Origin of the sequence: Psychrobacter sp. YGAH215 (assembly GCF_007280595.1) — a bacterium.
Lineage (GTDB): Bacteria > Pseudomonadota > Gammaproteobacteria > Pseudomonadales > Moraxellaceae > Psychrobacter > Psychrobacter faecalis.
In genome coordinates, this window is the sequence record NZ_VKLR01000001.1 from 1 (window position 1) to 57,671 (window position 57,671).

Below are 57,671 nucleotides of genomic sequence, written 5' to 3' on the forward strand. Positions count from 1 at the left end.
ATGTCGCGCTCCATAGTGAGTCGCTTAACCTGCTTACGCAATTCTTGTAGCTCGCGTTGTTCATCCGTTAAAGCGTTGCCGACTTTAGGTGCTTGGCCATTCGTTTCTTGTCGATACTGACTCAGCCATTTCTGCAGGGTGGATTTGCCAATGCCAAGTGAGCTTGCTACATCAGGTATTTTACGCTTATGCTCAGTCACTAAGCTGATGGCTTCAAGCTTGAATTCTCGGGTATATTGATTGCGATTGTTGGTCATACTAGTTTCCTTCTTTGGGTTATTATAACCTCTTAGAAGCTGTCCAATTTTATTATGCCACTACAGTTCTGTGCAAATTTGGAGATGGCAACTTAGTGCTTCAGATAAAAACATCTTGCGAGGAGTGATAGATATCAGAAGACACTAATGAATGCTTTATTGATTTGAAAGGCTCTGTGGGCGAATCAGGGAAGAAGATATTATGACTTGGTTAGTTATGACACTCCTAAGTATAAAATGTATAGAAACCAGACTCATAGTCAAACTAAATAGGACTATCAGTATTAGAGTCTACATGCGCTCTTGGCAGTGATATAGGATAAGAAGCATCAAATAGGGTTTTAGTATTTAATGTCAGCTGTCAATCTATGAGTAACAGTATCCTATATATAGACACGTGACAGTTGACTACATTCAATACGTTGCAAGAGCATTGGCACCAAAGATCCAGTTGATTAAGTTAATAACAACCGAATGATAGTAGATTTGGCTTTTAGGTGACGATTAAGAATGAGGGACTGGATAAAGTGCTGATTGGATATTCTGACAGATGTAGCCAGTATGATGGTGACACGTAGAACAAACTCATCAAACAGTTTAGCTCTGATGAGCTATAAAAGTAACTTATCCTACGATTTGAAAGAGGTTGTTAGCTATATTATGAAATGTACCAAGTTTGAGTACAAGCATACTAGATGTCAAAAGGATTCCACATATAGTTGATAAAACAGATTCAGTTAAGGTTTGCCATAGTGACGATTGCAATGATTACTTAGCCATGACATGTACATTATATTTGAACGGTTATTAACTAAACTGACTGTTATTTATGACATAGACATAATCCCATGAACTTATTGTACGGTAGCCTTAGTTTAACATAATATACATTATGCGAAAACAGACCAACGGTCTTAAGAGTTATGTACACAACATTTTTATCTAACTTCATCTGTCATAATTGTCGTTCGTTTCCAGCCAAACTTAAACATCTACAATATTCATCTTCGCATTTAATATTAATACCAGCACCGACTTTAAAATTCATTTAAAACCTCAGCGCCAGCTAACGACAATGCTCTAGCAAATACTCGCGTAAAGATTTTCCATCCTTATCTAGGATGACATCCGTCACTTGGCAAGCCACGTCATGACCAACGCTTTTACATGACAGTTCATAATACACATCATCGCCTTGTGCCAAACTGACTTGCACCAATCCTTGCTCGGTCACTGCAAATTGCTTATCTTGCTCATAATCAGGATCTTGCGAACTCCATAAAACATCATAACCGATATGACAAGACATTTGCTCTCTATCAAAATAATCTCGCTCAAGCTCCATGGCTGCTTTTAGCTCTTGACTGCCATATTGGTGCAAAACCACTGGATAATCCTGACCCTGATTATCGATATCTTGTTGGTACATATCTGCGATGGTCGTGACTTTCATGGCAAACGTCGTCTGCAAGGCTTCTGTTAGATTGGCGGTCGCAGACATGGCAAAAAACCCTATGATTAACATCATGATAGAAAATATGGTTTTCTGCATGGCGCTCTCCATCGGCTACAACATACTATGTATTATATTCATAAAAAGAAATATAAACCATCATTTTACGCTATTATTATGTCAATTAAGCTTTTAAACCAAAACCCCGTTTACACAGCAACATTATCAACTTTAGGCAGTTATGAGTACTATTGATAAATAATCGCTACTGATAAGCGAACACCGATGTAAACCAGTAATAACCTAGGTTTCAAGCTATTCTAATTTTAATAAGCTACGATAAGGATATTTTTATGAAGGCATCATCTCGTCTTAATATTTTTCAGTCAGGTTTGTATAAATTAACCACTGCTGCGTGCTTTGCTTCCATACTTTTCGCGACTGGCTGCTCATCTTCCGCTGAGTCTAGCGTCAAAATACCCAGCCAACAAAATGGCAACACCTCAGCACCCGTTGTCTCCGATATGAGCCAGCAAACGCTTAAGCAGCAAGCTTTACGTATCCATCGAGCCCTAGCGAACAACGACTTTGCGCGCATTACCAACGACATTCATCCGACGCGCGGCGTGCGTTTTTCCATGTATGCCTATGTGCGCCCTGAGACTGATAAAGTCTTTAGCCGTGAACAATTCGCGCAGTACTTACAACAAGCCAAAATCCGCTTTACTTGGGGTGAACGTGATGGGTCTGGTGAGCCGTTAGTGATTCCGCTCCCAGAATACTTGGAAACGTGGGTCGATGGCGATACCTATAACAATGCCAGTATCAGCGTTAACGAGTTTAAGCACAGCGGCAATATGATTAATAATTTAAAAGAAATTTATCCCAATTCTGAGTTTGTTGAGTTTTACCATAAAGGCTCAGAGCAATACTCTGGGATGGATTGGCGTATCCTACGCTTAGTGTTTGATGAGTACCAAGGCAAGCGCTATTTGGTCGCTATCGTCAATGAACAATGGACGGTTTAAATAATTTTTAGATACAAAAACAAGCGCTTACAGTCATAAAAGCCAACAATAATGGGCAGTGTGATTAAATCAATACACTGCCCTTTTTATTTGCTTTTATTGCTATATATTCACTTTTGATTAGGGCGTGTCCTCAATTCAAGCGCTTGTATCTAAATGGGCTAAAAATGGCTAAATTTTATCAAACATCGTCAAATAGCTGACTAATATCTCGATATTATTTGCGCTATTTTCCTCGTTTGACGGCAATTTATCTCATTTTTATCACCATTTTTAAAATGAGGACACGCCCTAGAGCGGCGTTTGGCGAAAAAACTTCACCATTATGTCGTAAATATCAGGGTAAGCATCGACCAGCTTTTGCGGCGTCTCAAAAAATACTTCACTGAGTACCGCGAAGAACTCCGCTGGATTGGTCGCGCCATAACGGTCGAGACCTGATTTATGATGGCTTTGAAAATCCTCAAAGTCTCGGCTCATAATCTTGGTCCAGCGCGCCGGATCCATATCCGGTTGCAGCGGCGGAAAGCCGTTGGCGCGCCCATTTAGCATATCAAGCTTATGCACAAATTCATGAATGACCACGTTATGACCATCGCGCTCGCCTGAGTGTTTGGCATCCTTCCACGACAGAATGACAGGCCCGCGCAGCCATGCTTCGCCGCTACGGTGCTGACTGCCCTCATGGACAATCCCCAACTCATCGACAGTGGTGGTTTCGCTTTTATAAGAACCTGGATAAATAATAATGGCCGACCAGCCAGCGTACCACTCAAGGTTTAGGTTTAAAATAGGCAGGCAAGCTTGTAAGGCGATAGATTGCTTGACCGCGTCGGTAATCTCAAAACCCTGTGCGCCAGTAATCGACTTATCCGCCAAAAATAACGTCGCCAGCTCAAACAGACGTATTAGCTCATCCTCATCTAGCCTATCAAGTATCACAATACGCTTAGCCGCTTGCAGCCAGTCAGCATGGGTAAACTCGCTGTTGTCTAATATGCGCTGCTCGCGCCAGTCTTTTATGATGCTAAACATAGTGAGTTTCCTTTAATTTTGGCGTTAGATTGTGCTTTTTATTATTGGTGTTATGCGTTTTAAGGGGTTAAATCGTGCTGACAATAAACCTGTTTATCAAGATTCTAACGACAACATATTCATAATCAATTTAATCAAGGTTTCTTTTTGGTTAGGGTCAGACTCGGCAACCAACAAGGTTAAAGCAGCAAGCCCGGTGTTATTGATGACCATGTCACCTTTATCATTGAGCAGTCGATTATTCCGATGCAGAAAATCTACAAACAGAAAAGCGCCGCTGCGTTTATTGCCATCGGTAAAAGGATGATTTTTGACCATAAAGTACAGCAGATGCGCCGCTTTACTCTCGATGGTCGGGTATGCAGGCGCGCCAAACACCGTCTGCTCTAAATTACCCAGCACACTGTCCAAGCCATCACCGCGAGGCTTGGCAAATAGCTCAGTCGCCTCACCTCTATCTATCAGCTGTGCTTTCAAATCCGTCAGCGCTGCCATTGCCTCAGTTGGACTGGGTAAGATACCGCCCTCTTGCCCTGCGGGATCGTCAAGCAAGCCTTCATCATAGCGCTGTAACCATAAGAATGTCTGTGTATAACGGCTGATAATCTCAACCAAGCCGCGACCTTCATCGGTTTTCAGCTCGGGACTTTGCGCGGTTTTTCGAATTAAATTTAACGCTTGTTGTAGCTCGCTTGAATTTTTATCAAAGCGCTCATGATTGAGCGTGTAGCCTTGGACCAAGTATTCACGTAAGCGCTGCGTTGCCCAGCGTCTAAACTGCACACCTTGAGGGGACTTGATGCGATAGCCTACTGAGATAACCACATCTAAGTCATAAAACGTCACAGGGCGATCAGAATTTGCAATATGCATTTTTTGCATATTGCTTTTTTCAGCAATTTCTTCATCGTTGATAGCATTAGCAATATGACGCGAAATCACGGATTGATCACGACCAAACAGCTCAGACATTTGTGCTTGCGTAAGCCAGACCGTCTCTTGCTCGAAACGTACGTCAACCTGTGCCCGACCGTCAGGGCTTTCATATATCTCAATGATTGAGTTATCGTTATTTTCAGCCACTTTCATTGATACAGCCTCTATCCTTATATAGATTATTTCGCTAAATACAGTCTATAGTTTAAATACACTGATAGTAATAGAGATAACAAAAAACCCAAGTCAACATATACTTGATGACTTGGGTTTAGTGGTTTTGAATAGCATCATAGCGATGTCTAATTCGGTGTTGTGTAATCTACCTCATAACCTGGTACATGGAAGACTCACTGGACTGCACCTAGATAGTGCCCCTAGTGCATTAGCTCAACCACGATTGCGTGGTTGCGCCAGCGAGCTAATGACACTAGGGGCACTATCTAGGTATTAGCAGGACTGAAACAGTTTTCCTTGGGTAAAATGTAATGGCTTGACTCGTGGACGACGCAGCATCGTCCTTCACCGAAAACGGCGAAACGCTAAATCTCACAACATCCCTATTTTGCCTTAATCCTAATCAGTCTGTCAATCAATCTTTGTTCAATATTTAGGTTTTTTGAGGCGTATGCGTCATATAGTGTCGCGCATTTCTACTTATTTATTGGCGCGTCATATAATGTCGTGTTTTTATTTTTTATTAACAAAAATTCTTGATATTTATTCTCAAATAAGCTTTTATATGCTCACAAACATCATTCGCTGACCACATTATTATTTAAGGCAAACCTCTATGAGTCTGTCGTTCGAACACATTCAGCACGCTTGGCAGGTACAAGACCCAAGCTTGGTCGAAAAGCTTTGTTTATTAGCCCAGCAACCTGATCCGTTATCTGAGTCGACGATAGCAGATGACGAGCTAACATTTGAGCGATTTTTAAATAAGATCCTAAGTTATTCGTTCCGTCAGCAACATCCTGAAATACAGTTTGCAGAACGTGTGGCAATGATAGCAACTGTAGAGTCAGATGAAGGCACTTATTCTCTTCCTGATCGCTACAAAATCTACTTAATATTAATAGCACTTTGGGACGATGGAAGTACCTATTCAAGAGCCATTTTAAAGCAAGCCATCAATAAGTTGCCCTTAAGTTACGGCGTTTGGCGCGGGTTAAAATACATTTATAAAGCAGCTGAGTATGAGCAAGATTATGAAATTTTTGCGCCTATCGCTGCCAAAGTAGACTTACATCGTTTTGATCAAAGCGCTCGAGATTCTGTCAGTCTTGCTACCAAAACCTATATGAGCCTTAGGGCATGGCGTTATCTGCGGAAACTTGGTCAGCAGATGCCAGCGGGCTATATTGAGGCAGCCGTTTCTGTGCTTGCCAGCTATGATGAGACCATGACCGTCGGTCAATTGCCACAAATCAATAGTTGGGTGCTCAATCACATCTGCTTTCACAATTCAGCAGATTATGGCGTCAATCGCTTTCATAGCCACACACCGCGCAAGTTATTTGACAATAAAGGTCGGGCTTTTAAAGAAGCGTGGCAACGAGATGCTGAACCGCTTATCAGATTATTGGCAACAGCGAAAAACGAGGCCATACGGCAATTTTCGACAGATAGCTTAAAGCATGATTTTAAGATTCAGATGCGTGATGTAAGCTGTGAGACTATTCAATACTTATCGGCAGGCTATGCACACAGTCAAGCGCGCGATGAGATGATTGTATGGCTGATTGAGCAATCACCACACTTTGAGAAGTCTAAATTTGTGCCGCTTGGGTTACATGAGGTGGTACTCAAGTTATTACATTCGAACCATTCTGCCGCTTATCAATATGCCATTGACTATGCCAAAAGCTACGCACAAGCACTACCGCTATCAGAACTAATGATGCTTGCTGTGTCAGATCACGAGCCTGTGCGCAGCTTTGCAATCAATATTATTTTAAGCCGTCATCCTGTCAATGATATTGGGGTGTCAGGTTGGGGGCAGTTACTAGATACATCTTATCATCATAGTATTGCAGCTGAACAACTTAGTAAGCACTTCACGCGCCGTGATCTGACTGCTGAATGGTTTTTTGAGCGCTTGATCAGTAATCAGCGTTACAGCACGCGCTTTGCTATACGCAGACTGCCTGAGCTATACAGCGCACAGGAACTTGGCGTTGAGTATTTTATCCGTCTGGCAGTACAACTGGATACTTCCACAGATAGTGACAGCAACTATCTGTGCATGAACTTTGCACTGCAAGAGCTCAAACGTCTCGATCTGAGCGTAGTGGATACTAATGTATGGCAGTATCTATTACTACATCCGCTGGCTCAACAAACAATCATCGATTGGATTAATGAAGATATTTTGTCAGCTGGCAAAATACAAATGCCCTATTGGCACGCTCTTGCCTATGAGCCTGATTGGCATAGCAGTAGAGAAATTGCACAGCTGAAAACCTCTCCCTATTTTACCCATTCGCATGACAATCTAGGTATAAGCAATTCAAATGTAAATACGGTCAAACAGTGGCAAAAAGATCTGACCTTTGATGAATATTTAGCTGATACCGTGCGTGGTTGGTTGGCCGATGTCCGTAGGTTTGTGCCAACTCAGTTGGGATTTGATTGGCTCATGACACTTGCGCACAGCGAGCATTCGCATTATCGAGAATTTGCGATTGAGCGCATCAATAAAGGTTTCTTGCCAGCAGATTTTGCGACCAATCAAAATAAGTTGTCAGAGGAAAACCTGTCTAACGACACAAACGCTATTCATACTACTGATGTCATTGATAATATCACTGTCGACCTAGGCAATCAGCGTTACTTGTTCACTGGCAAAATGCAAAGCATGAGCCGAGGCGATGCTGAAAAGCTGGTCAAGGCCGCAAATGGCGCGATAAGTAGTGCGGTAAATGCCAAGCTGGACTATCTGGTAATCGGTGATGACGGCTCTCCTCTATATGGCGCTGGCCGTAAAGGCAGTAAGCAACTCAAAGCAGAAGAATTAATCGCTGGAGGGGCACCGCTCAAAATTATATCAGAAACGGCATTTTTGCAGATGCTAACAGGACAATCACGCGCCGCATCCAAAGACGATACCGTAGCAGGTGCTGAGGTCTTGTGGTCGATGGCGATCGATGATCCTAACGCTCCTATCAGTGAGCTTGCGATCAGTTATCTGAGTCATCATCACGAGCAGATCTGTATGGCATTAACGGACAGACCTGTCGATCCTGATGCCATTATTCCTTCTTCCTTCTTCAGTGCCGAACGCGTCATACCATTATTGCAAAGTACACAGCAAGCGCTGCGCAATTTTGGGATGTTACTCACAAAGTATGAGCTGGCCAAATGGTCGCCAACACCTGCGCTGTGGCTGATAATAGCAGAATCGCCTTATCTTGAGGTGACGCAGTTATTACAGCAAGCACTATTGGCAGCACCCTCTGTCAGCAATCGCACCTACCATGTGCCTGTAGAGCAGTTCAATGAGACCATTCTCAATGCATTCATTGGCAGTAAAAAACGACTGGCGCGGCAGCTTGGTATGACATTATTGCAGCGCCATCGTCAATTTCAAAACCCGCAGTCTCTCTATATATTAAGTCAAAGTGCTGATCGTGAAGTACGCTATTCAGCAGTAACCATGCTTTGGCAGCAGTACAAAGCGCGTTATGTTTCACCACATTGGCAGCCAGCAGACCAGTATGATAAGACTGACACAAAAACTACCACATATACTCAGCCAAACGACTGGTCAACCAATCCACCTGCTGACTTAAATCAGTTATTAATGCTCTTGCGGCGCGGTCTGTTTGAGCTGCCACCAGGAAGATTGAGCACCCCTCAAAGTAGCGAGCGACCAAGTCTGGCAAAAAACGAACAAAGTCGTCATACCAAGTATGGGAAACGCACTGATAAGACAAATGAGCTAGCAGATCAGGAGCAAACCCTCTCACATAAACCCATACCTGCCAGCCAAGCAAAGCTGGCATTGATTGAAACATTCCGTGATGTGGGATTAGCGGATGAACATTTTGCTACGCTGATCATGCCTTTGTTGTACACCTTTACCCATTCTGCAGGCAAGATGGAGCGTCATGCGTGTTTGGTCGCAGTCACGCGCTTATTGCATCGCTATCCCAAGCTATCCAACCATTTACAGCCAATAACAGCGCGCTCAAGTTAAAAAGTAAGTAGCAAACAAATAAGAAAGATGATCACACCATACGACGCCATTTCAACTGAGATTAGATCATGAAAACAACCACACTACCCTATTGGGGTCAAATCATAGGGTTGGTCAGTAGACAGCCTACGACTGAGTATGCGACGCAAAAAACCACAAAAACAGCCGCGCTACCAGTAACGCAAGGCCGAAGTTTGTTTATTACTCGCAAGCCATTGGATGCTGAAAACAGCACTGAAACCTTGTATCGACTCGATAATAGTGGTGAGCAAGTAAGCTTAGCAACCGCTGCCTTGCCTTGTGCCATGGATGCCATCACGACGTCAGATGACACTATTATATTACTTGGCTGTGACGGGAATTTATATCAGACAGATTGGCAAGGAGAGACAATTCATAAAATCAGCCAAGAGTCGCTATTCACGAGTATTACTGGGGTTAACGATAAATCCTTATCAATGAAGCGCAGCCCACAAGCAATTGCTATGGCCACGTTGCATCAAGCTATTGTCGTGCTGTATCCGAATTACATAGTCGTCTGTCCGCTTGCTGGTCATACTTCTTCAAAATTATCAATGCAGGCGATGGTTAATCAGATTGTTGTGCAGCCTTGTACTGACAATAAAACTCAAAAAGCCACTGCTCTTGCGGCATCAAGTGATGGTAAATGGCTGGTAATAGGTGACGATCTTGGTAATGTCAGTAGTTATCAATGGCTAAATAATGCTGATATGAATGCCAGTGGCCAACTAATACAAAGTAGTAGTAAGTTACTACATCAAGGCCGTGTCAATGCATTATGTTTTGAGCCTATTGGTCATTATTTCTTTTCAGCAGGCGCAGACAAACAGCTTTATCGCACGCATGTACAAGGCGAGCTACAAGCAATAGATAGAGCCAAGTCAAGCCAGCATAGTCAGATGATTACTGCGCTTTGTGTCTCGTATACGCGCCTATTTACTGGTGCTGATGACAGTAGTATTAAGTCATGGGCGTTTGATAAAGGCCAACCAAATACTTGCAAAGATGACCTCAGTAAAACGCAGCTATTGGTATACACAACTTATGCAGAAAAACCGGCACTGTTGGCGGTTGGGTCAGATCAAAGTTTACGTTTTTTACCGATTGATGAGACGCAAAATAGCAAGCTGTTCACCGTCGCTACTATCATTGAAGATGGATACCATCGACTTCAGCAGCTATTAACTGACAGTAGTAATAACAGTGAAGCGGCATTTTTGGATGGTATGGCATTGCTTGAATCACAAGCGAGTCATCAGACGATAAAGTTGGTTGGACACCTGTTAGCAGATCGTGGCAATAGCTTGAGCACCAGCCATGCTTTGCAGTTAGTACGTTGGCTAGCTGGCACGACACTTGATACGCGCTTACCGATACTCGAAGAGCAGCTCAACTCACCACGCGGCAGCAGCGTCCGCCTTGCTGCTTTTGAGGGTCTGGCTATCGCTGCCACGCATACAGCAAGTCCTCATGTACTACCTGCCTATTTAGAATACGCCCTTGGACGCGCTAACGAAGACATCGTTAGCGCTGCGCTACAGAACTATCTAAAAATTGCCGTTCATGATGCGGACAAACAGTCTCGTATTTTACCAATTTTTCAGACAGCTTTATCGCACTCCATGTTGCCTATTCGTCGGCAAGCCTTGGCATCACTTGAGCACTTACTGCCTGATTCCAGCCCAAAAGCAGATTTTATGGCTTTAGATAGCCGCTACCCTGACACTATTCAGGCAGGACTGATTCGACTCTATCAGCGCGGTTTGTTAGACAACCCAGAAGTGTCGCGCCAGCTGATGTTGCTACAAAGCCACCATCAAGCCGAAGTCAGACAAACTGCCTTTTATGCCGCTTTATTAGCGCAGCCTGAGCTTATAACTGCTTTAAAGCAACAAGCCCATGCCCAAGAAGACGCTCAGCTACTACGCACATTGACCGACTTTGATGATTTTCGCTTATTGCGCGGTACGGCCTTTGATAATGTAGAAGCCGATAAGCGTACGTCTGATCATGATGCGCTATTAACCATTTCCATAGGAACACAGACTGAATCTCAAAACAAAAATGCGACTGTGGTCACCAATCAAAGCGCGGCAGATGAAAGCTCTGACATCAGCCTTACGTTAAGTACACAAAATTTTTCTGCCTCAACAGCGCAAAAAAACATCATGGATAAAAGCACCACTCAAACGCCAAGAAAAACCGTATCAAAAACCACTAAGACAGTAGTACCGCATCCAATATTGAGTAATTCAAGCCTTGAGCCTTTATTACAAAACCTGAGTAATCACTACGAAGACATTAGTTTTCGCGCCGCCTATGCACTTGCCTGCTTAAAGGATGAGCGCGCATTTGGCACCTTAATACGGTTCATGCATCATGAGAATGATGCGTTCATTCGCGCAGGGGTCGCTGCCGCCTTAGGACATCTAAAGCTAGCTGATGGTAAAGCCATTTTACCCACCTTGCTGGATGATAAGGACGCAAGTGTGCGCCAAGTCGCAATGAGTGCCTTAGGTAAGCTCGTCAATGATGACTTATCTTGGGTGTCGTTTGGCTTTGCTTCAAAACACCAAGACATTCATGAGCGCGCGCTTGCGATATTACTGACACAAGTGCTCAATGATAAAAAAACGTCATTCGACTCATCAAGTATGAGCAATATACTAGAGCAAGCACTTAACAACCCTTTTACCAGTATTCGCTTAGAAGTGGTAAAAGTACTCCTCAATCGAGCGCTTGAACGCGTTTCCAAAACTGCAATCATAAGCATGATTGAGCAGCTACAGCACAGTCTGTTTGAAGATGTGCATCAAGTGGCACTAGAAGAATGGCAGCGGTTACTGCTACAAAGCGCATCAAAATCAGCTGTGACACCGGACAGTGCAGACACATATCAAGCGGTTATGACGTTACTGTTTGCAGATAATTTTGCTAATGTTCGCAAGCAAGCGTTTGATACTGCTCTTAAAAATAGCAAGCGTCTCGGGCTTGACGATCTGATGTTGACCGCGCTTGCCAGCCCTTACCTTGATATCAAACGTTTGACACTTAACTATTTACAAACAAAAGCCAGCACTCAGCAGCTGCGTGCTTTAATGCCTGCCTTAGTCACTTTATTAGCCGACGACAGCATGGACTTGCGCCAACAAGCATTAGAGGTCGCTTTGACGGTGGCTGATATTGGCATTTCGTTCAATCCAATTAACCACGCTAATACCGATAGTGGCAAGAGTAATAATATAAATCTGAGCGATCATGAGGCATTACTCACCGCAGGATTAAACAGCCCTTACCCTGATATTCAGTTGACCGTTGCTAAATTGCTGGCAAGACAGTCTCATATCTACCCTGAACCACTAAAAACGCAGTACGAAGAAAACGCTTATACAGTGTTTGCACAGTACCTGAATAAAGAGATGCCAGTAGTCGCTAACGATAAGAAAAACAATGAGGATTACAAGCAGTGGCATCACCATATCACTGAGGCGCTGGCAGGATTGGCAACACTCTGTGATCCTCAAAAATACCACGCTTTAGACTGGTATGCGCGTTACCTACATTATCCCGATGCAGATTTTAAAGCACTTGCGCCCAAGCTCATGTACATTGCTTCCGCACAAGATGCTGAAGTGGCTGACGTATTGGCCACATGGCAAAAAGACGAGCGCCCCCTCATTCGTCAATCAGCCAGTTTGGCATTGGCGGTTTGGGGAGATAGTCGCGGCCAATACTTTTTTAGCAATACATCAACCAATGTATCGAGCAGCAGCACTCGTACCAACGACAGTCATAGAGATAGTCTGCGCCATCTTGTCGAGCCTATTGGCGCTATTGAGTGGCTACAAGCGCGTGCAGGTTTGGGTATTACTGAGGCACAGCAGTTGCGTGCTTTATTTGATACTCAATACTATGCGCCAGCGGCCAGATTATTACTCATATTTGATGCCTTAGTATCACAATCAGCATCGCCGCTTATGCGACCTGAGCGTTTGATTGAGACGCTTAGTTTTTCAGACAATGAGACTGCCGTTGTTTATGCGCACGTATTGGCACGCTTTAATTTACCCCTGATATCCAATTGGCAATACCTCAGTAAATACCTCTCTCAGAAGATTGATAGCATTTTGTCTGCCCACCCAAAGATACTGATATTATCATCAGAGACAAGTAGTACAACTGACGCACGTGCTAGCATAGTGAGTACGGTCAATGTTGCAAGCTTGCAGCAATTTGCACACTTGACCCAGCACGAGAAACCTTTGATACGCGCTCAAGCGGTGGCAGTATTAGGCAAGTTGTCTCGTCTACTGACGCAGCAACCTTATGACGATGAGGCACAAGTATTTAATATCTTACAAGAGTGGCAACGCAGTATCGAGGCGTTACTTCAGCGTCATCACAGCTCAATGGTTACCGATGATATCAGTCAGCAAGATTTAAGCAGCAGCGACATTGCCCATAGCTACCAGACACTTGCGTTTGGCGCTTGGCTTGGTGTGATTCGTGAAAGCGACAATGACAACAGCAGCACTGAGCAAGCAATTCGCGGACTAATGTGGCTGACCAAACAACCTTTGGCATCAATCACAGATACTGCATCTGCCGACAGCAATCAAGCTAGGACTATCGATTGGTCGGACAGTGTCAGTCGTGCGCTGTTACCGCTACTGCACCGTCCTCATATCGTGACGCGCGAGCTGGCATGGGATTGCTTGACTAAGCTACCTGTGCCGGCGTCAAAGCTGGCAGAGTATGCAATGAGTACGCCTTATCGTGACATGGTCAAGCGCGGTTTGCATTGTCTGATTGATAGTAAGGATGAGGCCATTGTTAATAAACAGCTGAAAGAATTACTGCTCACCAATCATCAGTTGCTGGCTGAAGAAACTTATCAGCTATTAAAAGAGCGTATGGGTCATCTGCCCGCCAGCTTGATGGCACTGCATACCGAGAGCTTACCACTTTTGCGCCAACTGGTTAGTGAGTGGCGTCAAGTCACGACTCGCGCTTCCAATTCGGCCACCACAGCTACGACGGTAATGGATACTTCTAATCAGGTGCTATCAGAGCAAGCGTTACGCCAAGACAAGCTGACCTTTTTATTACAAGCGCGCCATTGTCACGACTGGCAGGCACGTTATCAGGCCTTTATGCAACTCATCGAGTTTGACGAGGTATTGTTTACCGATACCGCGTTTAATAATACAAAGCTTAATGATACTGGACTCATTGACGAGCTATTCACCTTTTTGATGGACAGCACAAATAAATACGAGCAGGGACAAGTTTTATCGCTTATTACTCAGGTATTGCAGTCTTGCAAGCGTGTGAAAGCGGCGACGCATAATAATAATGTCGATGAAGCTTTTGATAAAAACATTGTTGAGCAAATTGTTGAGCAAGTGGCTCAGACAGCCTGCAAAAAGCTATTGGACTTGCTAGATAATCCAACACTCAAACTGTCAAATGCTGACTTGTATCAAACTATTGGTACGCTTCGTGATACACACATGGCAGCACCTTTACGCCACCGCTTACAAAAACTGTTTGAGCATCCAGCACCGCACTCACATAAAGAGCGCCAGCAGCTATTTGATGCGCTTGTAATGATAAGTGGCTACGATCAACCCATTTATGATTATTTGGATGAGGACAAAGATTTGCGCTGGCTACAACGCCAGCATCCAAGAGATCCTGAAGCACTGCTGTCTTTATTCATCTTGCTCCTTCGCTATGCCGACTATACCCATGCCGCTCAACTGTTAAAATCACTGGCATGGATACCTGCGATATGGACGCAAGATACTGTTATTGATGAAGATATCGCCGATAAAAACGTTATTAGCAAAAGCATGACCAAGGAAAATGAGGATATTGCTGTTCGTATTGATAAAGCATTGGCATTGTCTTATGAGCAACTGCCTGCCAAATATATCCAAAACCTGATCGAAGCCGTCGCTTACCGTGCAAAAAAACGCAAAAATAATGCAGGCGTCCTGAAAAACATACTCAAAAAGGCGCTATCAAACAAAGAGGCGTCAATACCATTTTTGGCAGCCGAAGGTTTGGCGCTTTGCGGCAATAGTGAGGGTTTAAGCACCTTAATGGCGAGTATGGATTACCATACCGATGGTAATATTCGTCGGCGTAGTGTGCTTGCCATTGGTGAGATGATGCATGTTGATTCTCGCACTTCCATACAATTATCTGACGCTCAAGCGACTGACATAACGCATACGCTATACAAAGCTTATGATAAGTTAATCAAACTGGCTGAAGATAATGAGCATTATCTGCAAGACGTGGCTTGTGAAGCATTAGGGCATATCGCGCAGGGTGGTGAGTTTGAATACAGCGCGCAGATTTTTGCTTTATTAACGTCACAGTTATCAGACCCTGAATTACAGCCTTACAACCCAGCTATCACTCACTGGTTAAATGGGTTACGTTGGTTGAACACCAGCAATGCTTGGGCGCAAATCCGCAACCACATCCAGCGACAGTTGCATGAGCAGTTACTATTTGATCCGCAGCAGCATGCCATCTCTTTATTATCGCATCATGATAGTGAAGCAAATAAAGACCTACTGCTAGATATTCTCAAACAATATAACGATCAAGAAGAAATACTGGAAACCGCTTATACGGCGGCACAAAATCTGTGGGGCAACCGTGCTGATTACATTTATCCCTATGACTGGGCTGCGATACAAAATTCAGATGAAGACTTTGCAATTCTAGCAACGCCTAGCCTAAAACGCATCGTAACGTATAGCAGCATCGACATGCTGGCGCCTTTCATCACTGAGCATCTTCATCAGCTGCCCGCTCAGACGATTACTATCTTACAAAATGCGCTGTTGGCAAAACAGGATATGAGTCGTTCAACGCTACACAGCTTGATGAAAAGCTCTGATGCGCAGATACAGCAGGTAGGCCTGCGTTATTTAACGCAGTATCCTCGCGAGTATCTTGATACGCAGATGCAGATTGACTGTAAGCAATACTTCATCACCGCGCAGCATCGATGGCAATCTCTAATAGATACTGTCATCGCGCGCCCAGCGATGTGCCAAGACTATTTGTGGCTGACTGAGGTACAACAGGTAGCAACTACTATTACCCATCTGCTGTGGATCACATGCCGCTACAGCGTACCTGATAATGCCCTATTTGACTGGTTGAGAGATCAGCTAGCCTCACCTGTCATCAGTAGCGTAACTGCGCTTGCTACTGCTGTCAGCCAGTATTGGCAGCAAGCCTTATTAGGGCTGCTGGCAAGGCAAGCGAGCGACGATCATTTGCTGAGCGACCTAGTGCCTACGCTTACTAATTTAGCAAACGAGCAAATAGCATCTTTGGCGGCAGATGACAAAGTTCTTCTATTTACCTTACTTGAGCGATTAAGTGCGCAAGATGCTCAAGTAAACAAAATAAATGAAGCAGGTGTGTTGTCGCGATTGGTGGGCTTGTTCTCACAACGTGGTGATAATATTGAGACACTCAATGTAACGCCTCAGGCAGATATAAACCAGCCATTACTGGTAGCCATAAAAGCTAAGGATGCCGCTACGTTATATGAATATGCACAGGACAATCAGGTGGAGATGTCACTACGGGTACGCGCCATCGAAGCACTTGGGCAGCTACACGACCCTAACATTGGCACGTGGCTTAATGCTCTAATGCAAGCACCTGCTGATGCTGATGCTGATGCTGATAGTCACGCTGACATTGATATTCAAAAGCTGGCTTACAAAGTTTTGCGCCGCTGGCAACGAGGATTGACACGCGCTCAGCAAAAGCGCCCACAAGTGCCTAACTTAAATGTAATGAGAACAACACATTTACAGGCTATAGATAATCAACGAGATCAGGGCGAAGGACAGCATCATGACCAATAATCAAATCGACAACTTAATTGAGCAAGAGGCCTCAGAAATCAGTCAAGATGACATGCCAACAGGTAGTGACGACATTAATGCTAATGGCATGACGATGCAGCTGAATTATGCCGCGCCCAGTCATGTGAGCTTATCTGCCGATCAGCAATCTACCCACAGCCGACATGTGGCGCTGTTCACACAACTAGATCGCGATGCCGTCAGCTTTCATGGCACGGTTAAAGATCCGCTGGTTTTTCGAGATAGCTTACTTGCCTTATTTGATGTGGTCAGTAGTGACTACCGCTATGTTCCCAAAGATCGCGCTGCCTATGCCGTTTTTATGCAAATGCGCCGTGCCAGTCGTCATAAGAACTTATTTTCTGCACAGCGTGATTACTTCACCTGGCTGTTCAATAATGACCCTTTAGCCTTTTGTCTTCTTGATCCTATCATTCAAGTGCATCAAGAAGGCGTTAGCTTTGAGGTGTTTAGCCGTGATGAAGGCTGCTATGCGCAATTAACCTTGCAGCATGATTTATTTGAAACAAACTCTGCACCAGTGCTTGGTACCACCAGTATTGATTACAGCAGCGCTTTATTTGATGGTATCGAGCAGATTAGTGATCACCAAACAACCCTGCTAGACATTGGTCAAGAGGCGGTACATCTACAACGCTCAGAGCCAGCAGACACATCAGACGCAGCAAGTAACGAAACCGAATCTGCGACCACAGTGAGCGAGGTCATCGAAAAATGTATCAATGTACCCAAAAGTTGGATACGCGCACTATTGCAAGTACAGTCTGCAGCTCAATTGGCACACGAACGAGTTGATCTTGACCCTATTGCTTTGTACAACGTTTTATTTGAGCTACGTATGCATGCCGATATCAAGGGCAAGCGCCGTGGTTTATTAATCGAGCTGATACCGCAGCAGCTGCCAGTGATAATTTTAGAGCCATTTGATATAGCTGTCACCAGCCAAGTCAGTCGCCAGCAAACCCCGTATCAAGGACAAAAATCCAAGCTCATCCGCTTATGGGGTCGCCGCCGCCTGAGTTTATTAAAGCGCTTGTTGCCGTATGCCGATACGGTCAGTGTGTCGCTGCTTGGACAAGGGATGCCAAGCTACTGGACGCTCACTGGTAAGGGTTTTCATTTTACCTTTGCCATGACAGGATTTAGCCAAGCCAACTGGTCGCAATCACTAAATTTTGATTTGTTATTGCCCAAGCGCCCGCAGCAAAATGCGCTAAATAATGAAAACCTTAACAACGATGATTTATTACCGCTAGTACAAACGCTTGCGGAGCAACCGAGCCGTATCGATACCTTGACCAAGCATTTATCGGCGCAGCGTACATCAGATAACCCTATTACAGCCAGTCAGGTACGTCAGCAATTACTATCTGGCGCTCAGCAAGGTTTGATTCGCTATGATATGGCCAACCAGTCTTATCATTATCGCCCGTTGACGCAAACGCCTCTCGATATGTCGCAGTTTGCGCATCATAGCGAGGCAGAAAAACAGGCATTTGACATAGTTGGTCGTGAAGATGGTGTGCAGAATCTAAACGTACAGACAGTGGTAGGACAAGGCGTCTCCATCAGCGCTGATATCCATGTAAAAGAAGATCGTCGTACTTATCAAAGCCAGTTGCAATTGGGCGAAGATGGGTTGGTCAGTCGCGCCGTGTGCAGCTGTCCACAGTATTTACAGCATCGCCTTAGCCAAGGCATCTGCGCGCATCTTATCGCCCTGCGTTTAAGCTACCATCAATACGACCACACGCAGACAAACAGCAGTTATGACACGCGCACGCTTAGTAAACGGGTACCCAAACAGCAAAAAAGTAAGGATCAACAAAGGCAGAAAGCAAAACCATTATTTGCTAAAGAGACAGATCAATCAATGTTGCCCACCAGTGATATCTTAGATTTATCAGCTCTTGCCCAAGGACTGCCATCAGATGATATGCAAGCAAAGCCTTCAACAAATAACTCTACTGAGCATACCATCCGCTATGTGCATTTGACCTGCGATGATAAAAAAGTGCTGATCGAACAGATCATCGATGATGACAGCACGCGTCAGCAGTTCATATTCAATCAGCCTGCCGCCGCACATGCAGCGTTTTTACAACATCTTGCCAGATTTGAAGCCAAAGGCTTTATCGAAAATAAAGGGGTATAACCCATGAGCACAACAAACAATCAGCAAACCGATTACATTACCCCTGCGCAGACTATGACCCCAGCTGAGCGTCAATGGCAACAACTTTGGCAAGACATTGAAAACGCTGGCGGGCGTTATCAGTATATCCAGCAGCAAATGGTACAGCATGGGTTTATGGTCGAGCGTAAGCCCATAGATAACATGTCGCCAAAAGAGCGTGAACGCTACAAAAAGTCTCTTAAGAAAGAGGCGGCTGAAGAAAAAAACCTCAAAAAGATAGCATGGCAAGCTTATAAAGCACAGCATATCGTTTATCTTGGGCGCCACATCTATTGGTCAGATGATACCAGCATCGACAAGTGGGATACCAAGGATGCTAGCAATCGACTCATTGAAAATAAGCTACCACTTATCAGCAAGCATACGCAATTGGCAAGTGCTGTCAATCTGACGGTGCCGCAGTTAAAAGGCCTATGCTATCAACAAGAGGTGGCTAGCAATATTCCTTACACACACTTTACCATCAATAAGCGTAACGGCACGCCTAGGCAGATATGGTCGCCTATTCCTCGACTCAAATTTGTCCAGCGCTGGATTTTAGAAAACATCCTAAACAATCTGATGACTCATGGCGCCGCACACGGGTTTGTCCGTGGTAAATCTATTGTTACCAATGCGACCGTGCATTGTAATAGCGCATTGCTTATCAAACTGGATGTAAAAGACTTCTTTCCTAGTGTGCATTGGCGCCGAGTCAAGGGTGTGTTTCGCCATGCAGGCTATCCTGAGCAAATAGCCACGTTGCTGGCTTTATTGTGTACAGAATCACCAAGACAGATGGTGCAGCAAAATGGCAAAACGTATTATGTGGCGCTCAGCGATAGAGCATTACCGCAAGGCGCACCAACCAGTCCTGCCCTAACAAATATCGTTTGCTTAAATCTTGATCGTCGTCTGACAGGACTGGCGGAAAAAATAGGTCTGCGCTATAGCCGCTATGCTGATGATTTGACGTTTAGCTTGCCAGCCAATTCTACCAGCATTAAAAACGCCGCCCAGCCGTCTGATCATAACCATCTGATTGGACAGTTATTAGGCTCTGTGCATAAAATTTTGCAGGAAGAAGGTTTTATCTTAAACAATGATAAGACGCGCGTCATACGTATGGGTAATCAGCACAACGTAACGGGCATGGTGGTCAATGGCGAAGGTGTGCCACGCGTGCCACGCAAAATAAAGCGCATGCTACGTGCCTCCCTTCATAATCTAGCATTAGGGCAACCTTTACGTGAGGGCGAAACGCTTGAAACTTTATCAGGATATGCCGCTTGGATCGCTTCAGCGGAACGTGAATTGGGGGAAACGTACTTAGAGAAACTTGCGGTGCTACAAGACCAGGGTAAGCTTGTCGAGATAAAGGGCAATGCCGCCACAGTAAATACTCATTAGAGAAATTAAAATCATTAATAGGGACAGGTAATATTGCAAAAATAAAATATGGTTTTGCCTGTCCCTATGTTTATTAACACATTATTGTGCCACCACTTATCACTCATAGCATCAGTCATATTGTTTTTCCTTAATATACGCGCTTAGGCGTGATGTACAAATCATACAGCGCCTGTATGACGAAGGACATAACAATGGCTAACCTATGCTTGGTGTATCTCGTGGCGAATAACCGAAATGCTGCTTATAAATGCGTGAAAAGTAACTTTGATCGCGATACCCTACTCTATAAGCCACTTCATCAATAGTCACATAGCTTTTGCTCTTCAAAATATGATTGGCTTGTGTTAAGCGCCGCTCTTTTATCCACTCTGAAAAGGTATACGGCAAATCAGTGAAAAGCTTATGCAAATATCTGACGGAAAGATGGCAAGCAGCCGCGACTTTTGTGGGAATCAAATCAGGATCTTCCAAATGCAAATTCACATAGTGCTCTATACGCTTTAAATGCAACGATTGTATCGAAGACATACCGCTCATCACGACTTCCTTTGGCGCACTTAAGGTTAAGACAATCAGGTTAAGCAGTTGCTGCTCTAGTATCTTTATCTCCAAGTCGCCCAGCTGGTTGTTATGAATAAGCGCTAGTATTTGACTAATCTGAAATACTAGCAGCCTGCCAGCACCTTCATCAATCGTTAAACTACGTGCAAATTGCCGCTCTATCGCACCCATTTGAGGCATAAGTAACGCTAACGGTATTTTAATCACATACAGCGACGCTTCATACAGATGGTAAAACTCGTAAGGCAGGCTAGATAGCTCAATAAAGAAATGACCTGGTGTAGACGTTAGCTGTCGTCCTTTTTGAGTGAAACGAACGTCACCCTTGATAGGAAAAGTCATTAAAATACTGTCATCAGCATAACCCGAACTTTCTACACTGCGGTTATAGTGCACAGTGTTGGCGTGATAGTGCGAAACGCCTACGTTTAAAAGCTTGGCATGTTGCAAAAAACCAGAAAACGTATTTGGTTGCCGAAAACTTACATCAAGATCAAAGTAAGTGTCACTAATGGTTCGCTTCCAATCAAAGGCATTTAAAGTTTGCACTTTATCCTTGGTCTGTCGGTCTAATACCAAAGAGCTTAGAATACTGTTATTACTTGGTGAAGCATCTAACGCATGAATGCCACTGGTTTTTAGAAAGTAAGTAGACGTACTATGACTATCAGAGATATCTTTTTTCTGACCTGCCTGCAAGGGTTGATAAGGGGTATTTTGATAACTGTTTGGCTTTTGATTTGCATTCATCCTTGAACACTCGATATATGGTATACAACTGTACTGATATCCTACCAGTTATTGATAAATAATACGCCAATCTCAACTTATCGTAGGCTTTTGGTTTTTATAGAATTTAAAATTCTAATTGTTTTAACTGAAATTTTAAAAACTAAGTAAACCAATACCTTAGAAAAACAAGTTGAGAGTGGGGTAAATAATCGTCTTTTATATTCTAAATAAAAGCAAAAAAGGCATCACACGCTGAATCCCGTTCAACCTTTGATGCCTTAACGCAACATAAATTTTAAATGTATATCACGCCGCCCGAGTTAACTTATAAGTTCCAGTCTCATGCAGCTCTGCTTGCCATCCATCTTTAATAACCACTGTAGTGGTTGGCTCTTGGATGAGTGCAGGGCCTGTAACGACCGCACCAGCACCGAATTTTTCACCGTCATAAATAGGCGTCTCTATCCAGTCATAAGATTGATCAAACAGCATTTCACGACTACCAGTTTTAGCACGACTGATATCACCTTGTTGGGCGGGAAGTGTTGGTAGTTTTGGCTTACTAATTTTACCGATGACAGCGACTTCGATATTGACCAGCTCCACGTTACTATCACGCTCATCATAAGTATATAGCTCGCGATGACGCTGATGGAACGACTCTAAGATAGTGCTGACACTATCAGCATCTAGTTTGCCATTTGGTATCAGTACATTGCACTCATGCACTTGACCGACATAACGCATCTCCATAGTGCGTTCAATGGTGATATCGTCGTCTATAAAGCCATCTTCTAACAGTTTTTGGACACCTTGTGCTTCAAGCTCTTGTAGCTTCGCGTTGAGTGCTCGCAACTCTACATCTGGTGCAAGAATCATCATTTGAGTCGCCAAGTAATTATACTTGATATCAGAGATGATTTGCCCAAAGGCACAGAGGCATGAGGCAATTTTTGGTATCAGAATAGTACCTATACCCATCTCTTCAGCCAAAGCAATAATGTGCATGCCAGCTGCACCACCTGCACAAATGAGCGCGAAATCCCTTGGGTCATAACCCTTTTCAATGGTGATGCGGCGAATGGCATTAGACATATTTTGGTTTACGATAGCGCTGATACCAAATGCAGCATGAGCCAAGTCAATGTTTAATGGATCAGCGATGTGTGTTTGTACCGCCTGTGTCGCTTTATTTTTATCCAAGGTCACACTACCGCCCAATACTGCATTTGGCTGCAGATAACCCAATACTAAGTTAGCATCTGTGACAGTTGGCAGCTCACCCCCTTTGCCATAACATGCCGGCCCAGGAGTCGCGCCAGCACTTTGAGGGCCGACCTCTAGCATGCCAAAGGTATTGACATGACCAATAGAGCCACCACCTGCCCCTAATGTCTCGACATGAATCATAGGCACGCCTATACGATTACGTAAAAAATCAATGTCACGATTAAGACTGGTTCGCCCTGATTTTGCCATTGTAATGTCAAAAGAGGTGCCACCCATATCAACCGTGATGATATCGTCAATCCCAAAAGGACTGGCAATATACAGACCCGCTTGCGGTGCTGATGCTGGACCTGAATTAATAGCATTCACTGCCCGCTCTCGCATGATACTACCGACCGCAAGCCCGCCATTAGACTGGAAATAACGAACAGGTTGCGCGGCGCCTAATGCCTTAAAGTAGTCATCAATCTTATGTACGTACGACGCCATGACTGGACTTAGATAGGCGTTAACTAGCGTTGTCGAAGTACGGGTGTACTCTTTAATCTGCGGATAGACGTCACTACCACAGCAAACAAATACTTCTGGCATATGCTGCTCGATTAGCTCCTTTGCACGTTGTTCATGCTGCGTATTGCGTATCGACCAGACAAAAGAAATGGCAACCGCCTTGACGTCTTTTTCCTTCAATACTTTGATAGCATCGAGCACATCTTGTTCGTTCAGAGGTTCATACTCAGTACCATCGGCTAAGATGCGACCACGAATGGGAAAGCGACGATCACGAGTAGCAATTTGTGGCGCTGGTGGGTAACTGGCATCATAGCGATGCCCCTCTTCTTTATGCCCTAAGCGTATCTCGATACTGTCTTCATGACCTTTAGTACATAACAACCCGACCTTAACCCCTTTCATTTGAATCAAGGCATTCAGCGCAACCGTCGTACCATTAATACACAAATCACAAGCTTGGATAATATCTTCAATAGGACGGTTAAATTGCGTGGCTATTTGCTGTAGCCCGTTAGCAATGGCCAAGGTGCCATCTTCAGGCGTAGAAGGTGCTTTAAACAGATGCACATCACCACTTTTTTCTGCTAAGACAAAATCAGTGAATGTACCGCCAGCATCGACGCCAATTCTAAAATCATTTTTCATCAGTTATCCTTAACTTAAGTTTTTTAATAGCAGTTAGTTTTTGGTTTTATGCTGTCATCTTGCGACGTAATGATTCAGTCTCTGCTTCATTTACTGCGAGCGTGTGTGGGTCAATAACCACACCATACTCAGTCTTAGCTGCTGCCACTGATATGATTCTTTCCTCTACATCTTTTAATACGGCGGGAATTGAACGTACAAACGAGCTGCCGTAGCCGCCGCCACCCGGATTGATATTGCGCGCGCGTTCACCCGGCGTGATTTCCGTAACAGTGTTTTTTCTATATAAGTCCGTTTGCCCGTCTTTATGTAGTATCTCTAGACGCCCAACTTTTAGCTCAGGTGAGATTTGTTCCGCGCCGCCAGCGCCCATAGTAGGATGCTGACGACCTTCGCCAAAGGCAATAACCGTCATCGTATGGTCTAATGGCTCAACTTCCCAAACCGTACCACAGCCGCCGCGGTACTCGCCTGCGCCGCCACTGTCTTCTGCCAAGCCATACTTATGAATTAAGATAGGATACTGGTACTCTAACAGCTCAATATCTCCCGAGCTTAACGCGCCAAAACAGCATAATGGGCCACAAGCGCGCCATCCATCCATCTGTTGAGTCGCGCCAGCACCAGAGATGATTGATGCTAAAATCATGGTGACGTATTGCTCCCCTGTTTTTGGATCAATACCTGAGATGTTGATACCAGAAGCATGACCCCAAGAGGCAATTACTCGATCCGGCGCGGCATCTTCAAACGCCATACGCACTGCGTCGGTCAAAGTTTCCATCGGTGTGGTGGTACAGTTGACATGAGGGGCAGGCTCTTTCGCATTACACAGCGTGCCATGGTCACCTAAGTCTACGGTGACACAGCGGTACAACCCTTCGTTATATGGCGGATCTACTTGTGCAAACATCATCAGCCCTAGTAGTACACCAGACATTGAGTTACCAGCGTAGGAGTTGATGAAATAAGGCACTTGTGGCGGACTGGTAATCTTGATATGTACATTGCTGTCTGTAATTTCGATGTCAGCGCTGATAGTCAAGTCACCCAAGCCGTGACCTGAATCTTCTAACACCGCCTCGCCATGATAATGACCATCAGGGATAGAGGAGATCAACGAGCGCATATGGATATCAGCCATATTTTTTAGCTCATTAATCGCAGCGCGGACGGTATCTACGCCATACTTGTCTAGCAGCGCGATCATATTACGCTCACCGACCGCACAAGCACCAAACTGGGCATTGAGATCGCCTTCTTGATTACGGCGAGAGCGCATATTGCTGTGTATTAAGTTAATGACATCACGACGTCTAACGCCCTTCTCCCAAATTTTGATAGGTGGAATACGTAAACCTTCTGCGTATATCTCTTTGGCATCTGGGTTATAGCCTGCAGGTACAGGCCCACCAATATCAGTGACGTGACCTTTACACACTGTCCAAAACACCAATTCGCCTTTATAGAATACTGGCTTATACATACAGCAATCTAAGATATGACTGCCCATCATCACGGGATCATTATGATAAATAACGTCGCCTTCGTGGATGTCATCACCGTAATATTCAGCCACGGCTTTCATGGCAGGCATGAGTGAGCCCAGGTGGATAGGAATATCTTGACCTTGCAAAATCATCTCAGGCAGATGATCAAATAAAGCATTGCTATAATCATGAGCTAAGTTAAAGACACTCGAACGGGCGGTTTTTTCTAAGGTGGTTGTCATCTCACGCTGCGCCGTTTCTAGGGCGCCACGTACGACAGACAAGGTAATGGGATCTATAGAAAGGCAAATGGCATCACCTTAGAGGCGATATTTTGGCTAAGCAGATGCGCCCACAAAACACGCCAGCATTTAGTTAGGTGCTATCACCCCACCACCAGCCGCATCATCTGGGTACTGATATAACCACCAAAAGTGCCCACGGCATAACCTAAAATACCCAAGAATACGCCAACTGGCGCCAGTGACGGATGAAATGCCGTAGCGACAATCGGTGCTGATGACGCGCCGCCGGTATTGGCATTCGAGCCAACTGCCAAAAAGAAGAATGGCGCACGAATCATTCTAGCAACCGCAAAAACAATCACAACGTGAATACTCATCCATAGTAGACCAATGAGTAGTAAGCGCCACTGCGAGACAATGCCCGCTAGATTGATTTGCATGCCGATAGCGGCGATTAAGACAAAGATAAACACCGTCCCGATTTTGGAGGCGCCCACATGGTCAAGACGGCGGATTTTGGTAAAGGAAAACACCACCCCTATTAAGGTGATAATCACCACCATCCAAAAGAACGAGCTGGCAAAGCTATATTGTACTGCCCAACTATAAGGCGCAAAGAAGCCTGCTATCTGCCCGCCTGCGAAATGCGCCACCCCGACCATGGCAAAACACAAGCCAAACATCACCATCAAATCATTGATAGTGGCAGGACGCGCATGGTCTCGCTCATAGCTTTCCACCGCGGCAATCACTTTATCAATACTACTGCTATCCGCTCGTAAAAACTTATCTATCTTCGCGCTGTGCTTGGCCATAACCAAAATCGCCAATAGCCATAATGAAGCATTGGTGGTATCGACCAAAATCATCATGCCAAATAAATCATCACTGACGCCAAACAGCTCTTTCATCGCCGCTTGGTTTGCTGCCCCGCCAATCCAGCTACCCGCGACCGCTGAAAACCCGCGCCATAAGGTATCGTCGTTAAACATCTCAGGCGAAATCCATTTGGCAATACCTAAGCTAATCGGCCCACTAATAACAATGGCAATACTAGCCGCAAAAAACATCGCAATGGCTTTCCAGCCTAAACCTAATATTTTTGGCACATCCATCGACAAGGTCATCAATAGCAAACTGGCTGGCAACAGATAGGTGGCGGTAAAGCCATAAATCTGTGAACCAATACCATCAGCAAAGACACCCAAGCTATTTAGGGTTGCAGGAATAAAGCAGCACAATACAATACCCGGCAGTACGGCATAAAAGCGGCGCCAAAACTTGCCAGGCAGCCCTTGCGTATAAAACACCAAACCAATAATGGCCATGATAATGCCAAAGGCTAACGGCAGATTATCAATGGCTAAATGAGAAATATCGGGCATCAGACAGCTCCGCAGCACACGATGATTAAAAGCCTGTCAGTATAGACAAGGCGAAAAAGACGCGCAAGCAACGATATAGCATTGTTGACTTTTTATTAGTGAAACATACAAGTATTTTGACGCACAAAAAAGCCAGACAACAAGTATCTGGCTTTTTAATATGACGCTATATGATTAATAATGACATTTATTTAAGCCATTATTAACCATTCATTATAACGTTATTACGAGTTTCTACCACGGTTGCCGCCTGTTGGACGACCTTGGCCGCGGCTGTCAGAGCGATTCGCTGGGCGACCTTGGCTGCCACTTGGACGACCGCGACCGGTTGCAGCGCGATCGCCGCGTGGTGCGCTGGTACCGTCACCACGGCTAGGCGCGCCTGTGCGTTTGCCTTGATAGGGTTTGCCACCTGAGCGCTCACTTGGCTTGCCTTGATAACCGCTGTCATTGCTGGCGCGTTGACCAGTCGGCGCGCTGTCGCTTGAACGACCACGACCTTGACCGCCGCTAGATTTACCAGCATAGCCGCCGCCTGAACGACCACGGCCTTGACCACCGCCATTAGAGCGACCACGGCCACGACCACGACCATTACCTTTGTTTTCGCTCGGTACATAAGTCTTCTTAGGCTCCATACCTTCGATAACACATACTTCCATTTTGCGATCTAAATAACGGTTGATAGCATTCAGTTGTGGACGATCATCCATGCTACATAGGCTGATAGCAACACCAGTACGACCAGCACGGCCACAACGACCGATACGATGGACGTAGTCTTCAGTCTGACGTGGCAAGTCATAGTTAATGACATGCGAGATAGCTGGGATATCTAGACCACGAGCAGCAACGTCGGTCGCTACTAGGATTTTAACCTTGCCATTACGTAAGTCTTGTACGATACGGTTACGCTTGCTTTGCGGCAAATCGCCATGGAGGAAACTGGCTTTATGACCCGCTTCTTGCAGCTGTTTGGCCAATTTTTCTGTACTACGTTTGGTCGCTGCAAAGATAATGATTTGTTCCATATCTTTGTCACAAACAACTTTATCAAGCAAACGGTTTTTATGATCAAAATCATCACAGTAGTATACTTTTTCTTCGATATGCGCCGATTCAACTTTGATTGAAACGCGCTCAGGATTTTTGGTGAAGCTCGCCGCAATCTTGCCAACAGGGCCATCCCAAGTCGCTGAACACATAATCGTTTGACGATTATCAGGTGCCGCTTTCAAGATATCGTTGATATCATCAGCAAAACCCATGTCTAGCATACGGTCAGCTTCGTCAAGTACCAACACTTCAAGGTTTGATAAATCAACGCGACCGGCTTTGATATGGTCAAGTAAACGACCAGGCGTTGCTACGATAACTTGAACGCCCTTTCTTAGCGCAGTAATCTGACCGTTGTACGGTGCGCCGCCGACTAATGGCACGCAGAACAGACCGCGCATGTCTTTTGAATAGGTACGAACGCTGTCATGTACTTGTTGAGCAAGCTCACGCGTTGGCGTTAAGATAAGGGCTTTGGTTAATTTGTCAAAGCTCGTGGCACGGCTTAAACGGTCAAGTACTGGGATAACAAATGCCGCAGTTTTACCACTACCGGTTTGCGCTGACAATAATAAGTCACGACCCGCTAGAGCAAAAGGAATGGCTTGTTCTTGAATAGGTGTTGGGTTGGTATAGCCAACGCGGTCAAGCGCGGTCAAAATTGGCTTGGCAATATCAAGGTCGCTAAAAGTGATTTTATTTTCTTCAGCAGCGTCAGTAGTAGCCGCTTGATTATTGGTATCAGCAGTTGCAGTGGTGTTTGGGGTGTCAGTGCTGTCGATGATGCCGTTTTCAGCGGCGATAGCAGATAAGATGTCAGTCATAGTAATCCTTGGTAAGTATAAGCTGCTGTAAATTCAGCAAGCTTGATGCATACCACTGATAACCGTTCATCACGCCGCATTTATAAAATTATTGTCTCACCTTAAAAAGGCTTAACAATCAAAAGCCAAGCCATAAAGCTTGTCAATATTATAAAGGCGTTCGTGCTGTCTGACGTATTTTGGTGGTAGTGCCGAGTGTCTTATCCTTGTTTACTAAAAGCGCATTATCAATGCTTTGTCCAAAGCAGATAAAGGCTGGTAACAACCAATCTAACCGATATAGCGGTCAGTAGATAAGATATGAGTCAAAAATAACGGATTTTTCACTATTAATAGAAAAGGTTATTTAAGTACACAAAATCATCGGCAACAATTACTTATGGTCATCCTAGACCCAAAATCGCAGGCGATGTTATCAATCTCATAATTCACGCTAGTCTATGCTAACGTGGCGACGCAGTATAGCACAACATAAGCGCAAACAGTACCTATTTTTCTGTTTATGATAAAAATAGGTCAGATCTCAAACAATTTAGGCTTAAAAACCGCTGCGCCAGTCTTTAATACAGCCGCTTGAACGCTTTTATCTTTAATGTAATAATTTCTAACATACGCGCTATTAACGCGACATTTTCACTTCCGTCACATAGGTTGGCAATTGCCAAGCGCCGCCCGCCTCTATCAGCCGGCACATACCTGTGGTGCTTTCATGACTTTTCTCAAACGCTCTGCCTGTCCATACCCATTCACTTTTAGTTAGGCAGTCCCCAAGCCCGCGGCCTTTTTGCACCGAGGTTATTTTACCATCGCTATAATCGGTCGCGCTTGTCGTCACCAAGCTCGGCTTATAAGGCTTAGTGTCATTGAATACCCAAACACCCGTACCCGTGTTATAAGCGCCCGTCCAACAATCATGCTGGGCGAGCAGCTGCTTACTGTTTAAACGGCTGACGCGCCACGCTGTCTTATCCGCTAAGTTTGGACATTCAGTGTTGACATCTTTCATAGTGGTTTTCATCATCTCTGCCAACTGCGATGAGCGCATGGCAAATTTTTTCTTACTACTAGAGAGGGCGTTAGGATTAGGAGTGACCAGTCGTAGTGAAGGAGCGGCTTGCGGCGATAAGATGCCACTATTAGATTTACTGGTGTTATTGCTAATAAAAGCGCTTGAAGTCCCTACTCGGCCTTGTGCCTCGTCGGCTTTGAGCATCACTGCACTGGCCCCTTTATCCGATAACTGCCAGCGCGTATTGCGAATCACTAGCTCAATTTTGCTCGATTTGGTCAAGGCATCGAGCAGCGCGCTCACCTGCGCTGAGGTTAGTTCGGCATGGCCTGCGGCTACTGAGTAAGGCTTGGTTTCTCCATAATCTCTATCGTTAATAAACAGCGAGATACGATGGCGATTACCAAGCTGCATCAGCGCTTTAGCAGAGCTTTCTTTAGCGCCGCCAAGCTTTACTTTGCCGTCGACGGTAGCGTTTGCTCCTGCGCGGCGTACCAATAGTAAAGACACAGGTAAATCGCTATTATTCTCCGCTTGGTAACCTGCCAGCCGGCAAGTACGCGTATTGTCGCAAGCGACTTCCCAATCTTGATTACTAAAGCTTACAGGCGTGGCAGCCTGCGTCACGGAACTCAATAAAGCGGCGCTAAGGGCAGCAAATAACGGTAGTATCATTTTTTTTGTCATGAATAAAAGGTAGAAAAACCATCTCGTTGAATAGAGGTAGTGGTATAGGCTGAGTTTTATTCTTCATAGTCATTACTCATTAATAGAAGAAATATCAACACCTGCCCAAGAAGGCGGTGGCTGCTATCTTAACGTACTAATGTTTCTATCTGTTATACTAATGTACCATTATGTAAAGACGAAAGTATAGTCAAAAAGCGATATATCGATAAATATATTTGGAATAACGGATATTAAAAAAGCAAAAGGTTAACAAGCAATGGCTTATTAACCTTTTTATGAAAACTTATGTTTTGCTACGACTATTTAAATATAAACTGATAAAGTTAAATCTTTAAACAATAGGCTTTAATTCTAAATCTACGGCGCGTTTTACCGCTGGACGGTCGGCGATTTTTTGTGCCCAACGTTTGATGTTTTTGTAATCATCTACTTGTAAAAATTCTGCCGCATCATAAAGCTTGCCAAGCACCAGCTGACCGTACCACGCCCAGATAATCATATCAGCGATATTATAGTCCGCCTCATCATTACCGCACATATACTCGTGGTCTTTGAGGTGCTTATCTAGCACATCAAGCTGGCGTTTGGTCTCCATCGTATAGCGATTGATAGGATACTCTAGCGGTTCGGGCGCATAGGCGTAGAAATGCCCAAAACCGCCACCTAAAAACGGCGCACTACCCATCTGCCACATCAGCCAAGACAGACAATCTGCGCGCGCTTTACCTTGCTGCATCGGGATAAATTTGCCAAACTTTTCCGCTAAATATAATAAAATAGCCCCCGACTCAAAAAGCGCAATAGGCTCGCCAGCATTTTTATCATTTAAAGCATCAGTATAATCAACCAGCGCCGGGATTTTAGAATTGGGGTTGATAGCGACAAACCCTGAGCCAAATTGATCGCCCGCAGAGATATCTATTTTGTAGGCGTCGTACTCAGCGCCTTTAACATTCAGCTCGGCAAGCTCCTCTAACAAGATATTTACCTTGACGCCATTCGGGGTATTTAGTGAATACAGCTGTAAAGGTGCATCGCCGACCGGTAATTTTTGCTCATGGCGCGCGCCAGCTGTTGGGCGATTGATACTGGCGAACTTACCACCATTTTCGCTGTCGTTTTTCCATACTTTAGGCGGCGTATAGGCTTTGGTATGGTTGTTTTGAGTGTCATTATTTTCGTCATTGTTTGATTGATGATTGTCACTACTCATAATAATTCCTATTTTTTTTGTTGTATAAAACAGAGCCAAAGCGAGACTGAGGCGGCAAAAGATTTATATTAGTCTCACGTCGTCCTATATGACAATTCTACTATAGCAAATCTTTAGTTAAAGCCCTGTCTTGTAACCCATTTTTAAAAGTAACGAGCACGAGTATCAAAGCGTTTGAGAACACACTTCTTATGAATGAGCTTGCACCGTTACTTTGCTACTCTTTAACTCATAGGCGGTTATTTTTATACTAGCCCAACTTAACAGCTTTTTAGAGATAGGCTTAACAACAGAAGTCAAAAGATGAGGTCAAAAGACATGGTGATGACAATATGGTAACCCTAACCCCAACGCAAGATAAATACCTACCCTATGTCTTGGCGGTGGCGCTATTTATGCAGATTTTAGATGCTACCATCTTAAACACCTCTTTGCCGCAAATGGCGCAAGCCCTTGGCGAGTCACCATTAAAAATGCAGTGGGCGGTTATTAGCTATGCGCTAACCTTGGCGATTTTTATTCCTATAAGCGGCTTTTTGGCTGATAAATATGGCACGCGGCGGGTGTTTTTATATGCTGTAATCATCTTTTGTATCGGCTCACTATTGTGTGCCGCCTCCCCAACGTTGAATTTATTGATTGGTTCGCGCGTCATCCAAGGTATTGGCGGCGCGATGATGACCCCTGTGGCGCGTCTCATATTGGTCAAATCTTATCCGCGTAATAAGCTATTAACCGTGATGAACTTTGCGGTGATACCCGCGTTAATCGCGCCCCTAGTTGGACCAGTATTGGGCGGTTATATCGTGCAATATACCAGCTGGCATTGGATATTTCTCATCAATATCCCGATGGGTATATTTGGTTTTATCATGGGCAAAAAGCTGGTACCTGCTTTGTTTGAGGACACCAAGCGTTTAGACTGGACGGGTTTTGCTTTATTTGCTGCTGCCGCTTGCGGATTTACTTTGGCGGTCGAGTTTGGCTCACAGACTGGGCGTGGGTTTTACGGTTTGCTACTCGCACTCGGCGCTAGTATCTTGATAGGCGCGTATGTGTGGCATGCCAACCGCCGTGCAGCGCCATTATTTCCACTAAGTTTATTTAATATTCGCACTTTTCGTATCGGTATTACTGGCAACTTATTCACCCGTTTAGGCATCAGCGCCGTGCCTTTTTTATTGCCGCTATTACTACAGGTGGTGTTTGAATACTCACCGTCGCAAGCGGGTTGGCTGCTTGCACCTATTGCCGTTGGTGCAATCGGTATCAAGCCTTGGGTCAGTAAAATTATTCAGCGTTTTAGCTACCGCAAGGTGTTGGTGGCCAATACCTTTTTGATAGGCCTGCTTATTATTGTCTTAGCGCAGTTTAATGATGCGGCAAATTGGATTTGGTTTATCCCTATTTTGACCGTCATGGGTGCCTGTAATTCCATGCAGTTTAGTGCCATGAATACCATTACTATCGGTGATTTAGAGGGCGCGCAGACCAGTAGCGGTAACAGCTTAATGGCGGTCAATCAGCAATTGGCGATTAGCTTTGGCATCGCTTTTGGGGCGGCGGTCTTGAATCTACTGCGGGAACGCTTCGAGCTTGATACCTTGGTCGCCTTTCAGACCACCTATTGGATACTGGGTATTTTAACCATCCTTTCAGGTTTATACTTTTTACGCCTCAAACCTGAAGACGGTCGTGGCTTATATTAAGTTATTGGTATTGAAAGATACTTATCTCTAAAAGTAACAAACATTAAAAAAGCATTAAATATAAAAACGCCAGCGTAACCTAAAATCAGTTAATCTAAAACTTATCTTAGGATACGCTGGCAAGTAACGGCAATTCTTATAACTTTAAGGCGTGTGGTCATCATCCATTTGTGACTGAATATAATTTTCAATGCCAACGTCTTTAATCAAGTCCTCTTGGGTTTCAAGCCAGTCTTGATACTCTTCATTGCCATCTTTTAGGATAACCAATAAATGACGCGAGACATAGTCATGCTTGCTCTCGCACAAGGTAATTGCATCAGTTATGATAGAAAATTTCTGCTTTTCTAAGCGCAAGTTGCAGTCAATCATTTCAGGCACATCTTCTGCGATGAACATTTTGCCGTAATCTTGCAGGTTTGGCAGACCGCCTAACAATAAAATACGCGCAATAAGGTCATCCGACCATTTCATCTCTGCAATAGATTGCTTATAGAAATTTTCGTTTAATGCCTCTAAACCCCAATGACGGGCAATACGGGCGTGCAAAAAATACTGATTGATGGCGATTAATGACTGACCGAGCACTTGATTGAGTGCGCGAATAACTTCTTTATCCCCTTTCATGCTGTTCTCCCTGTCCTGCTTATTCGTTTATCAATTTAATATTCGTGAAAACTGCTTAATATATAAAATACTAAACAATATCAGGAGACACTTCCGCCATCTGGCTTTGTAAATAATTGGGCAGACCAACCATATCAATCAGGCGCAGCTGCTGCTCTAACCAATGGGCATGATCTTCTTCGGTGTCTTTGAGCTGCTCAACCAACATCTCACGCGTCACATAATCGTGCTCTGCTTCACAAAGCGCAATACCGTCTTTTAGATGCTGCTGTACTTGATATTCTAAGTCCAGGTCCAATTGCAGCATTTCAGGTACCGTTGCGCCAATATTAATCTCATTGACGCGCATCTTCGGCGTACCGCTTAACATCAAGATACGGCGGATAATCGCCTGCGCGTGCTGCGTTTCATCTTGCATCTCATGGTGGATACGGTCGTATAATTTACCGTAATGCCATTCTGCATACATCTCAGAATGAATGAAGTACTGATCACGAGCCGCAAGCTCGCCACCTAATAAAAAATTTAAATAATCAATGACCTTTTGGCTGCCTATCATGACTCATACTCCTATGTTTTTATTTGGCTACTAATACATTCACAATAATAAATATAGTTAAAGTACCATTCGTAAACCAATCAGTAAAGATTAAAACCCATCAAACGTCTTACAAAGTTAGATAGATATAGTAGCATAGGCACGCCGTAGCGCTTGTAACGATATGAACTAAGAATAAGATGCTAATTGAGAATTATAATTAACTCGCTTACACCGATAGCGTTTAGCGAGTAATCTTAATAGGTGATTTATGAAGGCAAACAGAGATAAAGGATAGCCGCACTCGCCTTTTGAGTTACTTATCGTCTTTCATGGTGATGGCTTTTAACCATAAATAACCATAAAAAGATGATTTGAACGCGGATAAAGGCGAATTGGCGGCTAAAACACTACAGATAGAGGGAAAGCAGAAACGGGATTTGAACGGATTGGCAATAGAAGTGGATACAAGCAAATGCTTAAACTGTTTCTTAAACTGCGTAGGCCAACGCATCAAGCTTGGCATGATGTTCGTCAAGAAAGTCGTTGACCATAGGTTCGCAGCAGCCACAGCACGTCGCTACATCAAGGGTGTCTTTTAACCCCTCTAATGTGTCAATGCCTGAAGCAATGGCAGCTTTGATTTGTTTGTCTTTGACGTCGTTACAGATACATACGTACATGTGCGGCTCCTACTATGAATATCTAGCTAATTATGCTTTATAATAACGATAATTATTACCATTTACAATAGTATTTGGTATATTTATCCGTCATATTAGGTACAGCTAAAAGATATATTACCCTAACTTTATCCATGTAACTGAATACAGTCTTAGGTGTAACCACAAAGTACCAAAGGTAGTAAAATGGCGACGAACTGTAAATCTGCTCATTTTTTAATCGTTTTTACCGTTAACTGCTGTTATATTGACCCCCTATTAACTAAATCTATATTGGAATTGTTCTATGTCTAATAATAATTCTACGATACAGCCGCTTGAGTTATTTAAAGTCTTGTCTGACCCAACGCGCTTAAAAATTTTTCAAATCTTATTTAATAAAGAGTCGCGCTGTGTTGGTGAATTGGTAGAAATACTCGATCAGCCGCAGCCGACCATCTCGCGTCACTTAAATCATTTGAAAAAACTGGGCATTTTAAGCTGTGTTCGTGATGGGACGTGGATGTGGTACGAGGTGTCTGATGATTTGCCAAAATGGTGCCAAGATATTTTAGAAATCACCTATAAGCAAATATCAACTAAAGACATCAATATGCCAAAGCCTGCTTAATGTCAAAAAAAGCAGATTGAGAAAGTCTAATGACAAATAATTGAGCACATAAAAAAGATCTATCATTGATAGGTCTTTTTTGTTTTTAAGCGTTGTTTTAAAATACGCCCTTAATATAAATACGCCTTCAAGCCTAAATTAGACTAGATCTAAAAAATCACTGACAAAGGCGTTTGCTGGCTGGTGAATCAGCTCCTCTGACGTCCCTACCTGCTCGACGCGGCCCTGATTCATCACCACAATCTCATCCGATACCGCCCGCGCCTCTTCTTGGTCGTGGGTTACCATAATGCTCGTAATACCCAGCTCGTGGTGGATATTTTTTAGCCAAGTACGCAGCTCTTTACGGACTTTGGCATCTAGCGCGCCAAACGGTTCATCGAGTAATAATAGTTTTGGCTTTACTGCCAAGGCTCGTGCCAGCGCGATACGCTGACGCTGACCACCTGATAATTGATGCGGATAAGCATTGGCAACTTGCGGCAACTGTACTAGGTCTAGTAATTCAGCAACGCGCTTATTGATATCCGCTTTACTTGGGCGCTCATTCTTCGGTAGCAAGGTTAAGCCAAAGCCGACATTATCGGCGATGTTTTTGTGGCGAAATAACGCATAGTGCTGAAACATAAAACCAATATGGCGCTTTTGCACTGGTGTATTGGTGACATCGAGCTCATCAAATAATATCTGCCCAGAGTCCGCGTATTCTAAACCTGCAATGATACGCAGCAAAGTGGTTTTACCGCAGCCTGACGGACCAAGCAACGTCGTCAACTTGCCCGTTGGTACAGTGATATTGATATCATCTAAGGCGGTAAAGTTACCGAATTTTTTATTAACGTTGCGAATCTCGATACTCATAATGGGTTCTCTTATTATATTTTTGGCTTAGCAGATGCCTTTCTTGCTGACGGATTTGTAAAATAGCGCTTATAAATTGCCTGTGCTTTTCGCTAAAGTGGCATCCGTATCTGACGCTTTCTTAGCACCTTTAGTGTTTGACGTATTGCTAGCATTGCCAGCGTTGTTAGCATTGTGAGCGTTGGCACTCACTGGCAATTCAGGCGCACTTGCTAGACGCTCAGACTTGGCGAATTTGCGCTCTTGCAGCTTGGTCATCACTTGTTGTATCAATAGCGTTACCAGCGCCAAGGCAGCCAGTAAGCTCGATAAGGCAAAGGCGGCGGTAAAGTTATAATCGTTATAAGCAATCTCAACCAATAGTGGCATGGTGTTGGTTTCGCCGCGGATATGGCCAGATACCACGCTTACCGCGCCAAACTCGCCCATCGCCCGCGCATTGGTCAAAATCAAACCATACAGCAGCGCCCACTTGATATTAGGCAGTGTCACATGCCAAAAGGTCTGCCAACCGCTAGCGCCCAAGGTTAATGCCGCTTGCTCTTCACTATCGCCTTGGGTCTGCATCAAGGGTATGAGCTCACGCGCTACAAACGGAAAGGTCACAAATAACGTCGCTAAAATAATCCCTGGTACGGCGTAAATCACCTGAAAGCCCATGCTCTCAAGCCAGCCACCGATGCTAGAGTTTAGACCAAATAGCAGCACAAACATCAAACCTGCCACCACCGGAGATACCGAAAATGGTAAATCAAGCAAGGTGGTTACCAGCTGTTTACCTTTAAATTGATAACGGGTCACAAGCCAAGCTATTGCAATACCCATCACCATATTAATCGGCAACACGATAGCGGCAGTAATTAAGGTTAGCTTAATTGCCTGCAAAGCTTCAGGGTCAACCAGGGAAGCTATATAAAGCTGCCAACCGTTTTTAAAGGCTTCATAGAACACTGCTAAAAGTGGCACCACCAACATCGCCACCATAAACAACACAGCAATAGCGATAAAAGTACGGCGTATCCACGGCGTGTCTTTGGTCGCTGGATTGCTTTGGTAGTCGTAGCTATTAGAAATTTGCATTAGCGGGCTCCTACGCGGCGCGACAGCTTCCACTGTACGATGTTAATGGTCAATAAAATTACAAACGAAATCAGTAGCATAAACAGTGCGACAGCGGATGCGCCTTGCACATCAAACTGCTCAAGCTTACTAATAATGATTAAAGGTAAAATCTCAGACTGCATCGGAATATTACCAGCAATAAAAATCACCGAGCCATACTCGCCAGTGGCACGGGCAAACATCATACCCGCGCCCATCAGTAAAGCCGGCAATAGCTCTGGCAAAATTACCTTACGAAAGGTCGTAAATCGATTGGCACCCAGTACCGCCGCTGCTTCTTCGAATTCAACGGACAATTCTGCAAGCACTGGCTGTACCGCACGGACGATAAAGGGAAAACTGACGACCACTAAAGCGAGCCAAATACCGAGCGGCGTAAAGGCGACTTGGATGTCAAATTTGGCAAACCACTGGCCGATTAAACCATTGGGTGCATAAAGAGTCGCAAGCGAGATACCGGTAACCGCTGTCGGTAGTGCAAATGGCAAATCAACCAAGGCATTAATCAGCGACTTACCCCAAAATTCATAGCGCACCAGCACCCAAGCGACCAGCGTACCAAACACCATGTTGGTTAGCATCGCCAAAAACGACATCCATAAACTGAGTTTGATAGCAGCAGTGACTTGCGGCTGAGTAATGGTTTCCCAAAAACCCGTCCAGCCCATTTGTGTCGTGGTATAGGCCATCATGGCAAACGGTAGCACCACCAGTAACGATAAGCTAAAGACGGTGATGCCCATGCTTAGCCCAAACCCTGGTAGCACATTGCGTTGACGCAAGCGCGTCAGCCACCCTTTCTTGATGGGTTTGCTGGCAGGAGAAGTTGTTGCACTCATAGTGATGTCCTATTGCCTAACTGCTGGCGCTTATTTTCTGCTTGTAAGCACCACGTGCTATCAGATGTATTTAATGTATTTATTATGGGTCTGTGTAAGCGATAAAGGACATAGCGTGGGTAGCCATGTCCTTTAGGTGCTTGGACGTTACGGTAAAACTGACGGTTTAAATGCTATTTAAGAAAATTTCTAAATAGCACAATCAGTCAGCGTACTAGCGGCTTACTTTGGTGCATTAATGGCTAACTGATCGAACACGCCGCCATCGCTAAAGTAAGTGCTCATGATTTCATCCCACGTACCAAAGGCATCGTTTGGACGGAAAGTATCGATAGGTGGCAACTTATCGCTGTTTTTATCAAGCACACTCTTCACGCTTGGGCGAAGATATAAGTTAGCTGCCAATTGCTGTGCAGGCTCGCTCCATAAGTAATCAAGATAGGCTTTTGCCGCATCGGTGGTGCCCTTTTTGTCAGTCACGGTTTTGACAACAGCGACTGGGCTTTCAGACTTGATAGAGTATTTTGGATAAACAATATCGACTTGCCCTGCACCAAAATCTTTGGCAGCCAAGTTGGCTTCGTTTTCAAAGGTGACCAAGACATCACCGATACCGCGCTGAACAAACGTCGTCGTCGCTGCACGTCCGCCATTCTCATAGACTTTGACGTTTTTCAGCATGTCTTTGACGTAGTTTTTGGCCTTAGTTTCATCTTTATTAAAGGCATGCAAACCATAACCATAAGCGCCTAAAAAGGCATAACGACCATTACCCGTGACTTTTGGGTTGGCCATGACAATCTCAACGCCTTCTTTGGTCAAATCTTGCCAATCATTAATGCCTTTTGGATTGTCTTTACGCACCAAAAATACGATGGTACTGGTGAAAGGTACGGCGTTGTCTGGGAATTTGCTTTCCCAATCAGCCTCAACCAAGCCTTTTTTCTCAAGTAATTCGATATCAGAGCCTTGGTTCATGGTCGCCACATCGGCTTGTAAACCATTAGCCACCGACAGGGCTTGCTTACTTGAGCCGCCGTGCGATTGCTTGATTAAGATATTGCTGTTAGGATCCTCGCTTTTATAGTGCTCAACGAATAATGGGTTGTAGTCTTTATAAAAATCACGTGCCACATCATAAGAGACGTTTAGCAGTTCGATGTTTTGTCCTTCTGCGGCAGCTGGCGTGCCTTCTGCATTAGCAGTCGTTTCTGTCTTTTCGTTATTGCTACAGCCTGCAAGACCCAAGGTCAATGCAACGCCTGCAATGCTCAAGACGTTAAGTGTTTTACTTCTTTGTTGATAGCCTGCTGCGTCTTTCATAAATCCCTCAAAGGTGTCTGTTAGATGATATTCATTAAATGATGCAAGTATGCTAACAGCGCCAGCTTATTATGTTTAATGATGAATATGCGTATGTTATTGCCAAAATGGAATAATGAAGTAATAATGATTAAAATATAGCCTTATCAAACACTTAAACGAGAAATTTCTTAAATTGCCTTTACACTTTTATTATTCGCTAATGAATATTGCTTATAACTATGCAAAACCCAGCTCTACTTCACTCTCGCCAGCTGATCAAAACGCCCGCCATCGACAAAGAACGTCGCCATGATGCTTTCCCAATCACCAAATACCGCCACAGGCTCAAAGGTTGCAATTTCAGGTAAGGTCTTGCTGTGTGCGGCAAGCACCTTGGTATTACTAGGGCGCATATACATCTGTGCCATCAGCTCTTGTGCGGGCGTCGACCATAGGCCTGTTAAATAGTCATTTGCCGCGGCGGTGGTGCCTTTTTTATCGGTTACGGTTTTCACCACAGCCACAGGGTTGGCAATCACAATCGAGTAACTTGGATACACGATATCGACCTGTCCTTTGGCAAACTGCTTAGCAGCCAGATGCGCTTCATTTTCGGTGGTGATTAAAACATCACCAAGACCGCGCTGGGTAAAGGTCGTGGTGGCAGCGCGCGCGCCATTGTCATAGGTGACGACGTTTGCCAGTAGTTTTTTGATAAAAGCATCGGTTTTGGCAGGGCTTTGCACCTTTTCTTTAAAATGATGTAAGCCGTAGCCATAAGCGCCCAAAAAGGCATATCGCGCCGTGCCACTGGTCTTGGGATTTGGCAATACTACGGCAATATCGTTACGCGCCAAATCTGCCCAATCTTTGATACCTTTTGGGTTGCCCGCACGAACCAGAAGCACCATGGTACTGGTATAAGGCACGGCATTGTTTGGCAATGCCTGTTGCCAATCGCTAGCCACCAAGCCTTTTTCAACCAGCAAGTTCATATCGCTTTCTTGGTTTAAAGTAACGACGTCCGCCTGCAAGCCATTGGCAACCGACAGCGCTTGTTTGCTCGAGCCGCCGTGCGATTGGTTGATATTCACCTTGATACTTGGGTGTTTTTGCTGATAATTTGCATTAAACAACGGGTTGTAGTCTTTATAAAAGTCGCGTGAGACATCATAAGACACATTTAATAAATCAATATTTTTTGCCCCGTTTGCGGCGTCATTTTGGTTGGCTTCGGTAGGGTTGCAGCCTGTGATCAGTACCGCCGCTGCAAGCACACTACCAAGACCAAAACTGCTGGTAAGATTGACGGTAAAACTAAAGCGATTGGTGAGCACTGTGCCGATGCTTTTGGTGAGCACTGTGCCGATGCTTTTAGGTTGAATGGCGAAAGAAGTACGCGCATTGATATGCTTGTGAGGTATTTTTTGACCGCTCTTTTTATTTGGCTGCATATTTGTTCTCTAATAATAGGGATAAAAACCTTGCATTTCGAAATTCGGTTCTATGGATAATGAGCAATATGCTAACAGCCTGTGAGACAATTGCTTAGTGACAAATACGCTTATCGAGTGATTAACTTGGCATAAGTAATTTTATTAGTTATTCTAAAGTGCTTGTCTTTCCTCGGTATTTTTGCAGTTTTGTGATAAGCAGACACTTTTGAGTAAGTTACGGTATTGCTTAGGCTCTAGACGAGCCTCTATAGAGTCGATATTATCCCTTAGCTTGTTGTATATCAGGCGCTGCACTGATAAAACTTAGCCCATCCGCTTTCACTTATTTCCTGTTTACTAACCCCTTTATTAAAGGTAATGCAATGATCAAGTCTCCACCTCGTCATGCCCGTCAGTCACGCTTTTTTGTAGGTATTTTAACGACCTCTATCGCTTTATTGGCCTTAAGTGGCTGTAATAACGTAACGCCAAGCGTTAATAACCAAACGATTCAGCAACCAAACGCTGCTGTCACACCAGCGGTGCAGACGGTCGTTGGCGATTACGCCTCTGACGGTTATGCCAAGCGTGCCCAAGGCTATGATTGGGTGGGTGTGATGATAAGAGCTGACGGCGCAGACAATGGCGAGCAAATTGATATTAAGGTACGAGCGCGTGGTGATGTGAAAAAACCAACTTGTCACTTCGATGGTAAAGCGACATTAATGGGACAAGACGAGGCGCACGGTGTCATTTTTCAAACTAAGGTTAATGACAGTACCGCCTTTTTCCAGTTTAAAGATGATGCGTTGACCATTGATAGCCAAGATAAGTACGCGCTGAATTATTTTTGTTCGGGTGGAGCCTCACTCATTGGCGAATATCAAAAGCTTGAGGGTGATTTAGCGCTCAATTAATAGTTTTAATTGCCTATTTTAGATAATAAAATGAGATGATAAGAAAGGTGCCAGATAGTTACTCTGACACCTTTTTTCTTGCGCATTATCTTCTTTAAATATTAAGGTTCTTATACCGCAGACGCACCGACTAATTTCACCTCAGCACGGTCATCGATAGCGATACCTGCATAATAGGTGCGCAAAATCTCTAGTACTTCAGGACGGCTAAAGTTCTCTGGCACATCGAGATCTTCTGATAGTGCTTTACGCAGTTTCGTGCCTGATACTTTGACATGCTCAGACGCTTCATGCGGGCAGGTTTTATCAGAAGCCATGGCATTACAAGCATTACACCAAAATGTCCAGCCAATTTTTAACGGCTGGGTAATCAAGTCATCTTTACCAACATATTCAAAGATGGTTTGCGCATCAAACGCGCCATAATAATCACCGACGCCCGCATGGTCACGACCAACAATCAGATGACTACAGCCGTAGTTTTGGCGGAATACCGCATGTAGTAGCGCCTCGCGTGGTCCAGCATAACGCATATCGAGCGGATACCCAGCTTGGATAACGGTGTCTGCTCTAAAGTAATTATCAATCAAGGTCTTGATAGCTTCTTGACGCACTTCGGCTGGGATGTCGCCCGGTTTTAGCGCGCCGAGTAGTGAATGAATCAATACGCCGTCGCAAATCTCGATAGCAATCTTGGCAAGGTATTCGTGCGAGCGGTGCATTGGATTACGCGTTTGGAAGGCGGCAACCGTTTTCCAGCCTTTGGCATCCAAAATAGCGCGAGTTTCAGCAGGCGTCTTATAAATCTCTGGGTATAAGGTTGGGAACTCACCTTCGCTTAGTACTTCAACACTACCTGCGATGTTTACCTCACCCTGGTTAAGTACTTGCTGTACGCCCGGATGCTCGCTATCGGTAGTGGTAAAGACTTGCTGACACTCATGGGCTTTATCGATGGTATAAGTCTCTTCCACCGTCAAGATGCCCATAATCTCACCATCTTTCGCCACTAACGCGACTTTATCACCTTGGTTTAAGTTATCGGCAGTCGCTTTAGGCGCTGATAAGGTGATGGGAATTGGCCAAAACAAGCCAGCGTTGTCGCCACTTTGCAGGCGCATATTATCCACGACGCCTTGCCAATCTGCCTGATTCATAAAACCATTTAACGGGGTAAAGCCACCAATCCCAAGCATAATCAAATCGCCGCGCTCACGAGAGCTTAAGGTAATCGTCGGCAACGTGCTGGCAAGCTTTAATGCTTGCTTGCGCGCCTCACCTTTTAATAGTAATGGTTTTAGCTCGCTACTGCCGTGCGGCGGAACAAGTTTTGATGAGGAAAGATTGGGATTGGTAGATGTCATTTTTAAAACCTTAATAATGAAATTGAGAGATAGTTGGTCAGGAGAATGAGCGCTTAAATTTGATAAACATAGGCTACCTAACTTTGGTTATGAAAATTTATGCTGTGTTTGGATATGGATATGTCTTAAAGGAATTTATGTTTATGGGTTTAAGCTTATATGATGTGACTCTGAATTGTTTACCTTGCGATTGGCAATACAAGCGATCACACGCAAATCATTTTCGTCGCGGCTTTTTAAGTTAAAAACAAAATTGAGATTACGTCATGTATCAATATAATTACGCTGACCAAACCTTGGTAGAGGAACGAGTCGCCCAGTTTCGCGACCAAACCGAGCGGTTTTTGGCAGGTGAACTGCCAGAAGAGCAGTTTTTACCGCTGCGTTTACAAAACGGGCTGTATATCCAGCGCTATGCACCGATGCTACGTATCGCCGTGCCATATGGCTTGCTGGCAACCTATCAATTACGCAAATTGGCTGAGATTACCCGTAAATATGATAAAGGTTACGGCCACTTTACCACCCGTACCAATATGCAGCTGAACTGGCCAAAACTTGAAGAAGTGCCAGATATTTTGGCCGAATTGGCATCGGTGCAAATGCATTCTATCCAAACCTCGGGCAACTGTATCCGTAATACCACCACCGACCCTTATGCGGGTATTCATAAAGAAGAGATCGCCGATCCGCGTCCTTATTGCGAGATTATTCGCCAGTGGTCAACCTTTCATCCAGAATTTGCTTTTTTACCGCGTAAATTTAAAATTGCCGTCATCGGTACGGCAAAAGACCGCGCGGCAACGCAGGTGCATGATATCGGACTGCATTTAAAGAAAAATGAAGCAGGCGAGCTTGGCTTTGAAGTAATAGTTGGTGGCGGTCTTGGGCGTACGCCCGTGATTGGCAAAACCATTAATACATTTTTACCACGCCAGCATCTGCTCAGCTATTTAGATGCGATTTTGCGTGTCTATAATCTGCATGGTCGCCGCGACAATAAATTCAAAGCGCGTATCAAGATATTGGTCGATAGCATGGGCGGCCCTGCGTTTGCCAAATTGGTCGATGCCGAATGGGAAGCCAATATCAAAGATGGGCCGTTGACCTTGACCGATGCCAACTTTGACAAGGCCAGCAGCTATTTTACTGAGCCTGATTATCTCAGCTTTGATGCGCTACAAGTACAGTCGGACTTGCAGCGGCAACTAGAGGCTGATAAAGACTTTGCCAATTGGTATCAGCAAAATACCGTGGCGCATAAAATCGCAGGCTACCGCGCGGTGGTCATTTCGTTAAAAGCGGGCTTGGTCGACGGACGCTACGTACCGTCAGGTGATATTACTGAGTCGCAAATGGACGCCCTCGCCGACCTCGCTGACGAACATAGCTTTGGCGAGCTGCGCGGTACTTATCAGCAAAATCTGGTCTTTGCCGATGTACAAACCAATCGCTTGTACGAGCTATGGCAGCAGCTGGCGGCGCTACATTTGGCCCGTCCAAATATCAATACCCTAACCGATATGATCGTCTGCCCAGGCTGGGATTTTTGCTCGCTTGCCAATGCCACAACCCACAATATCGCTGAGCAAATCGAAAAGCAGTTTGATGATCTCGACTACCTTTATGACTTAGGTGAGATTCGCCTCAATATGTCTGGCTGTATGAATGCCTGCGCCCATCACCATACCGGCGATATCGGTATCCTTGGGGTCGATAAAAAAGGTGAATACTGGTATCAAATCAGCCTCGGCGGCAACTCTAGCAACGACGCCAAACTCGGTAAGATATTGGGCAAGGCTGTACCAACCGATGCCGTAGCAACAACGATACAAAAGATAATCGACGTCTACCTTGAGCAGCGCGTCAGTAATGACAATGATGTCGAAGGCTTTGGTGACTTAGTTGACCGTATTGGTATTGCCCCTTTTAAGGAGAAGGTCTATGGCTAATCATCATGTGTTCAATAGCGATGGCACCGATATCAGTGAGACTGACACTTGGCTTGCGCTTAGCACCAATGAGCTGCCTGATGGTATTACCCTGACCGATATATCACTGCTAGAGCTGCTGCAAAAACAAGAAAAACTCGAAGTCGTTTTACCGCTTGCTGATTTATTAGATGCTAAAGGCAATATTGCAGGCGGACTATTACAACAAGTACGTGAATTGTTAGCCAAGCATATCAGCCGTACCGGTGTCTGGGTGACATCAGATAGCGATACCGAAGTGCTGACGCGTATTCCAGAGTTTTTATTACAGCAAGATTTGATTGTGATTCACGTCCCCGCTTTCACGGACGGACGTGGTTTTAGTTACGCCCAAACCTTACGCCAAATGGGCTATCAAGGCGAGATTCGTATGGCTGGCAAGTTTGGCCGCGATCAAATCGCCTATCTGCTACGCGCAGGCGCCGACAGTTTTGTGATAAGTGCGCATGATTTGCACTCTATTTCTGATATCAGCCAAGCATTTAATGCGCTTGCCAGTAGTTATGACGGTCGTAACGCCGCCGACCTACCGATGTTTGCTGGTGCTTAATATTCATAGTCACCACTCTACTTATTATCAATCATTTATATATTTTTTTACCCTTAAGGAATCCATCATGAGCCAATTACACCCAAATTTAGATATCGATCAAGCCAACCAAGAATTAAAAGGTAAATCACCAGAAGAAATCGTCGCATGGGCGCTTAGCCAAGCTAAAAACCCCATTATCACCACCAATTTCCGCCCATATGAGTCCGCGATTTTGCATTTGGTTGCTAAGCAGCGCCCTGACATCACGGTATTGTGGGTAGATTCAGGTTATAACACCGATGCGACCTATCAATTTGCCAACAAATTGATTCGTGATCTTGATCTCAACGTTGTGACTTATATCCCAAAACAAACCGCTGCACACCGTGATTCAACCATGAATGGCATCCCAGGCATTGATAATCCGCAACATGATGAATTCACTGATCAAGTAAAACTTGAGCCATTTCGCCGTGCGTTAGATGAGCTAAAACCTGATGTCTGGTTTAACGCCATTCGTAAAGATCAAACTGAATTCCGCCAAGGTCTTGATGTGCTTAGCTTATCAAAAGATGGCGTGTTAAAAGTAGCGCCGTTATTTGAAAAAACAGACGCGGATTTAGACGTGTATCTTGAAGAGCATAATCTACCAAATGAGTTTGATTACTTTGATCCGACGAAGGTTGAAGAGAGCCGTGAGTGCGGTTTGCACACGCAGTTATAATATTGCTGACTTAAGAAATCACTATGTTTGAATGTAAAAAGCCCTTTTAAATAAAAGGGCTTTTTTAAATTCGATAGCTTAGAGCTTTTTAGGACGTTATTTACGACCGAGAACCCAGCCACCATCCATAAAGACGTTCGAGCCATGCATATAGTTTGAGTCATCAGACGCCAAAAATACCGCGAGCGCTGCAATCTCTTCGGGCTTGCCAGCACGCTTAGCTGGTATACGATTTAAGCGCTCATCATCAATACCATCGGTCATAGGCGTTTCGATAAAGCCCGGTGATAGAATATTTACTTTGATCCCTTGACTGCCAAAATCAAATGCCAACTGTTTGGTAAATCCTAACACCGCATGCTTGGAAGTCACATAAGCGGAACCGCCGGGTCCTGCCATTTGCGTCGCTTGCGAGCCAACATTGATGATAACTCCACGTCCTTGCTTGATAAAGTGCGGAATCACCGCTTTTGAGGCGAGGTATGGCGCTTTGACATTAATTGCCATCAATTTGTCATATAAGTCTTCTTCATCGCGACCCGTGACGACAACCTTTGCCCCTTCGCCGGCATACGCTTTTGCAGTCGCTTCGCCTAGTCCTGAGGTACCGCCAAATATAATAGCCACCCTGTCTTATAATTTCATCATGTTCATCCTTGTTTTTTATATTGTAAATGAAACTTTTTCCTATCTGATAACATCTGGGTTAGATTAACATAGTCACCTAACTGTGAATGTTAGGCTATGTTAGACATTTTTAATCAGCCAATAACTGGCACTTATCTAGCCTTTTAGTTGCATAAATAACGTTTTCTTAACGTTTTATCGGCTAACATTAAGGTATTCTATAGCTTCAAAGCTGGCGCAACATCACATTAAACGTTAAGCCAACCTTTTAAAGCTAAACTATGGACGAAGCTGCCCGTCGTTGCGGCTACCTGTGCGCCTTTTTATCATCAAGCTCGATCATGGCTTTGCCACACTCATCAATACGGATATTTGATATGCCTTTAATAAAAAAAATCGATTCATTCTATGAAAAACTGCATGATAAATTGCCAGCTGTTGGCAAGGCCGCTTCTTTTTTGACGGGTACTGGCGTCCTCACTGCCAATAGTGCGTTGGTTGGTCTACCGGTCTGGACTATGGGCGCGGCGAAAGTATTGACTGGGTCAAAACTGACCGATGATGCCTTAATTGCAATTACCAAATATTGGATTAATACTAATAATGCCGTTATCGACCACGCATTACCTCATAAAGACTGGCGCATCAACCTGCCCGACGATCTAAGCGAAGATAAGCAGTATCTCTTGGTCAGTAACCATCAGTCGTGGGTCGATACCAGTATCGTGCAATATATCAGCCAAGACACCCTGCCTCTAACAAGGTTTTTCACCAAGTTTAATTTGATTTATATTCCCGTTATCGGTCAAGCCTTTTATTTCTTAGACTTCCCAATGATGCGCCGCCACTCTAAAGAAGCGATTGCCAAAAATCCTGCCCTCAAAGGTAAGGATATCGAAGAAGCAAAGCGCGCCTGTCGTCAATTAAAAAACAAACCTTTTGCGCTATTAAACTATTTAGAAGGCACGCGCTTTACTAAAGAAAAACATGATAAGCAAGGCTCACCTTATCAGCATTTGTTAAAACCACGCGCTGGCGGGTTGTCATTGGCGCTTAATGCGTTAGGCAATGAATTGGATTCGATTTTAGACATGACTATCGTCTATCCCGACGGTGCGCCTAACTATGATGATTTATGGAAAGGTAATATCCGTCGCTTGGGCGTCGATGTGACGCGCTTAACCATACCGGACGAGTTATTTGCAGCCATTATGGATGGTGGCTATGACCGTGATGAAGCCACTAAAAAAATGATGTTTGATTGGCTCGAGGACATTTGGCAACAAAAAGATGCGCGTATTACTAAGATGCTAAGTGAGTTTGAGTAGACTTTGGCAGTACGTTAAACTCTATCCATGTAAATATAAGATTTAGAATCCACATCAGCCACAGGCTTAAAATTGAGCTTGTGGTTTTTTTTCTGCCACGTTTCTACGTTTTTATTCCCCAGCTATTCCACATCTTAGCAAAAACCATCAGCAACATGACAAAAACGAATATGTTAATGCCAATTCACTGCATGAGACGCTGCGCGTGATACCGCATAATGATGACATATTTTATATTGACTGAATCATTGGTGATGCTATGAACACCTTTCCGCTATTTTTTAAATTAGAAGACCGCAAAGTACTGATCGTTGGTGGCGGTGATGTCGCGCTACGTAAAGCAGACTTACTCAGGCGCGCTGGTGCTGCGATCACGATCCTTGCACCAACTATCAGTGCTGAAATACAAGCTTTGCTCAGCCATACTAAGGACAAAGCCAAGCACGAACTGATTTATGAAAACTACAATAAAGCTTATATGACTGGCGCACGCGTTATTATCGCCGCTACCGATGATGAAGCGCTCAATCATCAGATTCACGCTGATGCCAGCGAGCTGAATATTCCCGTTAATGTGGTTGATACGCCGCATTTATGCGACTTTATTTTCCCAGCCATCGTTGATCGTAATCCAATTGTGATTGGCATATCATCCAATGGCAAAGCGCCGGTGCTGGCACGTTTACTGCGCGCACGTTTAGAGACGTTAATCCCGCAAGGTTATGGCAAATTGGCCAAGCTGGCTGGTGACTTTCGGGATGAGGTAAAAACCAAAATCCCAACGCTGACAGGACGTCGTCAGTTTTGGGAGCGCGCTTTTGAAGGTGACGTCAGTCAGCTGATGTTTGCTGGTAATGAAGATGCAGCAGCGGCGCGACTGCAAGCGGATTTAGATAACACTGCATCCGCTATCAATGAAAAAAGTACAGCAGATAATACATCTACAGAATCTCACACCGTAAAAAATCCAATGGGTGAAGTTTATATCGTCGGTGCAGGCCCCGGTGATCCAGAGCTGCTGACCTTTAAAGCGCTGCGCCTCATGCAGCAAGCCGATATCGTCTATTATGATGCGTTAGTATCACCGCAAGTATTGGATTTATGCCGCCGCGATGCTGACAAAGTATTTGTCGGTAAAAAACGTAGCAACCATGCCGTCGCTCAGCTTGGCATCAATGAGCTGCTTGTCAATAGTGCAAAAGAAGGTCGCCGTGTGGTGCGTTTAAAAGGCGGTGATCCCTTTATCTTTGGCCGCGGCGGTGAAGAGATTGAAAGCTTGCGTGCGCATGGCGTCCCTTATCAAGTCGTGCCTGGTATCACTGCTGCTAATGCTGCTGCAAGTTATGCAGGTATTCCTTTGACGCACCGCGATCACTCGCAGTCGGTACGTTTTGTCACGGGGTTTTTGAAGGCTGGCACGCCAAACAGCAACTTTAAAAGCTTTTTAAATACCGACGAGACGGTGGTGTTTTATATGGGGCTGCATTCACTACCACGCTTGACGACAGGTTTGATTGATGCTGGACGTAGTAGCGATACCCCTATCGCCATTGTCTCTAATGCCAGTATGCCCAATCAGCAAGTTTTGACTGGTACGCTTGCCAATATCGTTGAGTTGCAAGAACAAAACCAGCTACCCACGCCTGCTTTGCTGATTATGGGAGATGTGGTTGGACTGCATCATGATCTGGCTTGGTATCATGTAGACAATGAGCAAAACAACGAAAATGCTGCTGATACTGATAACAATTGGTTGCGCGGTGGCAAGACAGCGGCGGCAAAAGCCCCTACTAGCCAGCAAGCACATGCGCTATCAATGGTCGCTAATTTGGCGACCGCTGATGATGTGGAGCAACTAGTAATTGGTTAAGTGCGATTAAGGTCAAGCGACTATCGAGATTGTAGAGAGCATCAAAAACCTCTATGACGTTGACATAATAATAGTTTGTTAAAGGTATACCTACGAGGAACCAATTAGGTGCTTTAACTAATTCGGTACCCTAGTGAGGACTTGAACCTTCAGGTTCAGGCTAATGATATCGCGGTTTTGAGTTGTTGTGATAACTGTAGTGTACTTCACAGTGTACTGATTAAGCGATGGAGCACTCATTCTAACTACCTGATATCAGTTACAAGCACTATAAATCAATGTCCAATATCGTTTGAGGTTTCAGGATAGGGCTTATCTTATCTTGATAAAAGATAGAAAGTTAAGTGGAGAAGGTTATGAATCGCATAATTAACTGGCGGTATGAAAAATGGGATAATAATGAGAAAAACAATGATAAAAAATATTCAGAAGATGATATTTCCGACTATATTAGCTGGGAGATATATCCGGAAGATATAGAGCTCTTTATTACAGTACTAGCACCTAGAACAATTATATATAAAGGCTGTGTAATACGTTGTAAAAATGAAAATAAAAAAAAGTCTATATGTCAACGTTTTGATTCATGGCTATTACAAGGCAAAGATTTACACATTGCTCAAGCACAAATAAATATGTGTAGTATTGCAGATATATTTTTGAATACTTCTGAGAATACTTCAGACTCTACCATAGAAAACTTAGCCAATTTAATTAAGGACAACTGGGAGCTTCACTTACAAAAAACATATCCAGATAGGGATTTTGTGGTTTATATAGCTGGAGAAGGAGTTGATCTAGTTGTTATTTTTTTTGAACAAACTTTACCGAGTGAAATTGAGCTTTATGACTCCTAACATTCCTAAAAGTCGCATTATTTTATATTAATTCAGGATCGGTGCGCTATACAGGAATCGATCTATAGACTATATGCTCATAGCCTACTATTACTAATCAGTAGCTATGACAATGCTATAAACACATAATTAATGCCGTACCAGTTGCTAAAGTATTAAAAAATACTGCTATAGGAAAATTATGTTTAGATTAGATGAGCAAGTACTTGAAGACTTATGGCTAAATGAAAAGTCTGTTGCATATTTTGTTTGCAATAATATGAGCTACTGGGTTTTAGATTATAAATACCACTATCAATTAGATGAAGAGGTAGAGGCTAAAGCTTTGCTTGATAAAGGATATATTACCTTAGAAACGTTTTATAGTGGCTTAAAAAACTCAAGAGGTGGTATATCTAAATTAAAGAAAGAAAATTTTGCTAAGTATTTAGAATTAGATGAAACGATTGTTTTAAGTACTTCTAATTTAGAGCAAATAATTTTTTATGGTTTTTCTCAAGAAAGTCTAGATGAATTATATTCTTCTATTGAATATCATTTATCTAGTGGGCATGAACTAGAGGGTAATTTTCTTGATGCTATTAATCAAATAAAATCGAGGCTACCAAGATATTATATAAATTTTGATAGACAGATTTACTTACATACTGATTATGATTATTCTCCCGAAAGCTCTGTTTCGTATGAGGGGTGGGTTGCTTCAGTTGGTGATTTTAGCTATTACATTCCCGATTCCAAAAATTATTGGATATCAAACGAGAAAAACTTCTGGAAAACTATGTACCTCTAAAGACCAATATCATGACTAAATGATTTTAGAGAAGTTAGTTTAGAATAGTTTTATTAGGGTATACCCCAACGGAACCAGTTATTTCACCCTCTAAACCTATTAACAGACTACTTAAAACAGACTGTTATTATGGAACTACTAATAATAGACCGCTAGACTTTTTTAACTCTTACTCTTATGACATCACCGATACCCATTTCTTGCATTTGATGAGCATTTTACTGACCAAAGTTGGATTTACTCATCAATGCTGAATAAGTCTTTCCGTCTTTTTCACAGTGAATCAACCATAAGGTTATAAGCACAGCAAACCGCAGCAATTCTTGCTAGAATAATCGCAGTCTTCTAACCATTATTAAGTTCACTTATGCCTGCATTTGCTATTAAACCGCTTACGATTCTTCATACCTCCGACTGGCATTTGGGACGCAGACTTTATGGGCGCATGCGTTATGAGGAATTTGAAGCCTTTTTAAGTTGGCTACAAGAGACCATTAGCGCGCATAAAGTGGACGTACTTATCGTAGCTGGCGATATCTTTGATACCATGACGCCAAGTAACAGAGCCCAAGCGCTGTATTATGAGTTTTTAGGTAAAGTATCAAAATTGTGCTGCGAGCATATCGTCATCGTCGCGGGCAACCACGACTCCCCGACTTTTTTAGATGCCCCCAGTAAAGTCTTAAAGTTTCTAAATGTCCATGTCATCGGTACTGCTTGTGACGATTTAAATGATGAAGTGTTGGTTTTAGACGCGATTGATGGCACACCGCATTGTATTATCGCCGCTGTGCCCTATCTGCGCGACCGCGATGTGCGTGGTAGCCATGCTGGCGAGTCAGCGGATAGCAAAGACGCCAATGTTATCAAGGGTATTCGAGCGCATTATGATGAAGTGGCTAGCATTGCCAAAGCAAGACAGGAGCATTTAAGCGACGCTCATCAGCGCCATATTCCTATTATTGCGACGGGACATTTATTCGCCGCAGGTAGTAAAACTACAGAAGATGATGGCGTGCGCGATCTTTATGTTGGCTCGCTCGGTCAAATCTCCGCTGACATGTTTGATGATGGCTTTGATTATGTGGCACTGGGGCATTTACACGTGCCGCAGCGCGTCGGCGGCTGTGAGCATATCCGCTATTCAGGCTCGCCTATCGCCATGGGTTTTGGCGAAGCAAAGCAGCAAAAACAAGTGTTGTTGGTAGAGTTTGGCGAAGTAGAAAAATCTTTGTCTGATGAGAGTACTATTTTTCGGCTTTCCAATACCACAAGTAAGGTTGAAAAAGTCGCGAAAAAAGCAGCCATTCAAACGCCTGAATTTATGGATGATTTATTTGCTTTTGTTGAGCAAGAAGAAAGCGCCGCAATTAACGTCAATGAAGAACCCTTTACTCAGTCAAAGGCGATGCAGCTTGATTCCACTTTTACAACGTCTGATTTAACTTCCCAACGACTGCATCATGATGAGTTACGGCAAATGCAGGTAATCTCGCTGCCGATTCCTTGCTTTCAAAAACTGGCGCAGATAACGGGTGATTTGACCGCCATCGCTGCTACGATAAAATCATTAAAGTCCTCAGAGTCTATTTGGCTAGAAGTGATTTATGATGGTGATGAAATCGTCAATGAGCTGCGTGAAGAAGTGAATGCCATGATTGAGGGTTTAACTTGCGAAGTGTTAAAAATCAAAAATACGCGCACCTATAATAAAGTCCTTAATCAGCAGCAATCTTCTGAAACCTTACAAGATTTAAATGAGCTTGATGTGTTTGATAAATGCTTAGAAATCAATGGCATTGCCGATACGCAAAAAGCGTCATTACGCAGCGCCTATCAGCAGATACTTCATAATATCTACCATGATGACGTTCAAGCTGAATAAATGAGCACTGAGCGCGGCATCAAAACATAAGTTCCAAAGCCCAAGCACAACCATCCATTCAAACGACAAAGACCGACACATGCGCCTAATCGAACTGCGACTCAAAAACTTAAACTCTTTAAAGGGCGAATGGCATATCGATTTCGCTGATTCCGCGTTTATCAATGAAGGCATCTTTGCCATTACTGGGCAGACTGGCGCTGGCAAGACCACGATTTTGGATGCGATTTGTCTGGCGCTATATGGTGAGACGCCGCGGATCAATAACATCAGTAAAAGTAGCAACGAGGTCATGACGCGGCAAACGGCAGAGTGTTTCGCGGAAGTAGTCATTGATTTAAATGGCACGCAATATCGCTGCCGCTGGGGGCAGCGCCGCGCTTATGGCAAGGCGGATGGTAACTTGCAAGATGCCACCCATGAGATTGCTTTGGTAACGCCCAAAACTGACGATGACAGTAATGCCGATAGCAAAGATGACAAGCTTAAAGGCGATGAAATACTAGAAAGCAAACTCTCACGCACCAAAGAAAAAATTGTTGAGCTGACACGAATGGATTTTCAGCAGTTCACGCGTTCAATCTTACTGGCGCAGGGCAGTTTTTCCGCGTTTTTAAAGGCTAAGGCCGATGAGCGCGCCGATATCTTAGAAAAAATCACGGGTACAGATATCTACGCGACGATATCGACCCATGTTTTTGAAAAAAAACGCGCGGAAGAAGAAGTTTTAAATAAACTACAGTTTGGCTTAGAGGGTTTAACTTTGTTAGACGCCGATGAAGAAGCGCTGATTAAGGAAAAATTAACCTCGCATCAAACCGCGCAAATCAAGCAGCAACAACAGTATCAACGTCTGCAAGCGCAAATCAATTGGCTCGATACGGTGGCAGAATTAAAAAAGAACGTCGATAATCATCAAAACGAGGTTACGGTTGCCAAGCAAGCGCAGGCAGATTTCGCTCCTGACGCTAAGCGTCTTAACGCCGCCAATAAAGCCTTGGAGATTGACAGCCAATACAGTCAACTTGCCCATAATCGTAATGACGTTAAACGCTTGCAAAATGATCAGCAGGCACTAAACCATCAGTTGCCGCAGCAACAAGAGCGCCTTGCGCACGCGGTGAATGCGCTAAAAGCAGCTGACACTGATACGCAGAGCGCCTATGACGAGCTGCAAATCACGTTACCAAAAATTGCTCACGCTCGTAAGCTCGATGGCGCAATCGCCCAGAAAACGCAGGCGTTAGATGATCAGCAGCAAAGAAGACAACGCCTAGCGACCAATACGCAAGGCTTACGCCAAGAGATAGAAAACCATACCGTCCAATTCAATCAGGACAAGGCCCAGTTAGCAACGATAGAAAAATACTTGATTGACGCCGCCGCTTTGCACGATATAGATACCGATGCGGCAAATTTTGATAGTCATGGCGGCCGCCTAAAAGCGCTGCTGCAAGACAATGCCGCTTTGGCAAACGAAAAAATTGCTCATCATCAGCAATCAAGCCAATATCAAACCAATCTTGATCAATGTCAGCAGCAGCAAGATGCGACCAACGCTTTGATTGCCAAAGCGCGTGAAGCGCTAGCCACTTTGCAAAAACAGCAGGTAGCATTAACCCAAACGCAGTCATTGGCTGCTATACGTGATGAGCAAGAGCAGATTGAGCACACGCACAGCCAGATAGAGCAAGTGAGCTCTAAGGCACAGCAAATTGAAGCGCTTGCTAGCCAAATCAATAAGATAAACACTGCCCTGCCGACCATTAATGATACCTTGACCAAACTGGCGGCGAGCATTACTGACAACGAAGCGCTTATGGCAGACGCCAAAGACCGACGTCAAGATAAGCAAAAGCTGCTCGATTCATGGCAACAGGTTGCCAGTTTAGAGCATTATATTACCCAACTAAAAGAGGGCGATCCTTGCCCGCTTTGCGGTGCGCGCGAGCATCCTTATGGCGCCCATCATCCTGTATTGAACAAAGAGCCATCCGAAGTGGCTCAAACGCAGCAGCAAATAAGCGAGCTGGATACGACGATAAATACGCTAGAACAAACCCTATCCAAGCAGCGTATTGAATATGCCACCACACAAAATCAGATTAAGCAGTTGCACGAGCAAAAAATCCCACTCTATGAGCAGATAAAAAAACTGGGCGCGGACAGCAAGGACTTAATACAGCCGCTTTTGGCTAAAACCTATTCTAACGCCGTGACTGCAAGCATGACTCAGCTTGGCCAAATTGGCATAGATATGAATTTGCTGACTAAGCGAGCTGATGATTCAACCGATTCCGCCTTGATAAAAGAGAGTTTAATAAAAGATGGTTTGTTATTGCTAGAGACGATTAAAGACCAACTTAGCGAGCGCAAGCAGTCTTTAAAAGACACGCTTACACAACATGAAGCACTAAGCGATGAGCTTGCTAAAACAAGCAAAACCATTGAGACGTTTGAAAAGCAGCAGTATCAGCTTGCCACTGATATTCATGAGATTAAGAGCAATAGTCAAATAATCACGCTGGCTTTAGACGCTATCGAGAAAAAAATCTCGACGAATTTTGCCGAATTAACGCAGCTTAAAGACGCTATATTGGCGATATTAAATAAATATCTTGCGGGCAAGTATGAGCTAGATGCTGTTACCAAACCTGCTGCTTTACAGCCGCTGCTAGCGAGTATTGACCAGCAAGTTATGCTAAATAAAGCTGACTATGAGGTTCACCTTGATACGCTGCGTCAGCAGCGTAGTAGTTTGGTGCAACTAAAGCAGCAGTTTACTGCTTATAAAAATGCCCAACAAAACCTAATCACTGCGCTTAGCAGCATTACCGTGCAAATCGAAACCAAGCAAGCCCAGTTGGATAAACAAAAGGTTGAGCTTGATGATTTGCTGCAAGCAATTAATACAAAAACTAAGACACTGGCGCAATTAACCGTTGAGCGGCGCGATATTTTTGCAGACAATATTTTTGCAGGTAATGTGCCAAACACTGATAATGATAATAGCAA

The 57,671-nt window shown here is 44.2% G+C and carries 37 protein-coding genes and 2 pseudogenes (1 of these 39 running past the window's edge); 18 read left to right on the forward strand and 21 right to left on the reverse strand.

Annotated features, from left to right (window positions below; genetic code table 11):
- A partial coding sequence (locus FOR85_RS00005) for a transposase (protein ID WP_144296159.1) occupies window positions 1–257 on the reverse strand: 257 nt, incomplete at its 3' end.
- Window positions 258–1,323: 1,066 nt separating this feature from the next.
- Window positions 1,324–1,809 carry a hypothetical protein gene (locus FOR85_RS00010; RefSeq protein ID WP_144296160.1) on the reverse strand — a complete coding sequence of 162 codons (486 nt, stop codon included), beginning with the start codon at window positions 1,807–1,809 and terminating at the stop codon, window positions 1,324–1,326.
- Window positions 1,810–2,063: 254 nt separating this feature from the next.
- On the opposite strand from FOR85_RS00010, the gene FOR85_RS00015 reads away from it, so the two are divergent.
- Window positions 2,064–2,738 carry a hypothetical protein gene (locus FOR85_RS00015; protein ID WP_144296161.1) on the forward strand — a complete coding sequence of 225 codons (675 nt, stop codon included), beginning with the start codon at window positions 2,064–2,066 and terminating at the stop codon, window positions 2,736–2,738.
- Between the two features lie 291 nt (window positions 2,739–3,029).
- On the opposite strand, the gene FOR85_RS00020 is transcribed toward FOR85_RS00015, so the two are convergent.
- Together FOR85_RS00020 and rhuM are read right to left on the reverse strand one after the other, a co-directional pair.
- Window positions 3,030–3,773 carry a zinc-dependent peptidase gene (locus FOR85_RS00020; protein ID WP_144296162.1) on the reverse strand — a complete coding sequence of 248 codons (744 nt, stop codon included), beginning with the start codon at window positions 3,771–3,773 and terminating at the stop codon, window positions 3,030–3,032.
- A gap of 96 nt (window positions 3,774–3,869) precedes the next feature.
- Complete coding sequence (gene rhuM / locus FOR85_RS00025) at window positions 3,870–4,862, reverse strand: RhuM family protein (RefSeq protein ID WP_144296163.1); 993 nt, start codon at window positions 4,860–4,862, stop codon at window positions 3,870–3,872.
- Between the two features lie 640 nt (window positions 4,863–5,502).
- On the opposite strand from rhuM, the gene FOR85_RS00030 reads away from it, so the two are divergent.
- The 5 genes and pseudogenes from FOR85_RS00030 (at window position 5,503) to FOR85_RS00045 (ending at window position 20,445) form a co-directional block, all read left to right on the forward strand.
- Window positions 5,503–8,910 (forward strand): BRCT domain-containing protein, encoded by a 3,408-nt coding sequence (locus FOR85_RS00030; protein ID WP_144296164.1) that lies wholly within the window; start codon window positions 5,503–5,505, stop codon window positions 8,908–8,910.
- A 2,189-nt stretch (window positions 8,911–11,099) separates the two neighbouring features.
- A pseudogene (locus FOR85_RS12705) lies at window positions 11,100–11,438 on the forward strand (HEAT repeat domain-containing protein); the annotation flags it as partial.
- A gap of 4,929 nt (window positions 11,439–16,367) precedes the next feature.
- Window positions 16,368–16,455: pseudogene (locus tag FOR85_RS12710) on the forward strand (acetolactate synthase small subunit); the annotation flags it as partial.
- 372 nt (window positions 16,456–16,827) lie between these two features.
- A complete protein-coding gene (locus FOR85_RS00040; protein ID WP_144296166.1) occupies window positions 16,828–19,014 on the forward strand; it encodes a hypothetical protein in 2,187 nt (728 codons plus the stop codon).
- A 3-nt stretch (window positions 19,015–19,017) separates the two neighbouring features.
- Window positions 19,018–20,445: a reverse transcriptase family protein gene (locus FOR85_RS00045; RefSeq protein ID WP_201590779.1), complete on the forward strand. Its 1,428-nt coding sequence runs from the start codon at window positions 19,018–19,020 to the stop codon at window positions 20,443–20,445.
- A 198-nt stretch (window positions 20,446–20,643) separates the two neighbouring features.
- Here FOR85_RS00045 and FOR85_RS00050 read toward each other — a convergent pair whose 3' ends face one another.
- The 7 genes from FOR85_RS00050 to yghU all read right to left on the reverse strand — a co-directional run bounded on the left by FOR85_RS00050 (window position 20,644) and on the right by yghU (window position 32,041).
- Complete coding sequence (locus FOR85_RS00050) at window positions 20,644–21,759, reverse strand: AraC family transcriptional regulator (protein ID WP_144296167.1); 1,116 nt, start codon at window positions 21,757–21,759, stop codon at window positions 20,644–20,646.
- A 288-nt stretch (window positions 21,760–22,047) separates the two neighbouring features.
- Window positions 22,048–24,129, reverse strand: coding sequence for a hydantoinase/oxoprolinase family protein (locus FOR85_RS00055; RefSeq protein WP_144296168.1), 2,082 nt, complete (start codon window positions 24,127–24,129; stop codon window positions 22,048–22,050).
- Window positions 24,130–24,175: 46 nt separating this feature from the next.
- Window positions 24,176–25,903 carry a hydantoinase B/oxoprolinase family protein gene (locus FOR85_RS00060; protein WP_223808434.1) on the reverse strand — a complete coding sequence of 576 codons (1,728 nt, stop codon included), beginning with the start codon at window positions 25,901–25,903 and terminating at the stop codon, window positions 24,176–24,178.
- A gap of 101 nt (window positions 25,904–26,004) precedes the next feature.
- Complete coding sequence (locus FOR85_RS00065) at window positions 26,005–27,249, reverse strand: DUF819 domain-containing protein (protein WP_144296170.1); 1,245 nt, start codon at window positions 27,247–27,249, stop codon at window positions 26,005–26,007.
- A 224-nt stretch (window positions 27,250–27,473) separates the two neighbouring features.
- Window positions 27,474–29,129 (reverse strand): DEAD/DEAH box helicase, encoded by a 1,656-nt coding sequence (locus FOR85_RS00070; RefSeq protein WP_144296171.1) that lies wholly within the window; start codon window positions 29,127–29,129, stop codon window positions 27,474–27,476.
- A 619-nt stretch (window positions 29,130–29,748) separates the two neighbouring features.
- Window positions 29,749–30,813 (reverse strand): DUF1176 domain-containing protein, encoded by a 1,065-nt coding sequence (locus FOR85_RS00075; protein ID WP_223808435.1) that lies wholly within the window; start codon window positions 30,811–30,813, stop codon window positions 29,749–29,751.
- A gap of 346 nt (window positions 30,814–31,159) precedes the next feature.
- The gene (gene yghU / locus FOR85_RS00080) at window positions 31,160–32,041 is read right to left on the reverse strand and encodes a glutathione-dependent disulfide-bond oxidoreductase (protein ID WP_144296173.1); all 882 of its coding nucleotides are present in this window, start codon (window positions 32,039–32,041) and stop codon (window positions 31,160–31,162) included.
- 332 nt (window positions 32,042–32,373) lie between these two features.
- On the opposite strand from yghU, the gene FOR85_RS00085 reads away from it, so the two are divergent.
- Window positions 32,374–33,750 carry a DHA2 family efflux MFS transporter permease subunit gene (locus tag FOR85_RS00085; protein ID WP_144296174.1) on the forward strand — a complete coding sequence of 459 codons (1,377 nt, stop codon included), beginning with the start codon at window positions 32,374–32,376 and terminating at the stop codon, window positions 33,748–33,750.
- A gap of 144 nt (window positions 33,751–33,894) precedes the next feature.
- On the opposite strand, the gene bfr (FOR85_RS00090) is transcribed toward FOR85_RS00085, so the two are convergent.
- The 3 genes from bfr (FOR85_RS00090) to FOR85_RS00100 form a co-directional block, all read right to left on the reverse strand.
- Window positions 33,895–34,377, reverse strand: a complete 483-nt coding sequence (gene bfr / locus FOR85_RS00090; RefSeq protein ID WP_102076432.1) for a bacterioferritin — start codon at window positions 34,375–34,377, stop codon at window positions 33,895–33,897.
- Between the two features lie 70 nt (window positions 34,378–34,447).
- Window positions 34,448–34,936, reverse strand: a complete 489-nt coding sequence (bfr, locus tag FOR85_RS00095; RefSeq protein WP_068405485.1) for a bacterioferritin — start codon at window positions 34,934–34,936, stop codon at window positions 34,448–34,450.
- A 470-nt stretch (window positions 34,937–35,406) separates the two neighbouring features.
- Window positions 35,407–35,598, reverse strand: a complete 192-nt coding sequence (locus tag FOR85_RS00100; RefSeq protein WP_068405488.1) for a (2Fe-2S)-binding protein — start codon at window positions 35,596–35,598, stop codon at window positions 35,407–35,409.
- A gap of 286 nt (window positions 35,599–35,884) precedes the next feature.
- On the opposite strand from FOR85_RS00100, the gene FOR85_RS00105 reads away from it, so the two are divergent.
- A complete protein-coding gene (locus FOR85_RS00105; protein ID WP_144296175.1) occupies window positions 35,885–36,208 on the forward strand; it encodes a helix-turn-helix transcriptional regulator in 324 nt (107 codons plus the stop codon).
- A gap of 138 nt (window positions 36,209–36,346) precedes the next feature.
- Here FOR85_RS00105 and FOR85_RS00110 read toward each other — a convergent pair whose 3' ends face one another.
- The 5 genes from FOR85_RS00110 to FOR85_RS00130 all read right to left on the reverse strand — a co-directional run bounded on the left by FOR85_RS00110 (window position 36,347) and on the right by FOR85_RS00130 (window position 41,789).
- The gene (locus FOR85_RS00110; protein WP_082894303.1) at window positions 36,347–37,069 is read right to left on the reverse strand and encodes a sulfate/molybdate ABC transporter ATP-binding protein; all 723 of its coding nucleotides are present in this window, start codon (window positions 37,067–37,069) and stop codon (window positions 36,347–36,349) included.
- 69 nt (window positions 37,070–37,138) lie between these two features.
- Window positions 37,139–38,149: a sulfate ABC transporter permease subunit CysW gene (cysW, locus tag FOR85_RS00115; protein WP_144296176.1), complete on the reverse strand. Its 1,011-nt coding sequence runs from the start codon at window positions 38,147–38,149 to the stop codon at window positions 37,139–37,141.
- Window positions 38,149–39,030, reverse strand: a complete 882-nt coding sequence (gene cysT, locus FOR85_RS00120) for a sulfate ABC transporter permease subunit CysT (protein ID WP_144296177.1) — start codon at window positions 39,028–39,030, stop codon at window positions 38,149–38,151. The genes cysW and cysT overlap by 1 nt, the downstream gene beginning before the upstream one ends.
- Window positions 39,031–39,252: 222 nt before the next feature.
- Window positions 39,253–40,353, reverse strand: coding sequence for a sulfate ABC transporter substrate-binding protein (locus FOR85_RS00125; protein ID WP_144296178.1), 1,101 nt, complete (start codon window positions 40,351–40,353; stop codon window positions 39,253–39,255).
- 236 nt (window positions 40,354–40,589) lie between these two features.
- Window positions 40,590–41,789: a sulfate ABC transporter substrate-binding protein gene (locus tag FOR85_RS00130; protein ID WP_144296179.1), complete on the reverse strand. Its 1,200-nt coding sequence runs from the start codon at window positions 41,787–41,789 to the stop codon at window positions 40,590–40,592.
- A gap of 365 nt (window positions 41,790–42,154) precedes the next feature.
- Between FOR85_RS00130 and FOR85_RS00135 the strand changes: the two genes are divergently transcribed.
- The gene (locus FOR85_RS00135; RefSeq protein WP_144296180.1) at window positions 42,155–42,688 is read left to right on the forward strand and encodes a hypothetical protein; all 534 of its coding nucleotides are present in this window, start codon (window positions 42,155–42,157) and stop codon (window positions 42,686–42,688) included.
- Between the two features lie 110 nt (window positions 42,689–42,798).
- Here the strand turns inward: FOR85_RS00135 and sat are convergent, their stop codons facing one another.
- Entirely contained in the window at window positions 42,799–44,052 is a 1,254-nt protein-coding gene (gene sat, locus FOR85_RS00140; RefSeq protein WP_144296181.1) for a sulfate adenylyltransferase, read from the reverse strand.
- Between the two features lie 266 nt (window positions 44,053–44,318).
- On the opposite strand from sat, the gene FOR85_RS00145 reads away from it, so the two are divergent.
- From FOR85_RS00145 to FOR85_RS00155, 3 genes are all read left to right on the forward strand, one after another.
- Window positions 44,319–46,004: a nitrite/sulfite reductase gene (locus FOR85_RS00145; protein ID WP_144296182.1), complete on the forward strand. Its 1,686-nt coding sequence runs from the start codon at window positions 44,319–44,321 to the stop codon at window positions 46,002–46,004.
- Entirely contained in the window at window positions 45,997–46,593 is a 597-nt protein-coding gene (locus FOR85_RS00150) for a DUF934 domain-containing protein (RefSeq protein ID WP_144296183.1), read from the forward strand. Before FOR85_RS00145 ends, FOR85_RS00150 begins: the two co-directional genes overlap by 8 nt.
- 67 nt (window positions 46,594–46,660) lie before the next feature.
- Window positions 46,661–47,299, forward strand: coding sequence for a phosphoadenosine phosphosulfate reductase family protein (locus FOR85_RS00155; RefSeq protein WP_144296184.1), 639 nt, complete (start codon window positions 46,661–46,663; stop codon window positions 47,297–47,299).
- Window positions 47,300–47,395: 96 nt separating this feature from the next.
- Here the strand turns inward: FOR85_RS00155 and FOR85_RS00160 are convergent, their stop codons facing one another.
- Complete coding sequence (locus FOR85_RS00160) at window positions 47,396–47,926, reverse strand: SDR family NAD(P)-dependent oxidoreductase (RefSeq protein WP_223808436.1); 531 nt, start codon at window positions 47,924–47,926, stop codon at window positions 47,396–47,398.
- 377 nt (window positions 47,927–48,303) lie between these two features.
- Here FOR85_RS00160 and FOR85_RS00165 point away from each other — a divergent pair, with 377 nt between their 5' ends.
- From FOR85_RS00165 to FOR85_RS00190, 6 genes are all read left to right on the forward strand, one after another.
- Window positions 48,304–49,254: an acyltransferase gene (locus FOR85_RS00165; RefSeq protein WP_144296185.1), complete on the forward strand. Its 951-nt coding sequence runs from the start codon at window positions 48,304–48,306 to the stop codon at window positions 49,252–49,254.
- Window positions 49,255–49,513: 259 nt separating this feature from the next.
- Window positions 49,514–51,124, forward strand: a complete 1,611-nt coding sequence (gene cysG, locus FOR85_RS00170) for a siroheme synthase CysG (protein ID WP_144296186.1) — start codon at window positions 49,514–49,516, stop codon at window positions 51,122–51,124.
- 356 nt (window positions 51,125–51,480) lie between these two features.
- On the forward strand, window positions 51,481–51,981 hold the full coding sequence (locus FOR85_RS00175; protein WP_144296187.1) for a hypothetical protein: 501 nt from the start codon (window positions 51,481–51,483) through the stop codon (window positions 51,979–51,981).
- A gap of 181 nt (window positions 51,982–52,162) precedes the next feature.
- Complete coding sequence (locus FOR85_RS00180; RefSeq protein ID WP_144296188.1) at window positions 52,163–52,771, forward strand: hypothetical protein; 609 nt, start codon at window positions 52,163–52,165, stop codon at window positions 52,769–52,771.
- Window positions 52,772–53,138: 367 nt separating this feature from the next.
- Window positions 53,139–54,656, forward strand: coding sequence for an exonuclease SbcCD subunit D C-terminal domain-containing protein (locus tag FOR85_RS00185; RefSeq protein WP_144296189.1), 1,518 nt, complete (start codon window positions 53,139–53,141; stop codon window positions 54,654–54,656).
- A 79-nt stretch (window positions 54,657–54,735) separates the two neighbouring features.
- Window positions 54,736–57,671, forward strand: partial view of an AAA family ATPase gene (locus tag FOR85_RS00190; protein ID WP_144296190.1) — the 5' portion only. The gene runs 1,072 nt beyond the window's last position; only the first 2,936 of its 4,008 coding nucleotides appear in the window; the start codon lies at window positions 54,736–54,738; its stop codon lies off the right edge, out of view.

Excerpts from the sequence above, each read along its gene's own strand:
- FOR85_RS00010 (WP_144296160.1), bottom strand. The coding sequence starts at position 1,809 with ATGCAGAAAACCATATTTTCTATCATGATGTTAATCATAGGGTTTTTT.
- FOR85_RS00015 (WP_144296161.1), top strand. The coding sequence starts at position 2,064 with ATGAAGGCATCATCTCGTCTTAATATTTTTCAGTCAGGTTTGTATAAA.
- FOR85_RS00020 (WP_144296162.1), bottom strand. The coding sequence starts at position 3,773 with ATGTTTAGCATCATAAAAGACTGGCGCGAGCAGCGCATATTAGACAAC.
- rhuM (WP_144296163.1), bottom strand. The coding sequence starts at position 4,862 with ATGAAAGTGGCTGAAAATAACGATAACTCAATCATTGAGATATATGAA.
- FOR85_RS00030 (WP_144296164.1), top strand. The coding sequence starts at position 5,503 with ATGAGTCTGTCGTTCGAACACATTCAGCACGCTTGGCAGGTACAAGAC.
- FOR85_RS00040 (WP_144296166.1), top strand. The coding sequence starts at position 16,828 with ATGACCAATAATCAAATCGACAACTTAATTGAGCAAGAGGCCTCAGAA.
- FOR85_RS00045 (WP_201590779.1), top strand. The coding sequence starts at position 19,018 with ATGAGCACAACAAACAATCAGCAAACCGATTACATTACCCCTGCGCAG.
- FOR85_RS00050 (WP_144296167.1), bottom strand. The coding sequence starts at position 21,759 with ATGAATGCAAATCAAAAGCCAAACAGTTATCAAAATACCCCTTATCAA.
- FOR85_RS00055 (WP_144296168.1), bottom strand. The coding sequence starts at position 24,129 with ATGAAAAATGATTTTAGAATTGGCGTCGATGCTGGCGGTACATTCACT.
- FOR85_RS00065 (WP_144296170.1), bottom strand. The coding sequence starts at position 27,249 with ATGCCCGATATTTCTCATTTAGCCATTGATAATCTGCCGTTAGCCTTT.
- FOR85_RS00070 (WP_144296171.1), bottom strand. The coding sequence starts at position 29,129 with ATGACTGACATCTTATCTGCTATCGCCGCTGAAAACGGCATCATCGAC.
- FOR85_RS00075 (WP_223808435.1), bottom strand. The coding sequence starts at position 30,813 with ATGATACTACCGTTATTTGCTGCCCTTAGCGCCGCTTTATTGAGTTCC.
- yghU (WP_144296173.1), bottom strand. The coding sequence starts at position 32,041 with ATGAGTAGTGACAATCATCAATCAAACAATGACGAAAATAATGACACT.
- FOR85_RS00085 (WP_144296174.1), top strand. The coding sequence starts at position 32,374 with ATGGTAACCCTAACCCCAACGCAAGATAAATACCTACCCTATGTCTTG.
- bfr (WP_102076432.1), bottom strand. The coding sequence starts at position 34,377 with ATGAAAGGGGATAAAGAAGTTATTCGCGCACTCAATCAAGTGCTCGGT.
- bfr (WP_068405485.1), bottom strand. The coding sequence starts at position 34,936 with ATGATAGGCAGCCAAAAGGTCATTGATTATTTAAATTTTTTATTAGGT.
- FOR85_RS00100 (WP_068405488.1), bottom strand. The coding sequence starts at position 35,598 with ATGTACGTATGTATCTGTAACGACGTCAAAGACAAACAAATCAAAGCT.
- FOR85_RS00105 (WP_144296175.1), top strand. The coding sequence starts at position 35,885 with ATGTCTAATAATAATTCTACGATACAGCCGCTTGAGTTATTTAAAGTC.
- FOR85_RS00110 (WP_082894303.1), bottom strand. The coding sequence starts at position 37,069 with ATGAGTATCGAGATTCGCAACGTTAATAAAAAATTCGGTAACTTTACC.
- cysW (WP_144296176.1), bottom strand. The coding sequence starts at position 38,149 with ATGCAAATTTCTAATAGCTACGACTACCAAAGCAATCCAGCGACCAAA.
- cysT (WP_144296177.1), bottom strand. The coding sequence starts at position 39,030 with ATGAGTGCAACAACTTCTCCTGCCAGCAAACCCATCAAGAAAGGGTGG.
- FOR85_RS00125 (WP_144296178.1), bottom strand. The coding sequence starts at position 40,353 with ATGAAAGACGCAGCAGGCTATCAACAAAGAAGTAAAACACTTAACGTC.
- FOR85_RS00130 (WP_144296179.1), bottom strand. The coding sequence starts at position 41,789 with ATGCAGCCAAATAAAAAGAGCGGTCAAAAAATACCTCACAAGCATATC.
- FOR85_RS00135 (WP_144296180.1), top strand. The coding sequence starts at position 42,155 with ATGATCAAGTCTCCACCTCGTCATGCCCGTCAGTCACGCTTTTTTGTA.
- sat (WP_144296181.1), bottom strand. The coding sequence starts at position 44,052 with ATGACATCTACCAATCCCAATCTTTCCTCATCAAAACTTGTTCCGCCG.
- FOR85_RS00145 (WP_144296182.1), top strand. The coding sequence starts at position 44,319 with ATGTATCAATATAATTACGCTGACCAAACCTTGGTAGAGGAACGAGTC.
- FOR85_RS00150 (WP_144296183.1), top strand. The coding sequence starts at position 45,997 with ATGGCTAATCATCATGTGTTCAATAGCGATGGCACCGATATCAGTGAG.
- FOR85_RS00155 (WP_144296184.1), top strand. The coding sequence starts at position 46,661 with ATGAGCCAATTACACCCAAATTTAGATATCGATCAAGCCAACCAAGAA.
- FOR85_RS00165 (WP_144296185.1), top strand. The coding sequence starts at position 48,304 with ATGCCTTTAATAAAAAAAATCGATTCATTCTATGAAAAACTGCATGAT.
- cysG (WP_144296186.1), top strand. The coding sequence starts at position 49,514 with ATGAACACCTTTCCGCTATTTTTTAAATTAGAAGACCGCAAAGTACTG.
- FOR85_RS00175 (WP_144296187.1), top strand. The coding sequence starts at position 51,481 with ATGAATCGCATAATTAACTGGCGGTATGAAAAATGGGATAATAATGAG.
- FOR85_RS00180 (WP_144296188.1), top strand. The coding sequence starts at position 52,163 with ATGTTTAGATTAGATGAGCAAGTACTTGAAGACTTATGGCTAAATGAA.
- FOR85_RS00185 (WP_144296189.1), top strand. The coding sequence starts at position 53,139 with ATGCCTGCATTTGCTATTAAACCGCTTACGATTCTTCATACCTCCGAC.